Source organism: Streptomyces sp. TRM68416, assembly GCF_014596915.1.
Taxonomy (GTDB): domain Bacteria; phylum Actinomycetota; class Actinomycetes; order Streptomycetales; family Streptomycetaceae; genus Streptomyces.
On the sequence record NZ_JACVWU010000004.1, the window covers coordinates 332729 to 390399 of the forward strand.

Consider the following 57671-nt stretch of genomic DNA (forward strand, 5'->3'; position numbering starts at 1 on the left):
CGCCGGCGGCTGTGGTCGGTGGTGAGTCCGTCAGGAAATGAGCGCGGTCAGGTGATCACCACGTGCCCGGTTCCGCGTACCACGAGCGGCGGGGGTTCTCGAAGGTGCCGTCCTCGCGGGTGGGGAAGGTGAACGCGCGGGTCGCGCCGATCGCGTAGTTGTACATGATCAGGACGTCGGCCCGGCCGTCGCCGTCCGCGTCGCCCGAGACCGGCATGCCGGAGCTGCTGGCGTACCAGTTGCCGGCGCCCGACCGGTAGCCCTCCACGGGGGCGGCGAAGCCGCCGTTCGGCTGGGCGAGGAAGGTGTGCAGGGACGTCACGCCCTCGTCGTGCCGGTACATCACCGCGGCGTCGGCGCGCTTGTCGCCGTTGTAGTCACCGCTGGTCAGCTCGACGCGGTCGCGTTCCCAGGTGCCGGGGCCGACGTTCCAGGACTTGACCGGCTTGTCGAGCGTGCCGTCCGCCTTCGCGGGGAACGTCCACAGGGCGGCGGCGCCCGTGGCGTAGCCGTAGAAAGCGATCAGGTCCGCGCGGCCGTCGCCGTTGGCGTCGCCCATCGTGTAATGGGCGTTCTTCGCCCACCAGTTGCCGTCACCGGAGTTGAAGCCGCGTACGGGCATGGCGAAGGTGCCGTCCGCCTGGGCGAGGAACTTGTGCAGGCCCATCTGGCCGTCGTCGTAGTCGTAGACGGCGGTCAGGTCGGCCCTGCCGTCGCCGTTGACGTCACCGGCCTGGACCGAGACGACCCGCTGCGCGTACCAGCTCTTCGGCGGCAGCACGGCGCTCTTGGCCGGCTTGAAGCCGCCGCCCCGCTGGGAGACGAACGTCCACATGGCCATGGAGCCGTCCGCGTAGTCGTAGAAGGCCGCGACGTCCGCGAGGCCGTCGCCGTTGAAGTCGCCGGCCGTCCACCGGGCGCGGGCCGCGTCGAAGCTGCCGCGGTTGCTCGTCCACACCTCCCTGGGCGGTCGGACCCCGCCGTCCTCGTCGGCGGTCAGGACATGGATGCCGGTGGACGCGTTGCCGTAGTCGTACACCGTGATCATGTCGGTGCGGCCGTCGCCGTCGACGTCACCCGCGAGGTCGGTCCGCAGATGGGCGGTACGGTCCTCGGGCTTGTGCTCGACGGTCGTGCCGCTCGTACGGTTCCAGCGGACGTAGCCGTTCTCGAAGTCGGCCCGCACACCGCCGGTCACCTCGTACTCGTACGAGGTGGGGAAGCCCAGCCAGCCGTTCTCCGGCTTCAGGGACTCCCACTTGCGCATGATCGCGTTGTGGACCGGCCAGGCGCCGGTGGCCTTGCTCCAGTAGATCGCGGAGCTGTGCTCGGTCTCGTCGCGGTGGCGGAACTGCTGGTACGCGCCCGCCTTCGGCTTGGTGGCCAGCTCGTCGGTGACCGGGTAGCCGATGCGGGCCGGGCCGCCGAGCTCGAGGTAGCGCTGGTAGACCGATCCGTGCACCTCGTGCGCGCCGATGCCGGGCGCGTAGTAGATGCCGCTGCCCCGGCCGGCCTTGCTGAAGGTGTTGAACCGGCCGACGCCGTCGCTGGTGGGACGCTCGTCGGAGGTGGGGTAGCCGAGGACGCCGCCCTCGCGGCCCATCTCGGTCCACTTGGCCCAGATCGAGCCGTGCACCTCCCAGGCGCCCGTCTCCGGACTCCAGTAGATGGAGCGGTTGTTGGCGGTGGTGCCCGGGGCCTGGAAGTGGGTGTAGCGGCCGATCTTGTCGGGGGCGGTCACCACGTCCGTGCCCGGGTGGCCGAAGCGGGCCGGGCCGCCGAGCGCCTTGTACTTGGCGAGGATCGGGCCGCACAGGGTGCGCTTGCCGGTCGCCCTGGACTCGAAGGTCTCGCAGGTGCCCCACGGCGTGCCGCCGGTCACCAGCGGGCGGGCCGCGCCGAACGCGGAGCCGTCCTTGAGGGCCCGGCCGGGGAACTCGACCGCGCTGCCCTCGCCGTTCCGGGACCACAGGTCGGGGAAGCCGTCTCCCTCGAAGTCGCCGTTGGTGGCGAGGTGCGGGTAGGCGGCGCCGGTGAAGCCGCTGCCGATGGAGGTGGTACGGGCGGCCGGGTCGGCGTACACGGCCAGGTCGGCGGCCGTGATGTCGCCCTCGACCGGGTTCTCGCGGCTGGTGTACTGGTGGATCCTGCCGCTCTTGGTGTCCCTGGCCCACAGCTCGGGCAGGCCGTCGCCGTTGAGGTCGCCGGGGGCGAGGAGCGTCATGTTCTGCCAGTCGGCGTTGCCGAGGGAGACGGGCTCGATCTCGTCGATGAGCGGACTGCCCTGGAAGCCGAAGTACAGCCACAGTTCGGCGCCGTCCCGCACCAGCAGGTCGGGGGTGTCGTTCTCGTCGACCTTGCCGTTGCCGTCGTCGTCGTTGAGGCTGCCGATGGACAGGACCTGGTCGGCGTCGCTCCAGTGGTTCGCGTCGTCGACGGCCGCCTCCAGCTGCCAGCGCTCGCTGTCGGTGCCGCCGAGTTCGCCGTCGCCGCGGTTGGCGTAGACCCACAGCTCCTTGACCGCCGCGTCCTCAAGGCCGGGACGCAGGGCGACGAGGTCCTCGTAGTAGTCCTCGTTCCAGCTCCCGCGGTGCGTCATGACCGCGTCACCGAAGGACGCCTCGTCGGCCTGACGGCCCAGGCCGAACTTGCCGTTGCCCTGGCCCGGGTGGATCCACAGGGCGCCGTTGCCCGGGTCGACGGTCCACAGGTCGACGGTGCCGTCGCCGTTGAGGTCGCCGGGGCGGTCGCGGTGCGGGGCCCGGGTGGGGAGGAAGAGGTACGTCTTCAGGTCGGAGCGGTTGTCCGCGGAGTCCAGGCTGCGGACGTACATGTACTGCGGACCGGCATTGAGCGGCCGGTACTTCACCGGCTTCGACGGCCCGCCGGGCTTCGTCGCGTCGACGGACTTCTCCTTGGTGTCGGAGTCGGTCCACCACGTGTAGCGGGTGACGTCCTTCACGCCGCCCGCGTCGAAGACGAACGTGCCGTCCGTACGGGCCGGGTTGCCGTCCACGTCCGGCGGGAACTCCTTGGACGTCACGCCGGGCAGCTTCGACGGCCGGGTCTTGTCGAAGGTGAACTTGCACCGGCCGGCCCAGGGGCCGTTGGCCGTGCCGTCACTGGCCCTGACGTCCCACCAGTACGTGCCGGACGCGAGGTTCCTGGCGTCGATGCGCAGGGCGGCGACCGAGCCGCGGCTCGCCTTGACCTTGGCGGTCCTGGTCGCGCCGCCTTCGGGGGCGTAGTGGAACTCCGCGACGAGGTTGTTGTCCTCGGCGTCGTTCACCTTGGCGCGCAGGGTGATGTAGTCGGTGGTGCCGAACGTGCCGCCGGTGCAGGCCACCGACGGGTCGGTGGACCGGGAGGTCGGCTTCGACGGCAGGGTGTTCAGCTTCGTCGACACCCGCACGGAATTGGGGTCGAATTTGCGCCAGGAGACGTCCACTTCGGAACTCTTGGCGGTGAGGACGAATGCCCAGGAGCCCCACTTGTCCTTGGCGGCCTTGCTGATCGCGTCGGTCACGTCGAATTCGACGAGTCCGGCCTTGTCGGCGGGGCAGTTGCGGCCCCCGAACGACTCTCCGGAGGAATCGACGATGCCGCCCCACTTGGGCTGCCTGTTCCAGGTGATGTTCGTGGGCAGTTTGCTGCCGATGGTGCGGACCTGGACGGCCCCGGACTTGCAGGACCAGGAACCGGCGTGGGTCTGCTTGATCCTCAGGGTGGAGCGCAGGATCTGCTTGCCCCAGGTGTTTCCGGTGGCGATCCGGAAGTACGTGTTGGCCCGGACCGTGCCGCCGCGCTGGGTGTCGTTGGCGACGCCGACGCGGGCGAAGTCCGAGATGGTGCCGCCGTTCCAGTAGACGGTGTCGGCCGAGTTGGAGTAGCGGCTGTGCTTGTACGCGATCGACCAGGCGTTCTTCCAGGCGTCCTTGGCCCAGACCGGGTCGATGACCACGGGGAAGACCGTCTCGGGGTCGGTGAGCAGCTCCTTGTCCGGGCGCAGCGTCAGCGCGCGGTCGGTGAGGCGGACGTCGAGCCCGGCCTGGCGGGAGCCTTCGGTGGCGCCTTCCAGGGTTTCGGCCAGCGGGCGGGGTTCGGCCTGGCCGGCGGCGGCCGTCGTGGCGGCGGCTGTGGCTGTTGTGGCGGAGGCCGTGGCTGTTGTGGCGGAGACCGTGCTCGTCGCGTCGGGTGCGGAACGTGCCGTACGGGCCTTGGCCGCACCGCTCTTGGCGGCCTCGGGCTCGCCGGGCTCACCGGCGGCGGCAGGCGGGGCCGGGGTCTCGGAGCCCGCCGAGTCCCACATCTGGGGCCGGGGCGCCGAGAAGACGGCCGTGCCGGTCGGGTCGACGGCCTCCAGGCGGCCGTCCCCCGCGCTCTTCAGGTCGAGGCCCTTGCCGCTGTAGCCGAAGGTGATGGCCTCCAGGGCCGGGTTCTTCGCCGCCTCGGCGGTCTTCACCACGAGCGCGTGGGAGAAGCCCTCCACGGACGCGGTGGCGGTCAGGTCGACGCCCGGCAGCACCTCGCGGTACGTGGCCGTGCGGCCCGACACGGTCGGCTCGGGCAGCTTCCCGGGCCAGGTCAGGGACACCTCGCGGCCGTCCTTGACCATGTGCGCGAAAGCGCCGTCGCCGCCGCCGGAGAAGGAGACGGACATTCCGGCGGCCTTTGGCGCGATCCGGCCGTCCTTACGGGCGGCGAGATCCGTGTCGACGGGTACAAGTCGGCCGTTCTGCCGGACCCGGACGGGCACCAGGGCGCGCTCTACGGTGAACGTTCCGTCCGGGTTGGCGAACGTCTCGTCGGTTTCCGTCCGCTGGGACACGATTTCGACCGGCTCTCCGGTCGCCGCCGCCTTTTCTACGGCGGCCTCGCTTTCCGCGCGGCGCGGGTCGCCGGAATTTCCGTCGGAGGTTTTCGCGGCAGGTGTTTCGGCGGCTGCCGCAATCGCCGGAGAAAGGGTCACCGTTCCTGCGGAAAGGGCTATCAGCAATGCTGCTGATATCGCCTTTCTGAAGGTTCCCCCGGGGTCGCTGGCGACCCCTCTCGGTGTTGTTCTCATGTAGATGGTTCCCGCCCGTTTCCTCGCGGTGCAGTGGTCGTGTGCACGGACGGCGCGCATGAGCGTTCCGGTATGAGACCTTCCGTTTGTTCGATGCGCGCCCTCGCCGTGCTTTCTAGCAGGCCCGACGGGTCGAACGCGATCCAGGCCCCCTCTTCGCGGTGGGTGCGGGGGCTTGACGCATTCATTGTGAACTTGGTGGTAGCTTTCCGCTCGACTGTTTTTCACGGGGGATGAAGTGGGGAAATCTCTATGCCAAAACGGGGTGGGTACACGTATGCCCGCGGACGAATACGTACGGCGATGCGCTGGTCACTGCCCGCGCTCGCCACGTCGCTGCTTCTGACCGGACTACCGACCATGACGCCGGACGCGAGAGCGGCCGGTGGCAGCCTTCCGGAGCTGCAGCAACTGGCGAATGTGCCGGGCAAACCGGCCAAGGGGGGCTCGGCGGACACCAAGCCGCCGAAGCCGACCTGGACCGGGTCGCCCTCGGTGACCTGGCCCGAGGCCGGGGCGGCCGAGGTCAAGCTGGCGGCGGACACCGCTGGGGGCAAGGCCCCCAAGACCCGCGCCGGGGCGCTGCCCGTCAGCCTGGCGACGGCGCGTGGCCGCGAGGCCGCCGAACAGCCCGTGACCGCCCAGGTGGAGGTCGCGGACCGGAAGGCGACCGAGAAGGCGGGCGTCGACGGCGTCCTGCTGAAGGTACGGCGCACCGACCGGGCGCCGGACACCGCGCCGGTGTCCGTGGAGCTGGACTACACGAGCTTCCGCAACGCGTACGGCGGCAACTGGGGTTCCCGGCTGCGGTTCGTGGCGATGCCCGCGTGCGCGCTGACCACGCCGGAGAAGCCCGAGTGCCAGACCCGTACCCCGGTCGCCACGGCCAACGACCCGGCCAAGGGCACGGTGACCGCCACGGTCCAGGCCGCGCCGGTCGACGCGGCGGGCCCCAAGCCCGCAGGTACGGTCGCGGAGACCGGGACGGCCTCGGAGACCACCCGGGTCTCGGCGGCCACCGCCGACCCGACCGACGCCGCCGCCATGGCCGGAACCACGCCGGTTTCCGCCGCGCCCGCCCTGGCCGACGCGACGGCGCCGGGCCCGACGGCCCGCAACGCCTCGGCGGTCACGCGGGCGCCGGCGGTCACGGGCACCTCGGCCATCACCGCCACCGCGGGCACCGCCGCGTCTGCCGCGACGACCACGCGGGCCGCGGCCGACATCACCGCCGCCGCCACGCCCGCCGCGGCCTCCGCCGCCGGTTCCGCCATGGTGCTCGCCGCGACGGCCGCGCCGAACGGACCGACCGGTGACTACCGCGCCACCTCCCTCAGCCCCTCGGGCTCCTGGCAGGCGGGCGGTTCCTCCGGTGACTTCACCTGGCAGTACCCGATGGAGATCCCGTCCTCGCTGGGCGGCCCCGGGCCGCAGCTCGGCCTGAGCTACTCCTCCGCCGGCGTCGACGGCCGCTCCTCCGCCTCCTCCCAGCAGAGCAGCTGGGTCGGTGACGGCTGGGACACCGGCGCCAACTTCATCGAGCGCCAGTTCCTCCCCTGCTCCAACGACCGCAAGAAGGACTCGGGTTACAACAACCCGAAGCACCCCACCGGCGACCTGTGCCAGGGCCAGCCGGTCGTCACCCTGTCGCTGAACGGCAGCTCCACCCAGCTCGTCCTCGACGACAAGACCAAGAAGTGGGTCCCGGTCAGCGACGACGGCTCCCGCGTGGAGCTGCTCACCGGCGCCGAGAACGGCGACCACGAGAAGGAGTACTGGCGCATCACCAACGAGGAGGGCGTCCAGTACTACTTCGGCCGCAACCGCCTCCCCGGCTGGGCGTCGGGCAAGGAGGAGACCGACTCCGCCTGGACTGTGCCGGTCTACGGCAACCACAAGGGCGAGGACTGCCACAAGTCCGCCTACGCCGACTCGGTCTGCGACCAGGTGTACCGCTGGAACCTCGACTACGTCGTCGACCTGCGTGGCAACGCCATGACGTACTGGTACGCGAAGGAGCGCAACCACTACGGCTCCAACGTCACCCGCGAGGGCAAGTCGACCAACCGGGCCTACGACCGCGGCGGCTGGCTGAAGCGGATCTCGTACGGCCTGCGCAGCGACGACCTGTTCGCGGCGGCCCCGGCGCAGATCCTCTTCGACGTCGCCGAGCGCTGCGTGAAGACGCAGACCTTCGACTGCGCCGAGTCCAAGCTGACGTCCGAGGCGAAGTGGGAGACCACCCGCAACTGGCCCGACGTCCCGGCCGACCAGCTGTGCGCCAAGGGCAAGGAGTGCAAGGACCGGTACGCGCCGACGTTCTTCACCCGCAAGCGGCTCACCGCGGTCCACACCCAGGTCCTGAAGGACGGCAAGCACCAGCCGGTCGACACCTGGACCCTCACCCAGGACTTCAAGTCCACGGGTGACGGCGGCGTCGCGGGCGACTACCCGCTGTGGCTGGACAGCGTCCAGCACACGGGCAAGAACGGCACGCCGATCAGCCTCGCGCCGGTCGTCTTCAAGGGCAAGCAGCTCCCCAACCGCGTCGACAACGACAAGGACGGCAACCCGCCGTTCCTGCGCTGGCGCGTGGAGACCATCCAGACGGAGACGGGCGCGCGGATCGCGGTCGAGTACGCCAAGACGGAGTGCTCGACGGAGACCAGCCCGCACAAACTGCCGTCGGCCGCGCACTCCAACACGATGCGCTGCTACCCGGTGATCCAGGAGGTCCCCGACCCGACCGACGAGACGGGCCTGAAGAAGAAGTACTTCACGGACTGGTTCCACAAGCACCGCGTCGACGAGGTCCGCGAGGAGGACAAGAACGGCACCTCCCCTACCAAGGTCACCACCTTCCAGTACCTCGGTGACCCGGCCTGGGCGTACGACGACGACAGCGAACTGCTCAGCGAGAAGGCGCGCACCTGGAACCAGTGGCGCGGCTACGGCAAGGTCCGCACCCTCGTCGGTACCGCCCCCGACAAGCGCTCGCAGGTCGAGACGGTCTACTTCCGCGGCATGGACGGCGACAAGCTGCCCGGCGGCAAGCGCGAGGTGAAGGTCAAGGACAGCGAGGGCGGCACGGTCGACGACCACAAGCTCTTCGCCGGCCAGATCCGCGAGTCGCTGTACTACGACGGCGAGGGCGGCCCCCTCCAGTCGGCCACCCTCTACACCCCCTGGGTACGCGGCCCGACCGCGACCCGCCAGCGCACCGACGGGGCCGAGCCGCTCCAGGCCTGGGTGAGCGGCACCGAGAGGATCGCCTCCCGCACCGTCCTGTCCGGCAATCGGGGCCAGCGGCGTACCGCCGTGGAGCACTCGTACGACAGCCGGGGCCGGGTGGCCCACACCACGGACCGCGGTGACCTGTCGAAGACCGGCGACGAGACCTGCACCCGCTACACCTACGTCGACGACGGCACGAAGCACGTCTTCAGCCCGCAGAAGCGCGTGGAGAGCCTCACCAAGGCGTGTGACGCCAAGGACATCGCCCGCCCGGCGGACGTGGCCGGCGACAAGGTGATCCACTACGACGGCGTGTACAACGTGGAGAAGGTCGAGTCGCTCGCGGACTACAAGGACGGCAAGCCCGTCTACCGGCTCGACGCCTCCTCCGCGTACGACAAGCACGGCCGCCCGGTGTCCTCCACGGACATCTACGGCAGCACCACGAAGACGGTCTACACCCCCGCGTCCGGCGCGCTGCCGGTCAAGACGGTCGTCACCAACGCCCTGGGCCACACCCAGACCACCGAGCTGGACCCGGCCCGCGGTGTGGCCCTCGCCCAGGAGGACGCCAACAAGCGCCGTCAGATCCTGGAGTACGACGCGCTCGGCCGCCTGCGGAAGACCTGGTCGCCCGACCGCGACCCGGCCACCCAGACGCCGGACGCCGAGTTCTCGTACAGGGTGAGCCCCGACGGCCCGGTCGTCATCACCACGAAGAAGCTGCTGGAGCGCGGCGACTATCGCGTTACGTACGACATCTACGACGGCGCGCTGCGCCTGCGGCAGACCCAGCAGCAGGCCCTGGACGGCGGACGGGTCATCACCGACACGTTCTACGACAGCCGTGGCCTGATCTGGAAGGAGAACGGCGCCCACTTCAACAGCAAGGACCCGTCGCCCGAGCTGTGGATCTCGGACGACAACAAGGTCCCCGCGTCGACCCGCATGGAGTACGACGGCCAGGGCCGCCCGGTCGCCACGATCGCCCGCAAGTTCGGTGAGGAGACCTGGCGGACGACCACCACGTACGGCGGCGACTGGGTCGCCGTGGATCCGCCCAAGGGCGAGACCCCGACCATGTCCCTGGTCGACGCGCAGGGCCGCAAGACGGAGCTGCGCCAGTTCAAGGGTGACGGGCCGTCCGGCGCGTACGACAGGACGACCTACACGTACGAGCGGCGGGGCATGCTGGAGTCGGTCACCGACCAGTCCGGCAACGTCTGGTCCTTCAAGTACGACCTGCGGGGCCGTGAGTACGAGTCGAAGGACCCCGACAAGGGCACGAGCCGCACGACGTACGACAAGGGCGACCGCGTCCTGACGACGACGGACGGCCGCGACCCGGCGAGGACGGTCGCGTACGAGTACGACCGGCTCGGCCGGAGCACCGGCACGTACGAGGGCTCGCTCAAGGGCCGCAAGCTCACCGAGCAGACCTACGACACCCTGCCCGGCGCGCTCGGCCTGCCGGTCGCCGCGACCCGCTTCGTCGACGGCAACGCCTACACGCAGGCGGTCACGGGCTACGACAAGGAGTACCGCCCGACAGGATCGAAGGTCGTGATCCCGGAGTCGGAGGGCAAGCTCGCCGGTGAGTACGTGTACAGCAGCACGTACACGAAGACGACGGGCATGCCGCAGACGCTGACGCACCCGGCAACCGCCGGTCTGGCCCGCGAGCGGGTGTCGCTCGGCTACAACGGCCTGGACCAGATCAACACCATGGCGGTCGCGGGGAAGACCTTCGTCGCGAAGACGGAGTACACGCCGCTGGGCGACATGGTCCGCACCCGGGTCGGCCCGGCGGGCAGGCAGCTCATCACGAGCCGTGAGTTCGACGAGCAGACGCGGCGCCCGCTGCGCACGGTCCACCACCAGGAGGTCGGCACGACGGGCACGTCGCAGATCAGCGACATCACGACGTCGTACGACCAGTCCGGCAACATCCTGAAGATCACGGACGCCCAGGGCCCGAACCCGACGGCGGCGACGACGGACACGCAGTGCTTCACGTACGACTACCTGCGCCGTATGACGGACGCGTGGACGTCAGGGAAGACCGACAGCTGTGCGCGTGCGTCAGGCCCAGACGGGAAGCCGCAGGTCGGCGGTCCGGACCCGTACTGGACGTCGTACACGTTCGACGCGGCCGGCAACCGGAGGACGGAACTCAAGCACGACGTCACGGGTGACGCGTCGAAGGACGTCACCCGGACCTACGAGTACGCCGAGGGCGGCACGACCACGAGCAAGCTCATGAAGGTCCACACCAAGGGACCGGAGGGCGAGCGCGAGGACACCTTCGGCTACGACAAGGCCGGCAACACCACCCGGCGCACGGTGATGGGCACCACCCAGAACCTGGAGTGGGGCGTCGAAGGCCGCCTGGAGCGGGTGACGCAGGGCTCCGGCGACAAGGCGAAGAAGACCGAGTACGTCTACGACGCCGGCGGCAACCGTCTGATCCGCCGCGACCCGAACGGTACGACCCTGTACCTGCCGGGGACGGAGATCCAGCTCGACAAGTCCGGGAACATCGCCAAAGGCACGCGCTACTACCAGCACGCGGCGGGCCCGGGCATGGTGCGGACCGCCCAGGGCGGCAAGGTCACCACGGCGTACCTGCTGGCGGATCACCAGGGCACGGCGACGACGGCGGTGGACGCGGCGACCGGTCACGTGACCCGCCGGAAGTTCACGCCGTTCGGTGAACAGCGCGGCGCGAAGCCGTCGATGTGGCCGGGCGAGGAGGGCTTCGTCGGCGGAACGATGGACGAGTCCACGGGGCTCACCCATCTCGGCGCACGGGAGTACGACCCGGCGCTCGGACGGTTCATCTCGGTCGACCCCATGATGGACCTGGCCGAGTCGCAGACGATGAACCCGTACGCGTACGCCAACAACAGCCCGGTGACCTTCAGCGACCCGTCGGGCCAGTTCTGGGGCATCCCCCAGATCATCCAGAAGGTGCTCCAGGCGTACAAGAAGATCGCCGCCTCGCTCTCCGGCGGCGTTCCGCCGGCCCCGTCCAAGCCGACGCCCACCGTCAGCAAGCAGGACGTGGAGCGCGCCCGGTGGATGAAGAAGCAGACCAAGATGGACATGGTCATCCATGTCGCCAAGGAGGCGGTGAAGGAGGCCAGCGGCTGGAACGACATCGTCGACTGCATCAACGGCTCTGTCGGTACCTGCGCCATGCTCGCCGCGGAGGCGGCGATCCCGTTCGCGGGGAAGGCGAAGCGTCTGCTGAAGGCCCTGGAGAAGGCGTGGAGCGCGTACCGCAAGTGGGAGGACGAGGTCCGCTGGGCCACCGGCATCATCAAGCGGGCGGACGCCGACGCGAAGGCCATGGCCAAGTACACGGAGGACATGACCGAATGGAGGAAACAGGCCGACGCCGCGAAGGCGGCGAAGAAGGCGAAAGCCGACGAAGTCGAAGCCACGGCCGCCAAGAAGGCCGACAGTAACGACGGCGGAGGCGGTGGCGACGGAAGTCGGGGCGACTCGGGCGGGGCCGGCGAGTCCTGCCGGGTCAACAGCTTCACACCCGAGACCGAGGTCCTGATGGCCGATGGGAGCACCAAGCCCATCAAGGACGTCGAGCCCGGCGACAAGGTGGTGGCGAAGGACCCGGAGACCGGCGAGACGGCGGTCAAGGAGGTCACCGCCCAGATCATTGGCAAGGGCGCGAAGAACCTGGTCGAGATCACCCTCGACACAGATGGTGACAAGGGTGATGAGACGGCGAAGGCCACGGCCACGGACGGCCACCCGTTCTGGGCGCCGGAGCTGGGCGAGTGGGTCAAGGCCACGGACCTGAACTCCGGCGACTGGCTGGAGACGGGCGCGGGCACCCGCGTCCAGATCACGGCCGTCGAGCGCTGGACCCAGCAGGCCACGGTCCACAACCTGACCGTCGCGGACATCCACACGTACTACGTGGTGACGGGCTCGGCCTCGGCCCTGGTGCACAACTGCGGTGACCTCAGGACAGCATCGGACGCAGACCTGAGCGCCGCGGCTCTGCGGCCGATCCCGCCCAAGAAGGGCAAGCCGTGGAACCGCAACTACAACATGCACGAGATCGGGCGGTCCCTGCAGAAGCACACCGACCCCAACAAGCGCACGCCCGGCCACGTGGCCAAGTACGAGCCCTACCTCCATGGCGCGAACCGGCAGAACGACTTCGCCGCTCTGAACAAGGGCGGGGAGGAGCTGCTCGGAGAGCTGCTGAGCAGTCCGACCGCCACGAGGACCTTCGACGACACCGTCTCAGCGCACTACGGCAACCTCCACCTGAACATCGTGGACAGTGCGACAGGGCGTGGAGCAAGGTGGAGCATGCGAGGTGGTCGAGTGCAGTTCGAGGGGTTCCTGTGAGGCGTTTTTCCGTACAGGGACGCGACTATGTCGCGTTCATCGTCCTGAGCGACGATGTCGACTTCGACGCCATGGAGGTGGTGGAGTGGGTCGACGGCGCGCCCGGCAGGAAGCTGCTGGAGTACCGCATGGACGACAGTTCGGCACAGCTGAGCTTCATCCGGCCGGGCATCGACATCACTCTGCTCAGGGCGTCCCTGGACGTCTTCCGCGAGGAGTTCTTCGAACCGAGGTGGGCGTCGGGACACCCCTGTCCCCCCTGGTGAGAGTGGGCCGGCGCTGACGCGTGCGGACCGAGGAAGGCGGGCCCCGCCGGGATTCTCCCGATGCTGTTGGGTTATCCGGGGCCTGTGCGTGACGTCGGCCTTCGAGACCTGGTTGTGGTCTTGAAGGCCGACGTTGTCGTATGGGTGGGGAGTGTCCAGTAGACGGCTGATCCAGTTCCTGTAGTGGTCAGTTGGCGGCCGGGGTGAGTCGGCCTTCGAAGGCGATCTGGAAGGCGTTCAGGGGTGCCTTCCAGCGCATGGTCCATCGCTTACGGCCCTTGCCGGTCGGGTCCAGGCTCATCATCGCCATGTAGACGCGCTTCATGGCCGCGGCCTCGTTGGGGAAATGCCCGCGGGCCCGGACGGCCTTGCGGATGCGGGCGTTGACGGACTCGATCGCGTTCGTCGAGCAGATGACCTTGCGGATCTCGACGTCGAAGCTGAGGAAGGGCACGAACTCGGCCCAGGCGTTCTCCCAGAGCCGGATGACCGCCGGGTACTTCTTGCCCCAGGCTTCTTGGAACTCGCTGAACCGCTCAGTTGCGGCGGCCTCGCTCGGGGCCGTGTAGACGGGCTTGAGCGCCTTGGCGACCTTGTCCCAGTCCTGACGGGCCGCGTGCCGGAAGCTGTTCCTCAGCAGGTGAACGACACAGGTCTGAACGATCGTTCGAGGCCAGACGGTCTCCACGGCCTCGGGCAGGCCCTTCAGCCCATCGCAGACCAGCATCAGCACGTCATCAACGCCCCTGTTCTTCAGGTCCGTGAAGACGCTCAGCCAGTACTTCGCGCCCTCGCCACCGTCGCCGGCCCAGATGTCCCGCGTGAGGCGGGCGGCCGACACGAGCTTGATGTCGACGTCACTGGTCGGCGGTCGGTGGTCGGCATGAGGGTGGCTGCGCCGTGGCGCGGGTCGTGGAGTCGGATCGGCGGGAGGGCGGAGGCGGCGACGAGCCGTTCGGCACTACGGCTGGCGTGGCTCCGCCGCTGTTCTACGGCCACGAGGCCACGGCACGCTCGACGCAACCGCGCCGAACGGGCCGTGGGGCCGTGCCTGCGGGGCCGGGGCGCCGCAGGCCGGGGCTTCTGCCGGGTGGGTCAGCGGGGTTGGGTCAGTTGGGCGGTGAGGAGGTGGGCGTCCAGCAGGGCGGTGTCGGTGGTGCGGGCGGCCTTCGCGTAGCCGGTGAGCATGCGTTTGGTCAGCACGAGGGCCTGGGGGGAGCGCCGGGCCAGGGGTCTGGTCCAGGCGGCGATGGTGTCGTCCAGTTCGTCGAGCGGGGCCACCTTGTGCAGCAGGCCGAGCCGGTGGGCGGTGTGGGCGTCGAAGTCGTCGCAGGTGAGCATGAGTTCGCGAATCCGGGACGCTCCGGCCTCCGTGATCAGCCGGCCCATGGCGCCGCCCCAGGCGGGGGCGAGTCCGATGCCGATCTCCGGCATGCGGAAACGGGTGGTGTCCGCGCCTGCGCGCAGGTCGCAGAAGGCGGCGAGCGCGAGGCCGGCGCCGATGACCTTGCCGTGGAGCCGGGCGATGGTGATGGCGTGGGTGTCCTCCAGCGCCTGGCACAGGCGGTGGGCCTGGTCCGCGACACGCCTCAGCGTCGTGCCGGTGGGATCGGCGGCCAGGGCGTCCTGGTACTCCCGGCGGTCGGCTCCCAGGCAGAAGTCCTCGCCCTGCGAGGAGAGCACCAGGATGCGGACGTCGGGCTGGTCGTGGAGGCCGGCGAGGACGGCGATGAGCGCGTCCAGCACCGCGGAGCTCAGGACGTCGCCCTGCGCGGACGGGGTGAGGCCGACGTGGAGGACGGGGCCGGTCCGGGTGAGGGTCAGGGGAGCGGGTGTGCGGGTGGCATCCGAGGGGCGCGCGGGCTCCAGGGCGGGGCCGGGAGCGGACGGGGCGACGGGGATGGTTGGCGAGTTCATGCCAGTCCTACTTCCAGATTGAGCATGCGCCTGAACGCCACCCGGGGCGCCTGCGCGGGGCGGCGGACCAGGGTGAGTCTCGGCAGACGGGTGACCATGTGGCGGAGCAGTGTCTGCGCTTCCAGTCGGGCCAGCGGCGCTCCGAGGCAGTAGTGGATGCCGAAGCTGAAGGCCAGGTGCGCGGGGTTGCGGTGCGGGTCGAAGGAGTCGGGGTCGCCGAACCGGGCGGGGTCGCGGTGGGCGGCGCCCACCATGAGGTGGACCATCTCGCCGGCGCCGACCTCGGTGTCCCCCACCAGAGTGTCCTGGGCGGCGACACGGCTGATGACGTGGGTGGGAGGGTCGTAGCGCAGGGTCTCCTCGACGAATGCGGGCACGAGGTCCGGCTGCTGGGTGAGCAGGTCCCAGCGGGCCGGGCTCTCGACGAGCAGGAGCGTCATCGTCGACAGCAGGGTCGCGGTGGTCTCCAGGGCCGCCAGCAGGACGAACAGGGCGAGGAAGTAGACCGCCTCGTCGGCCTTGTCCCGGTCGGGTTCGAGCTCGTCCCAGGTGCGTATCCACCGGGAGACGGGGTCGTCGCCCGGATGTCTGCGCCGTTCGCGCACCAGGTCGAGGAAGTACGCGCGCAGTTCGGCCATGGCGACGTCGGACCGGGCCAGTTGGCTGGCGTTGGGGAGGAGTTCCTGGGTGAAGACCTGGTCGTGGGTGAGGTCACGCAGTTTCGGCCAGTCGGCGCTCGGCAGCCCGAGCCAGTCGCCGATGGTGGCGATGGGAAGTTCCTCGCTGACCAGCGCCGCGAAGTCGGCCTCCCCCGCGCGCAGACGTTCGTGCAGAGTGCCGAGGAGCCGGTCGACCACGTGGCTCACTCGGCTGCCTATTCGGTCGATGGTGGTGCGGTCGAAGGTGCCCGCCGACCGCCGCACCCGGGTGTGTTCCGGGGGGTTGAGTGCGGGCAGGGTGCGGCTGATCTCCCGGGAGGAAGGGGCGCTCCACCGAGTGCGGGCGCCCTGCCGTTCTCGCCACTCGGTATCCGGTTCGAGCCAGGTTCCGCTGCGCAGCACCTGCTCGCAGGTGTCGTAACCGGTGATGAGGAATCCGCCCCAGGGGGCGGGGCTGACCGCGCCGCGTGCCCTGAGCTCTGCGTAGATGGGGAAGGGATCGGCCTGTCCGTCGGCCGTCCGGAGACGGGAGAACAGGGAGATGGTGGCCCGACGGTCCGATGACGGGGTCGCGATAGTGCCCATGGTGCTGGTTCCTTTCTGCCAGCCGCCATCCGTACCCGTCGGGTGATTGAAACATCCAATAACCCTGTGTTCTCACAGGGTTACTTACGTCACTGGGTCATCTTAGTCACTCGCCGTTCACCCAGGCCCGGAAGCGGCTGAACAGCCCGCCCTTGGGACGCGGTGCGGCGTGGCCGGGCCGCCCGGCCGAGGGCGGCTGCGGCAGAGCAGCGGCCGGCTGCGGTGACGACGGCGCCGTGGGCTGGGGGGCGGCCGTCGGGAGCAGGGTGCGTGGGGTGTACCGAATGGGCACGGTCACCAGGGAGCGGCTCCACGGTGTTGCCGCCCATGCGAGTTCCTTGAAGGGGACGCGCATCTCGACATCGGGCAGCCGGTTGAGCAGGGACTCCACGGCGGTGGACGTGATCATGAAGGCTGGATCCTTGGCCGGACACGCGTGCGGGCCGGCACCGAAGGCCAGATGGGCCTTGGAGCTGAGCTGTTCACGGTGCTCGGTCAGCTTGGGATCGGTGTTGGCCGCCGCGAACGAGATCAGGACCGGGTCGCCCGCCCGTAGGGTCCGGTTTCCCAACTGCACGTCCTGGGTGGGGTAGTGGCCCGCGTAGTTGGCGATCGGGGCGTAGTTCCACAGGGTCTTCACGACCGCGTCCTCGATCGGCAGTCCGGCCAGCCAGTCGTCGCTGAGGTACAGCGCGGCGCTGGTTCCGATCGCAGCCGACAGGGGTGCGGTCCCGCCGGAGAGAAGCGTCACCAGCTGGTGCAGCACCTCCTCGTCGGTCAGCCGGGCGGCGTGCAGCATCAGTCGGGTGGTGAGGTCCTCGCCGGGTTTGCTGCGCTTGAGGGCGATCAGTTCGGTGAGCGCGCCGCCGAGGATCTCGTCGGCACCGGGGGTGCCCTGGAAGATGCCGCTGATCCCGGCGATGACGCGGTCGCCGAGCTCCGGCGGGCAGCCGAACAGGTCACCGAAGACCAGCAGGGGCAGCGGCTGGGCGTATGCGGCCATCAGCTCGGCCTGACCGAGGGAGTCGGAGCTGAAACGGCTGATCAGGTAGTCGGCCGTCTGCTGGGTCAGCCGGACGAGTCGGCTCTGGTCGATGGTGGTGAGGCTGTCCGTGACCGCCTGGCGCAGCCGGGCGTGTGCCGCGCCGTCGCTGAACAGGGCGTTGGGGCGGTAGCCCATCATGGGCAGGGCCGGGCTGTCCGCCGGTACCCGCCCCTCGTTGAGGGCGTTCCAGCGTCGCGAGTCCCGCACGAAGAGGGTCGGGTTCTGCAGGATGTACAGGCTTGCGTCGTAGCTGGTCACCAGCTCGACCTCGACCCCTGGCGCGATGTCGACGGGGGCGCTGGGCCCCATCTCGCGCAGCTGGGTGTAGGTGCGCTCGGGGGCGGAGCCGAAGTCGGCCCCGTACAGGGGGACATTGCCGTGCGCGGGGCACCCGTCCGGTATGCCGGTCCTCTCGGAGGGCTGTTGCATGGTGGCTCCTACTAGCTGAGTGAGGACAGGAGGTGCTTCACGAGCGTGATGAGCGCCTGCATCGAGGAGTCCTGGTCACGGACGTCGCAGTCGATGACCGGCGTCTCCTCTGGGATGTTGAGTGCCTCGCATACTTCGTCCAGCGGGAATCGGCGCTTGCCGTCGAAGGTGTTGACGCCGACGACATAGGGCAGGCCGAACGCCTCGACCAGGTCCAGGATGGGGAACGTCTCCTCCAGCCGCTCAGGGTCCACCAGGACCAGTGCCCCCAGTGCTCCCTTCGACAGGCCTTCCCACATCTGCTTGAAGCGTTCCTGACCGGGGGTTCCGAAGATGTAGAGGACCAGGTCCTCGCTGAGGGTCAGCCGCCCGAAGTCCATCGCCACCGTCGTGGTGGTCTTGTCCGGGGTCTCGGAGAGGTCGTCGAGGCCCTCGCTGGCCTCGGTGATCTCCTCTTCGGTCTGCAGCGGCTCGATCTCGGAGACGCTGCCGATGTATGTCGTCTTCCCGACCGCGAAGTGGCCCACGACCAGGACCTTCACGGAGCGGGAGACCTTGGGATCGAGGTACACGGGGCTACGCTCCGGTTCGGATTCTCATCAGGCCGTCGAGTACGGCATTGAGCAGCACGGGGTCGTGACGTTCGGCATGCGGCACCGGATTACGCACATGGATCAGGCCGTCCTCGGCCAGCTGGGCCAGCATGATGCGTACGACGCCCAGGGGCAGCCGGGTGTGGGCGGCGACTTCGGCGACCGAGAGGTAGCCGTCCGCGATCAGGTCCATGATGGCGCGGGTCTCCGGAGCCAGGGTGCGAGCCGCAGCCGCGGTTGCCTCCCCAGCCGTGATCATCGTCGTGTGCTCGTACTCGCTGTCCTGCGGCAGGGCGCGTCCCCCGGCGATGATGAACAGCGGAACTAACGGGGTGGTCAGTTCCAGCGCGTCGTCCGGGTCGTCATGCATCACTGGTCCCTACTCCCTGCGTGACCGGCCGCGAGACGAGCGCGGACGTCGCGTCAATCAGCTGTGCGGTGAACTCCTCGATGTCGCAGTCGTGCTCGGCCGCGGCCGCCAGGAAGTCACCCTCGTCGGTCCCGATCAGAAACACCCAGCCGTGCTGGAACTCGATGACCGTCTGACTCCACTCGTCGTCCTGCTGCCCGCCCGCGAACGGCGCGGTCGCCCGACTGTAGGCGTGAATGCCCGTCATGGCCGCCGAGATGGTGTCCGCGAGGTCCCGGCCGACCCCCGCGCTCGCCCCGCGCGGCAGTCCGTCCGGCCCGAGCAGCAGAGCGTGCAGGGCGCCTGGCACCGAAGCCACCGCCTTGTCCAGCTCGGCGAGTACGGCGACAGACCTGCCCGCTTCCTCGTGCGGCGCCGGGGAGTCGTTCCCGGCCCGGGCCACGTCGCCGGCGGTCACCCGCGGCGGGGCCGTGAGGTTGCTGCCCAGCCGGGAGACCAGCCGGTTCATACGGAAACTGAGTTGCTCCATGTCGACATCGGGCTCGGCGCCGGCAGCCAGGTAGGCGCCCTGCCCGGCCCCGATCAGGAACACCCAGCCGTGCTGGAACTCGATCACGGTCTGGATCCACGCCCGGTCCTGCGAGGATCCGGCGAAATGCGCGGTGGCCCGGCTGAGCGACTGCATCCCGGCCATGGCCGCGGAGATCGTGCGCACATCCTGGTTCGTCAGGCCGGCTGTGGAACCGCGCGGGATGCCGTCCGCGGACAGCACCACCGCGGCACGTGTCCTCGGCACGTTGTCGGCGATGTCCTGGACCATCCACGACAGATCTGGCGTACTCATGCGTTCTCGGACCCTCCGGACGTCGTGGCGTCGGGGGAGGACACGTCCCGCCCGGTCTGCGTACCACGCTGCAGCGCGGCCAGGCTGCCACCACCCCGCCGGACCCTTCGACCGGTCGGATGCTCCGTCGCGAGGGGGACGGCGGCGGGCGACGTGCGAGCCCCGCGCTTCGGCAGACCGCCCGCCGTACGCGCCGACGTCCCCTCCACCGACCGGATGCTGCTCACCTGTGCCGCCTCGGGCGCCGGCGGCGGGGTTTCCTCCATGGTCCACAGCTCCTCGGGCAGCAGGACGACGGCCCGCACGCCGCCGTAGCGGGAGACGCCGGTGACGTCCACCTTGAAGCCGTACTGGCGGGCGATCAGACCGATCACCGGAAAACCGAACTTCGGCTGGGCGCCCAGCTGGGACAGCCGGGGGACGTCGTCGCCGGACAGCAGCGCGCTCGCCCGTTGCCGCTCCTCGTCGCCCATGCCGACGCCGGCGTCGTCGATGACGATGCACAGGTTCTTCTGGGCCTGGCGGAACGTCACTTCGATCGGCGCGTCCGCCTGGGAGAAGCTGGCGGCATTGTCGAGCAGCTCGGCGACGGCCAGGGCGACCGGTGCCACGGCGGCGGCCTTCAGCGCGATGCCGCTCGGCTGCATGATCTCGACCCGCTGGAAGTTGCGGATCTGGCTCTGGGCGCTGCGCACGACGTCGTAGACGCTGGCAGGCTGGCTGCGACGGCCCAGAGGCGCACCGCACATGACCGCGATGCCCTGGGCCTTGCGGGCCATCTGGGCATTGGCATGCGTGATGTCCATCAGATCGGCCAGGACCGCATGGCCGCCGTACTCACGCTGGACACCGTCCAGCAGCATCGTCTGCTCGGCCGCGAGGCTCTGCAGGAACCGTGCGGCGCCCTTGAGGACTCCCTTGGTGTTCTCCTCGGCGCCCTGCTCCGCTTCGCGGATGGCGCGGTCCTGCTCGTCCCGGAGCCTGGACAACTCGGCCTGTACGCGGGCAAGTTCGCCCTGACTGTACTGCAGTTGAGCCTGTAGCGAGGCCTCGGACTCCGCCTTCCTCCTCTTCAGGCCTCTACTGCGGAACACGAGTGCCACGACCGCGACTGTGGCTATCGCCGCTATCGCAGCCAGGCACCAGAGAAGCGTTTGTTCAGTCATGGAAACCTTTCCCGGCGCATGGCATGCAGGCGTCGGAACGCCTCACGAGAATCCGCAACCCGCCCGGGGGCTGCGCAACGGGTTCGGGCAGAGTTCACCGCGTTCAGGTGCACCACCTGAACAAAAGTGGATCAAGGTTGCAGACGGCGGAATGCTATCACCGTCAACCGCCGCACCGGAGGCCGCTCCTCCGGGTTACGTCCCGTCAACATGCCATACATCTAAGGGCTGTTGGCAAGGGCCACATGCTGCCCCGGCAAGCTCGTGAGGGTCGTGCTGTCGGCTCGACGCTCTCGACACGGGACGGGTGTCTTCCCCGTGCTCCGTGCACCACGGGGTGCGAGGTCCGTGGCGTGACAGCCGGTGCGCCGTCCGGGCCCGCCAGGGCGCGGCCGCCCGGTGAGCGGTGTGCGCCCGGACCACGTCGAGGGCGAACGCACCACAGGACACGGCGGCCACCGCGGCGAGCACGGCGACCGAGGACCGGTGCCAGGTCGTCAACGGCGGGGCGTACGGCTCGTGTCGCTCTCCGCGTCAGGCGTACGGCTCTTGGCACTCTCCGGATCAGGGGACGCCGGTGCCCGGGGCGCGGCGGGCGCGTCGACCGTGAGTCGCCCGGACACGACGTCCGGACACGACGTCCGGACACGACACCTGTTCGGTGGGCGCGGTGACATGGCGCCGGACGTCCCGCACGGCATCGGCGAGCAGGGCGAGCAGGGCGGACAGGGCGGACAGGGCGGACAGGGCGGACAGGGCGGACAGGGCGGTGTCGTCCCCAGGCATGGTTCCGCCCGCCCCGCACGGACGCCGCGGCCACGGGTGGGGCGCCGCATGTGCGGCACCCCACCCGTGGCAACCCGTCAGCTACCGGGCATCAGGACGCTGTCGATGATGTAGACGGTGGCGTTGGCGGTCTGGACGTTGCCGCAGACGACCTTGGCGGAGTCGTTGACGGTGTAGGACTCGCCGGAACCGGAGGTGGTGAGCTTCGACTTCTCCAGGGTGTCGAAGGAGCCGCTCTCCAGGTCCTTGGGGGCGAGCTTCTGGCCGACGACGTGGTAAGTGAGGATCTTGGTGAGCTGAGCCTTGTCGTTGAGGACCTTGTCCAGCGTGGCCTTGGGGATCTTGGCGAAGGCGTCGTTGGTCGGGGCGAACACGGTGATGTCCTGGGCGTTGTTGAGGGTGTCGACCAGGTCGGCCTTCTTCACCGCGGTGACCAGGGTGGACAGGGCCGGGTTGTTGGAGGCCGCGGTGGCGACGGGGTCCTGGGCCATGCCGTCGAAGGAACCGGCACCGCTCGCGGGCACCGCGGAACAGGCCGGACCGAACGGCTCGTCCATGGCGGCGCTGCTGTTGGAGCCGGTCATGCTGTCGTCCGTCGCGGGCGCCGACGCCTTCGGCGAGGAGTCCGACTCGGCGGAGTCGGAGCCGCTGTCGGAGCAGGCGCTCAGGGCCAGGGGCAGGACGGCCACGGCGGCCAGGGTCACGGCGGTACGGCGGATACGGGTGTTCATGGTGTTTCTCCTGTTGGTTGGCGCAGCCTGAGCTGCCGTCACATGGGGAGGGGGAAAGTGGCTCGGGTCAGTCGACGGTGACCACCACGGAGTGCCATCCGTCGGCGCCGTCGGGGACGGTGCGGGTGCGTTTCTCGGTCTGCATCGCGCCGGTGCGGTCGGTGGCCCGGACGGTGAGGGTGTGGCCGCCCTTGGTGGCCTGCCAGGGGTAGGTCCACTGGCGCCAGGTGTCGGCCGTGTCCTCGGCGGCCAGCCGGGCTTCCCGCCAGGGGCCGTCGTCCACCCGGACCTCGACCTTGTCGATGCCGCGGTGCTGGGCCCAGGCGACGCCGGCGACCATCACCGTGCCCGCCCCGGGGCGGGCGAACGGCTTGGGCGTGTCGATGCGCGACTGCGTCTTGATCGGCGCCCTGCGGGCCCAGCCGCGCTTGACCCAGTAGGGGTCGTAGGAGTCGAAGGTGGTCAGTTCGATCTCCTTGATCCATTTGCAGGCGGAGACGAAGCCGTAGAGACCGGGCACCACCATGCGGACCGGGAAGCCGTGGGCGAAGGGCAGGGGTTCGCCGTTCATGCCGAGGGCGAGGAGGGCGTCGCGGCCGTCCATCACGTCCTCGACCGGGCTGCCGATCGTCATGCCGTCGACGGAACGCGCGACCAGCTGGTCGGCGGGACCGCCCTTCGAGGGCGGCTTCACCCCGCACTCGGCCAGCAGATCCGCCAGTCGTACGCCGATCCAGCGCGCGTTGCCGACGTAGGGTCCGCCGACCTCGTTGGAGACACAGGTCAACGTGATGTCCCGTTCGACCAGATCACGGCGCAGGAGATCGTCGTACGAGAGCGTGACCGGGCGGGTGACGCCCTTGCCGTGGATCCGCAACCGCCAGGACGTCGCGTCCACCTTGGGCACCACGAGGGCGGTGTCGACACGGTAGAAGTCGCCGTTCGGCGTGACGAACGGGCTGACCCCGGGAATCCGCAGTCCGGCGCCCTTCGGTACGGCGGGGGCCGGAGAGTCGGGAGCGGGCAGCACCACGTTCCGCCGGGAGGCGATCGCGTCCCGGCCGCGGGTCCCGGTCAGAGACCGGCCCAGCAGCCCGGTGCCCGCCGACGCCACGGCCGCCGCGCCCGCCGCGATCACGAAACCGCGCCGGTCCCAGTCCGCGGCGTACGACACCGGCGACGGCGCACGGGGTTCGAGGCGGCCCGCGAGCACGTACAGGAGCACGGCTCCGGCGACGGCCCCGGCCACCGAGGGCAGCGCGTCCATGACACCGGTCGAGTCGGGCCTGCCGGTCGCCGCGAGCGCTCCCACGGCCCCGAACAGCAGCACACCGGCCGCCGCCGTACGCCGGAACCACAGTCCGGAGATTCCAAGGAATACCGCGCACAGTGCAAGGACCGCGAGAATTCCCAGTTGGAGAACCAGTTTGTCGTCGGTCCCGAAATTCCGGATCGCCCAGTCCTTGACCGCCGCGGGTGTACGGTCGATCGCCGCGCCGCCGACGGCGACTACGGGACCGGCCTGCGGGCGGACCGCACCCGCCGTGGCCTCGGCGACCGCGAGGGCGGCACACCCGGCCAGCGCACCGCTGAGCGCGCCCAGCAGCAGCCGTACCGGGCCGGGCCGGCGGCGGGGATTCTTCTCGGTCTCGGTCACGTGGGGAATCCGGTCCTGCAATCCCGCCGGATTGGTCTTACCCGCGATCGGACGAATTTTCTTTTTCCACCAATCCGTGGCGGCTTCGGCTACGGATCATCTCCAAGGGGCCTTTTCCATTTCACCAGTCGCCGAGTGTGACGGAATCCTCCGCCGGGCCCTCGCGGCACGAAGTTCCCGCGCGGCGGAGATCGCGCCGCGGAGACCGCGCAGCGGAGACCGCGCGGCGGTGTCCGAACCCTCGGGAAGACCTGCCTCGGGAAGACCGGACCAGAGGAGCCGCCCAGTGGCGGGGGCCCGCGCATCGAGCGCACCGCCGGACAGCGCGCACCACCCGGCAGCGCACCGCCGGACAGTGCACCGCCCGGCAGCGCACCGCCGGATGTCCGGCTCGACACGGACGACGCTCTGCCGGCGGTCCGCGTCCCGGAGGGTGACGAGGACGCGTCCGCCGTGCTCGTCCGGCGGCACGCGGTTGTCTTCTTCGCCCCCGCCGCCCCTACCCGTCCCATCCCCCAGGGGCTCCGCCCCTTCGACCCCGCCAGGGGGCTCCGCCCCCTGGACCCTTCGGTGACTCGTGGCCGCCGTGCGCTCCCGGCTGTGCGGTATGCCTCCTCGGTGTCGTGAGTTCCGCCTGGGCGGGGTCGTGCAGCGGGTGGGAGACGGGGCCCAGAGCCGTCGCTCACGCGGCCCGCCACCGTCTCCTGGGCCCCCGGACGGAGGCGGAGGACGCGGTCCGGGACGCCTTCTCAGCCCCTGGCGGCGGTTGCGGCGGTTGCCCGGCTGCGAACCGGCGCAGCCCCGGCCCGCGCCGCGCCCGGCCGGGCGGCGGGGGCCCTTGCCGGGCGGCGGATGCCCTGGCCCGTCGGGATCCACGTCCCAGCGTTTCGGCAGGAACATCTGGATGATCCGGATGATCCGGATGCCGTAGCGGGCCGCAGTCAGGCGGGAAGGGGCATCAGCGCGATCGGCGTGGTGGTGGGCTGCTTCGAGCCGCCGTCGGGTTCGACGGTGATGCCCATGCCCGACGCCCGGTCGACGCCTCCTTGCATCAGGACCGCCTGGTCGGCGCGGTCGGGGTCCATCAGCCCGGCGGACCGCATGGTCCCGTCGTCGTCGAACCAGAGTTGGTAGACCTTGCCGCCGGGCGGACGGGCCATTCCCGAGACGACGAACACGGCCCTGTCCCGGCTGCGGGAGACGACGACCGTACCGGTGGCGCCGTCGGTCAGGCGGGCGCCGAGCGTGCTGGCATCCGGCGCCGCCAGTACCGCGGCGATCTCCTCGGAGGTCCGGGAGGCCTGGTCGGCCTGGGTGCGGGCGTCCTCGGCCCGGTGGTGCTGCCACACGGTCGTCCCGCCGAGCGCCGCCGCCGCCGCGAGGCAGGCGGTGAGCGCCCACCGGGACAGCAGCCGGGCCTTCAGTCCCGCGTGCCTCGGGAGGGCCCGGGTGGACGCGCCGGGTGTCTCCTGTCGAACGGTGGTGATCCGGCGCAGCACCCGCTCGCGCAAGGCCGGAGCCGGAGTCGTGGCGACGGCCAGTCCCAGACGAGCGGCGGTGGCGCTGAGCTCGGCCGTTTCCTGCGCGCACGTTTCGCAGTCGGCGAGGTGCCGTTCGAACGAGGCGTTCTCCTCGTCGGACAGGGCGTGCAGGGCGTACGCGCCGGTCAGCCGGTGCAGGTCGATGGTCGTCACGCGGTCACCCCAAGGCAGTCGCGCAGCCGGATCAGTCCGTCGCGCAGTCGGGTCTTCACGGTCCCCAGCGGGAGATCAAGCGCCTCGGCGACCTGGCGGTAGGTCAGGCCCCGGTAGTAGGCGAGGGTGACGGACTGACGCTGGAGCTCGGTCAGGGTGCGCAGACAGCGCCGCACCTGTTCCCGTTCCAGTCGTGCCTCGACGTGCTCGGCCACCTCGTCGTACTCCGGCATCCTGTCGAGCAGCGCGGCCTTGCGGTCCCGGGCCATCGCGGCGTCCACCGAACGGACCCGGTCCACCGCCCGGCGGTGCGCCAGAGTGAGGATCCAGTTGACGGCGGTCCCGCGATCGGGCCGGTAGCGGGGAGCGGTCCGCCACACCTCCACCAGCACCTCCTGCGCCACCTCCTCCGATTGTGCGTGATCCCTCACCACGGCACGCACGACGCCCAGCACCGGGCCCGCAACGAGGTCGTACACGCGAGCGAAGGCCTCCTCGTCCCCCAGGGCCACCTGCCCCACGAGTTCCTGCAGGTCGGGTCCCGACGGTGATTTTCTGCCGATATGTACTGCTTCTTTCATCGAGGGCCTCCACCGTCGGGACGTGTCCGGGCGTAATCCGTTCCCGGAAGCCACCTGGATTGGTTGCGCTCGTGACGGATTCGCCGACGGCGGCGACGGCGCACCTGCGGCCGTTGCTGTGCCGGGCGCGCAGCAGCCCTGCCTCGTTGCGGTTCCTCGGGGCGTCCTCATCGGTGACGGGGGACTCGCGCGGATGCTCCGATGCTCCGGGCTCTTCGCCCGGTGATCGGAACGTCGTGCCTGCGGGGGCGGGCCATCTCCCTGGGGCTGAGTGGGCCGTGGCCGCGCTTGCGGGCCGGTTCGTCGCCCTGCCGGAGAGGCGGGGAGCGCCAGGGGTCGCAAACGTCTGGGGCTGTGCCACTCGGGGCGCGGATACGGGACGAGGGTCCCGGTCGTTCACCTCCGCCGACCGGGACCCTCGTGTGTCCCCGGATCCGGCGCGACGGCGACACTCCCCCGAGTAACGCGTCAAACGCGCGCGCCGTCGGGCCAGATCCGATGCATTGATCACATCAGGCCGCGCCAACAGATCGCTAACATGTGGCCAATGGTCCTCCGTTTCGCTGTCGGCCGATTGGCGTGAAGACGTCGTACGGTCCCGATGGGCGCCGGAGCGGCAGCGGATTGCGGCGGCTGGCGCGTCGTGGACAGATGGCGGAAAACCGCCGCTGGTGGGAGGAGAATCCGCCAGGAGTGGTTCGGGATGTCGTACGTCGTCGTACGCACTCGGGAAGGCGATGGGGCGGTGGGGCGCTGTGACGCGGTGCGGACTGAGGTTCGGGCTGCTGGGGCCGACCGTTCTGTTCGGCGCCTCCGATCCGTACCGTTCCTCCGATCCGTACCGCGCCTCCGCGGGCCCGGGGGTCGCTGACGGCGTCGGGGTCCGTCCCATCGGCAGCACCAAGGTGCGCGTCCTGCTGGCCGCGCTGCTGCTCGAATCCGGCCGCGTCGTCTCGGTCGACTCGCTCAAGGACGCCCTGTGGGGCGGTGCGCCGCCCACGTCGGCGCAGGCCTCGCTGCACAACCACGTGACCCGGCTGCGACGGCTGCTCGACGACCCCGAACGGCTGCGGGCGGTGCCGCCCGGGTACCAACTGCGCGTCGACGAGGGCGAGCTGGACCTGCACGTCTTCGACGGCCATGTCGCCGCCGCCCGTGCCGCCCACGCCGACCGTGACTGGCAGCGCACGGTAGGTGAGTGCGAGTCCGCGCTCTCCCTGTGGCGCGGCACCCCGCTCAGCGGCCTCCCCTCCGAACTGGGCGGATACGCCCTCGTACAGCGTCTGCAGGAAGCGCGGCTGCTGCTCCTGGAGTGGCGCTACGACGCCGAGCTCGCCGTTGCCGGCGCACGGCTGGACTCCCTCGTACCGGAACTGGCGGCACTCACGGCCGAGCATCCGCTGCGCGAGGCGTACCACCGGCAGCTGATGCTCGCCCTGCACCGCACCGGCCGCCGCGCCGAGGCCCTGGCCGTCCACCGCGACCTGCGCAACCGCCTCCTGGAGGAACTCGGTATCGAACCGGGCCGGGCGGTGCGCGAGGCGCATGTGGAGGTGCTGCGGGGGACCGCGGACCCGGAGACGGTGGGTTCGGGGCTGCCGGGTTCGGGGGCGCCGGGCTCGGGCGCGGCGGGCGCGACAGTCCGCCCCCCGGATCCGCTCGGCACGCGCGCCGACGGTTCCTCGGGCGCGGTCGGAGCGGGGGCTGACGGTTCCTCGGGCGCGGTCGGAGCGGGGGCTGACGGTTCCTCGGGCGCGGTCGGAGCCGGGGCTGATGGTGCCCCGGGCGGGGTCGAAGCGAGGGCTGACGGTGCCCCTGGCGCCGCCGCCACGGGGGCCGACGGTGCCCCGGACGCGGCGCAGGGCGCCTCGATCGTCGTAGCCCCAGGAACCGCGCCCGCGGAACCGGCCCCCACCCCCCTGCCCCGTCCCGCCCAACTCCCGCCTCCACCGGCCCACTTCACCGGCCGTGCCGCCCTCATCCGGAACCTCCGCCGTACCCTCTCCCGCGCCGCCCCGGGCCGGCACCCCGCCGTCGCCGTCCTCAGTGGCATGGCCGGCGTCGGCAAGAGCGCCCTCGCGCTGCATGTCGCCCACGGGCTGCGGGAACGTTTCCCCGACGGCCAGCTCTACGTCCATCTGCACGGTGCCACCCCCGGGATGACCCCCCTCGCCCCCGGCCAGGCGCTCGCCGCGCTGCTGCGTGACGTCGGCGCGGACCCCCGCGCCATCCCCGAACACCCTGACGCGGCCGCCGCGTTGCTCCGCTCGCTGCTCGCGCCGACCCGCACCCTCCTGGTCCTGGACGACGCGGCGAACGCCGCACAGGTACGGCCGTTGCTGCCGGCCGGTGCCGACTGCGCGGTGATCGTCACCAGCCGTTCGCCGCTCACCGCACTCGACGGTGTCCGCCGCTTCCCGCTCGACCCGCTGTCCGCGGAGGAGAGCGCGACCCTGCTGCGCACGGTGTCCGGCCGTGACGAGGCCGAGGGCCCCGACGACGAGGACCGCATCGACGCCGCCCACCCCCTCGTCGAACTCACCGGCCGCCTCCCGCTCGCCCTGCGCATCGTCGCCGCCCGACTGGCCGCCCGCCGGGCTCTCACCCCCGACGTGCTCGCCGATCAACTGGCCGCCACGGAAGGGCGGTTGCGGCACCTGGAGTACGACGACCTGTCCGTACGCCGCTCCCTTGCCGTGGCCCACGACGCGCTCGCCGCCTCGGGCCGCCGCACCGACCGCGACGCCGCACTCGCCCTGCGCCGCCTGGGCGGGCTCGACCTGCCCACCTACGGCGCCCCCCTCATCGCCCGTCTCCTCGGCACCGACACCGCCCCCGCCGAGGCCGCGCTCGACCGGCTCGTCGACGTGGCCCTCCTGGAGGAGACCGCGTACGGCCGGTACGCCCCCCACGACCTGGTCCGCGACTTCGTGCGCGAGCTGACGGACACCCGGCACGCCCCCGACATCGCCCGCACGGCCGTGCGCTGGTACACGGCCGTCGCCGAACGCGCCCTCACCGCGATCGTCGAGCCCGGCCTCGACCAGGAGGACCGGCGCCGCCCGACCCCGTCGCAGCCGCCCGAGCACGCGGCGCACGCCCTGTCCGTACCTCCCTTCGCCTCCTCCGAAGAGGCCTTCGCCTGGTGCGGCTCGGAACTGGAGAACATCGTCGCCCTCGTCGAGCGGTACGCGGACGCGCCAGACGACGGCATCGCCGCCCATGTCTCCACCCTCCTGCGCCTGCTCTTCCCCTACCTCCAACGCGGCGGCCGCGTCTCCGAGATGGAGGGGCTCGGGCAGGCCGCGCTCCGGGTGGCGCGGCGGCTCGGGGACCAGGTCGCCGAGGCGTACGCGCTGGGTGACCTGGCAGGACTGCGCTTCCTCACCGGCCGCCAGAGCGAGGCCCTCGCGCTCGTCGACCAGTCCCTTGAACTGTGGCGGCGGCTCGGCGAGGTCTCCCGGATCCGGCGCTGCCTGCAGAACCGGGGCCTGCTGCTGGAGAACCTCGGCCGGTACGCCGAGTCCGGGGAGGCGCTGCGCCAGAGCCTGGAGCTGTCACGGCAGATCGACGACCCCTGGGGCGAGGCCGTGACCTACGGCCACCTCGGCAACCTGTACGAGCACACCGACCCCCGTGCCGCCATCGAACAGCACCGGCTTTCGCTCGCGATCGGGGCCGAGATCGGCAACGTCATCGTGCAGCACGCCGCGCACTGCAACATCGGCTACGCCCATCTCACCCTGGGCGAACCGGCCGCCGCCGTCACGCACTTCGAGGAGAGCCACCGGATCCTCGGTGGCCACGGCGACTGGCACGGTGAGTCCCAGTCCCGGCTCGGACTGGTTCGCGCCCTGCGCCTGCTCGGCCGGACGGAACGGGCCGACCGCGAGTGCGCCGAACTGCTGAGCCGCGCCGACGCCCGCGCCGACGGCTATATCGGCGGTCTCGCCCGCCACCAGTACGGTCTGATCCTGCGCGACCGGGGACACGTCGAGGAGGCGTACGAGGCCTGGCGGACGGCGCTCGCCGCGCTGGACGGCACGGAAGAGAAGACGGTCGCCGCCGAACTCCGCGAGCTCCTGGGCGACATCGACTGATCGTGCGTCGCGGGCTTCGGATGATCGCTCCGCGTCGACTCCGGCTGCCCCCGTTGCCACCAGCCCCAGCCAAATGCTCCCGTTGAGTCCAGTCGCCCCGTCCCTCCCCGCCCCCGCCCCTCACTTCGCGTCGGCATAGCACTCCACCACCGCCGTCGTGAACGGAAACCGCACCGGGGTATCCCCGAACGTCAGCCGTCCCGCCAGCTCCGAGGCCTGCCGGATCGCGGCCACGACGGCCTCGGTCTCCTCCTTCGGGCAGTGCACGATGACCTCGTCGTGCTGGAAGAAGACCAGCTCGGCCGCCATGCCCGCGCAGGCCTGGCGCAGGGCGGCGAGGAGCAGGAGGGCCCAGTCGGCGGCGCTGCCCTGGACGACGAAGTTCCGGGCGAAGCGGCCCCGCGCGCGGGCGTTGGTGGAGGCGTAGCCCGGTACCCACTGCTGACGGTCGTCGGAGTCGTCCTCGGCGGTCGGGATACCCGCCTCCTCCTCCAGGTCCTCGCCCGCCCCGGCCGCCGGGGGGCAGGTCCGGCCCAGCCAGGTCCGTACGAGCCGCCCCTCCTCGCCGGCCCGCGCGGCCTCGTCGACGTACGCCACCGCGAGCGGGAAGCGGCGGCGCAGCGCGGCGAGGTTCTTCAGGCCGTCGCCGGAGGTCTGGCCGTAGACCGCGCCGAGCACCGCGAGCTTGGCCTGGTCGCGGTCGCCGGAGAAGGCCCGGTCGGACACCGACTGGTAGAGGTCGCTCTCCCGCCCCGCCACCTCCATCAGCCCGGGGTCGCGGGAGATCGCGGCCAGGACGCGCGGCTCCATCTGGTCGGCGTCGGCGACGACGAGCCGCCAGCCCGGGTCGGCGACGACGGCCCGCCGGATGACCTTGGGGATCTGCAGCCCGCCACCGCCGTTGGTCACCCACCGCCCGGTGACCGTCCCGCCCGCGAGGAACTCCGGCCGGAAGCGGCCGTCGCGCACCCAGTCCTGGAGCCAGGACCAGCCGTGGGCCACCCAGATGCGGTACAGCTTCTTGTACTCGACCAGCGGCTTCACGGCCGGATGGTCCAGGGACTCGATCTCCCAGCGCCGCGTCGACCTGACCTTGATGCCGGCCTGAGCGAAGGCCTTGATGACGTCCGCGGGCAGATCGGGCCGGACGCGTCGGCCGAACGCCGCGGAGACCTCGTCCGCGAGCTCGGCCAGCCGTCGCGGCTCACCCCCGCCCGCGTAGCGCTCGCCCAGCAGTTCGTGCAGAACCCCACGGTGCACCTCGGCGCTCCACGGCAGCCCGGCCCGGTTCATCTCCGCGGCCACCAGCATCCCGGCCGACTCGGCCGCCGTCAGCAGCCGCATCCGGTCGGGGTGCGCGGTGGCGTCGTGGCGGCGCTGCTGGTCGGCGTAGACCTCGATCAGGTCGGCGAGCGGCACATGGGCGGACTGCGGCTCGAAGAGGGGCGACTGGGCGCCCGGCTCGGCGGACCGCTGGGGAGGGTCGGGCGGTACGGGCCCGCCGCGCAGCCGGGCCAGGGCGGCGGCCGCGGAACGGGGTTCGCCGTAGCGGCCCGCGTGGCCGAGCAGGAGGGTCTCGGCGTCCTCGATGTCGTAGCACCGCTCCACTCGCACCCCCGTGGCGAGCAGGCGCGGATAGACCTCGGCGGTGGACCGCCACACCCACCGCGCGACCTCCGGGCGCCCGCGCACGGCCTCGGCCAGGTCCGGTTCCCTGCGCACCGGTCCGGCGGGCAGCCCGTCCGGGCCGAGGGGGGCGACCTCAACGCCACCGTCCTCGGCCGGAGCGAGCGCCCAGCGGTCGGTCATGCTGCGAGTGTGGCAGGGGGGTCTGACAGTGGCCCCAGCTCCGCGGTCCGGTCTGACCCCTCCATCCCCCGTCTGCTCGCCGATCTTCCGGAACCGTGACGGCCCGGCCTGGTCTGGCCCCTCCGGCCCTCATCTGCTCGCCGATCCTCCGGAACCGCGAGAGCGAGTCGGCTACGTATTCCTTTTCCTCCGCCGCCTGTCCGTGCCCGGTGACGCCGAAGCCGGCCGCATGCGTCAACCCCGGGTTGACGCCCTGCCTGCCCTCCCACCCCATGGCACGATCCTCACGTGAGTACGCCCCGCACCGTCGACCTCGCCTTCCAGGCCGCCCTGCACACCGACTCGGACACGGCCCTGGACACCGGCGCCTCCCTCCTCGCCGCCGACCCCGGCGCGGACCGCGAGCTGGAGCGCCGGGGCACGGAGTTCGTCGCGTCGGCCTGGCGCCGCGGCTGGCAGCCCGCCGACGTCGTCCGCGTCGTCCGACGCGAGCTGGACGACGTACACGTACAGCTGGTGTCGGCCCTGATCGGCGCGCAGGCGCCGGACGACGGCCCCCGGGGCCCGCGTTGGCGCGCGCAGCTCGACGAGCTGGCCGCGAGCGTGGACGGGCCGCCGCGCACCGACCGCTTCTCGCGCGCGACGGCCGTTCTGGAGCTGTACCGCCTGCTGCTGCGCCTGCCGTCCCTCGAACGCCTCGACGAGCCTCAGCGGTCGCACCGGCCCGAGTCCCGCATGCTCACCCGGATCCGCGCGCTGCTCGCCAAGGCGGAGGCGACCGGCTACCCGGAGGAGGCGGAGGCGCTGACCGCCAAGGCGCAGGAACTGATGGCCCGGCACAGCGTCGACGAGGCCGTACTGTCGGCGCAGGCCCCGGCCGCCGACGTGCCGAGCGCCTGCCGGATCGGCGTCGAACCGCCGTACGAGCAGGCCAAGGCTGTGCTGCTGGACGCGGTGGCCGCCGCGAACCACTGCCGGGCGGTGTGGAACGAGCCCTTCGGCTTTTCCACCGTCGTCGGTTTCGAGCCGGACCTGGAGGTGGCCGAGTTGCTCTACACCTCGCTGCTCGTCCAGGCGCAGACGGCGATGACGAAGGCGGAGGCGCAAGCGCGCGCGGGCGGGCGGAAGCGGACCAAGACCTTCCGGCAGTCCTTCCTCGCCGCGTACGCGCACCGCATCGGCACCCGGCTCGCGCAGGCGGCCGAGACCCAGGTCAGCGACGACCTGCTGCCGGTACTGGCCTCCCGTGACGTCGCCGTCACCAACCGCCTGGACCACATGTTCCCCGAGACCACCACCACCCGCCTGCGCGGCATCAACGACACCGCGGGCTGGACCCAGGGCGCCGAGGCGGCCGACCGGGCCCAGGTGAGGGCCAGACGGCCGCTGGCCTGACGCGGCTCGGTCGCCGGTCGGCGGGAACCGCCTGACGGTGGCGTCCCCGGTGAGCCCGAGCGCCCCCGGAGCCGACGCGGCCTCAGTCACCCGTCGGCAGGAACCCGCTCACCGTGGCATCCGGCTTCCCGCCCTTGAGCGCCACATCGCCGTACGACCACGGGAAGTCCTCCGTCGTGTCGGCGCCGGGCAGGGTGAACTCGGCCGTCTTCGCCGCGAGGCTCTGATCGCCCTCCCCGCGCGCGTAGGTGACGGTGAAGGACAGCGAGCCGCCCTCGGCGAGCGTCAGCTTCCGTGCGGTGGCGGCGGGGTCGGGGGAGACCTCCGCCGAGGTGTCGCCCGCCTTGAGGGTGACGGCCGGCAGGCCGTCCAGGGTGCACTCGGGGCCGGTGTTGGTGAGGGTGACGGGCACGTTGCCGGTGTCTCCGGCGGCGGGCGCGGCGTTGGCGGGACCGACCCGGACGTCCATCCTGCCGAGCGCGCAGGCGGCCGTGGCATCGCCGCCCTCGTCGCTTCCTCCGTCACTGCAGGAGGTCAGCAGAAGGGCCGCGGAGAGGGCGGCGAGGGCAGGGAGGCGGAAGACGGTGGCGCGCATGTGGTGTCCTCGGGGGGTGCGGAGCTGATCGCGTGCATGGATCATCACGCATACGGCTCCGAGCCGGTTGCCGACCCCTGGGGATCCGAGGATCCCCGAAGATCACGAACCGTGGGTCACGACCCGAGACCGTCCGTCGGCAGTCCGGTCGGCAGCTCGGCGCCCTCGGCCTTCCGGTACGTCTCGGAGCCGAGGCCGCCCTCCCAGGTGACCTTGAGCCGCGTCTTGCCGACGGAGTCGACCGTCCCGGTCGACCGGTCCTTGCTGCCGTCCGTGCACGTGAGGCGAATCGTCTCGCCGTCGTCCACGGTGCCGCTGCACACCGTCCCGCCGGTCGCGAACAGACCGGCGCGGCTGCCGGTGACGACCAGCGCGACGGCGTTGCCGTCGGTGGTCGCCAGCCAGCTGCCCTCCAGGTCACCGGCGGGGGAGGCCGTACCGCCGTCGCCCCCGCCGGTGTCCGCGGTCTGCGTGGCGGAGGGCGTGGCACTCGGACTGGGCGAGGCCTCGTCCGAGGAACCGCCGTCACTGCAACCGCCCAGCACGAGCGCACACGTAAGCCCCGCGGCCGCCGCCGCGATCCGCCCTCGCTCGCGCACCACGCGCGTGTACGTCGCCGAAGTCACTGCAGGCCCCCAAGGTGAGCGGATCGGACGCTCCGACCGCAGCAAGCTACCAGCACGTAACCCGCGGGGAACCTGTGAGTTCGCGCACGACTGCCGAGAGAACCCGCGCACCCGGGCAGCCCCTCGGCGTGCGCCTGCTCCCGGCAGGACCTCCGTGCACGACTGCCGAGAGAACCCGCGCACCGGGGCAGCACCTCGGCGTGCGCCTGCTCCCGGCAGGACCTCCGTGCACGACTGCCGAGAGAATCCGCGCACCGGGGCGGCCCCTCGGCGTGCGCCTGCTCCCGGCAGGACCTCCGTGCACGACTGCCGAGAGAACCCGCGCACCGGGGCAGCACCTCGGCGTGCGCCTGCTCCCGGTAGGACCTCCGTGCACGACTGCCGAGAGAATCCGCGCACCGGGGCGGCCCCTCGGCGTGCGCCTGCTCCCGGCAGGACCTCCGTGCACGACTGCCGAGGGAACCCGCGCACCCGGGCAGCCCCTCGGCGTGCGCCTGCTCCCGGCAGGAACCCCGCGCACGACTACCAGGAGGACTTGCGCACCCCCGGCAGGAACCCGGCGTGCGCCTGCTCCCGCAGGGACACCCGGGACAGCCCGAACGCCCGGAAGTACCCGCGCGGGCGGCCGTCCACCTGGTCGCGGTTGCGCACGCGCGTGGGGCTCGCGTCGCGGGGCTGCCGGTCCAGCTCCCGCCGGGCGGCGAGCCGTTCGGCGTCGGTCGACGACGGCCGCCGGATGATCTCCTTCAGCTCGGCGCGTCGGGCGGCGTACCGCGCGACGATCTCCTGCCGCTTCTCGTTCTTCGCGATCTTGCTCTTCTTCGCCATCAGACCCGCACCCCCCGCGCGCGGATCCGCGCCACGGCCGCCTCGATGCCGATCGTGTCGACGGTCTTGATCCCCTTCGCGCTCAGCTTCAGCCGGACGTACCGGCCCTCGCTCGGCAACCAGTACCGCTTGGCCTGGATGTTGGGGTCGAAGCGGCGGGAGGTCCGCCGGTGGGAGAAGGAGATGGTGTTGCCGAAGCCCGGCCGGGCGCCGGTCAGCATGCAGTGGGCGGACACGGGTGATGCACCTCTCTCGAACGGGGTGTGTAAATGGAATTCATTTTCAGTAAGATACCAGCATGGCTCGCAACGAACTCCGCCCGGTCATCAAGCTCCGGTCCACCGCCGGCACCGGCTACACCTATGTGACCCGCAAGAACCGCCGCAACGACCCGGACCGCATGACCCTGCGCAAGTACGACCCGGTCGTCGGCCGCCACGTCGACTTCCGAGAGGAGCGCTGAACCGCCATGCGCCAGGGAATCCACCCCCCGTACGGCCCCGTCGTCTTCCGTGACCGGGCCGCGAACTACGCCTTCCTCACCCGCTCGACGATGACGAGCGAGAAGACGATCGAGTGGGAGGACGGCAACACCTACCCGGTCGTGGACGTCGAGATCTCGAACGTCAGCCACCCCTTCTACACGGGCACGGCCCGCGTCCTGGACACCGCCGGCCGCGTCGAGCGCTTCGAGCGCCGGTACGGAAAGCAGGACTGATGCTCCCCGTCGTGATCGTCGGCGGGCTGCACGCCGACGCCCGCAAGGCGGCCGTGGACCGGCTGCTCGCCGAGGTGCCCGGCAGCGTCGTACTCCACCACGACCTGGCGACGGCCGCCGCCGGCACGGTCGTACGGACGATCCGCGACGCCACCGGCATCCGGGACGCCGGCGAGGCACCCCTCGTCAACGACTGCGCCTGCTGCGCGCTGCGCGAGGACCTGGTGCCGGAGCTGGAGCGCATCCGGGACGCCGGTGACACCCCGCTCGCGGTCGTCGAGCTGTGGGACTCCGTCGAGCCCAAGGCGATGGCGGAGGTCGTCGCGGCCGGCGGCCTCACCGTCACCGGCGTCGTCACGGCCGTGGACCCGGCGTTGCTGCTGCCCTACCTCGCCAACGGCGACGACCTGGCCGACGGCGGCCTCGCCGCAGCCGCCACCGACCAGCGCACGGTCGCCGACACCTTCGCCCGGCAGCTGGAGTACGCGCCCGTCCTCGCCCTCGTCGAGTCCGAGGAGGCCGACGACGAGGACCGCGAGCTGCTGGCCCAGCTGCACCCGACGGCCCGCCAGGTCCTGATCGGCCACGGTGACCTGGCGGGCGCCGTACTCGCCGGCTTCGATGTGGAGGCGGCGGCCGCCGCCCAGCACCCGGCCTGCGCGCTGCTGCCCGCCGAGGCCGACGCGCACGGGGTGTCGACGCTGGTGTGGCACCGCCGCCGGCCGTTCCACCCCGAGCGGCTGTACCAGGCGCTGGAGGACCTGACCTGCGCCGCGGCGCGCAGCCGGGGCCGGTTCTGGCTCGCCGACAAGCCCGACGTCCTGCTGCACTGGGACGCCGCGGGCGGCGCCCTGTGCGTGGAGAGCGCGGGCCCCTGGCTCGCCTCGCTCCCGGACGCCGCCTGGGAGATGGTCCCGCCGGTGCGCCGCGCCGCCGCCGCGCTGGACTGGCACCCCGAGCACGGCGACTGCTGCCAGCACCTCGTCTTCACCTCGCCCGGCCTGGACCGGGACGGCCTGGCCGAGCTGCTGGAGTCCTGCCTGCTCACCGACGCCGAGTACGCCGCCGGGCGCGACGCCTGGAAGCAGCTCCCGCCCGCCTTCGACACCCTCCTGGAGGTCTGAACCCCCATGTCCCGCAAGACGGAACGCAAGCCCGCCAAGAACCGGCCGAACCCGCTCGACCAGGCCGGGATCGAGTACATCGACTACAAGGACACCGACCTGCTGCGCCGGTTCATCTCCGACCGCGGCAAGATCCGCAGCCGCCGCGTGACCCGGGTCTCCGCGCAGCAGCAGCGGCAGCTGGCCAGGGCGATCAAGAACGCGCGGGAGATGGCGCTGCTGCCGTACGCGAGCCGCTGATCCCCCTGACCTCCGACAACCCCCGTCCGCAGGCGCCGGACGGGGGTTTGTGCATGAAAGTTGGAACAACAAGGGCGTTGCGTGCGTCTCTGTCCCTAGAACGTGGGGGGCCGCCGCGGCTGTAATCGCAGGAACACCCCGCGTGCACGTGCATCTGCTCATGCATCCGCACATGAACAGGGTTATGATCCGGGTCAGTTGACCGCTGCATCAATGGCCACACCAGCCAGTGCACCACCGGGGAGCGACCTGTGGACCACGACGTGTACGACGTTGACGACGCGTCCGGCGTGTACAACGGCATGGCCGCCGCCCGCCTCAGTGGCGTCGCCTGGCAGAAGAGCAGGCACAGCAATTCGCAGGGCTCCTGCGTGGAGTTCGCCCGGCTGCCCGGAGGGGACGTGGCCGTACGCAACTCACGCTTCCCCGACGGTCCCGCGCTCGTCTACACGCGCGCGGAGATCGAGGCGATGCTGCTGGGCGTCAAGGACGGCGAGTTCGACCACCTGATCGTGGGCTGAAGCGCCGCCGGTCGAGCGGCGGACCTTCCGCGGCGAACGGCGTGTTTCCTCTGTTGACGCGCGTAGAACCGCAGTACCCCGAAGTGCCGTGGTTCCTCAGTCCGCGGAGCTCGCCTGCGGCGGCACCTGCAGGCGGAACAGGGCCCAGACCACCTTGCCGTTCAGCGTGCCCGCGAGCGGGTGCCAGCCCCAGCTGTCGCTGAAGGAGTCGACCAGGAACAGGCCGCGGCCGGACTCCGCCGAGAAGTCCTCCTCCGCGTCGCGCGCGACCGGGCTGTCGTGGCTCGGGTCGCGTACCGCGCACACCAGCCGCTCGGTCCACCGCATCAGGTGCAGCCGCACGGGCGGGGACTGCTCCGGTACCCGCGCGGCACCGGCCGGCAGGGCGTGGCGCAGCGCGTTGGTGACGAGTTCGGAGACGACCAGGCAGATGTCGTCGAAGCGGTCGCCCGTCTCCCACTGGTCGAGGGTTCTGCGGGTGAACCGCCGTGCTTCGCGCACCGCTTCGTAGCGGGCGGGAAGGGCGCAGGAAGCGGCGTTGGACGCGGCCGCGGGATCCAGCGGCGGAAGGCCCTGCCGTAACGGCTTGAGCATGGTCGATCCATTCGTCCCCATGCGAGGCACTCCCGGGAATTCGCGGTCGTTGCGATGCAGCGGTTGCGCGGGACCATGGTTTCGGATGCGTACAGCAGATGCAAGGGCAGATGCACGTGCACGTGACCGAATTGGGCCCTCCCGTACCGCTTGTTGGCCATTTTTTCCGCCATCCTCACACCCTCGACTTGCCTTCTTGCTCTCCCTTCCTGATGGAAATCTTTGGCTTCTTTCCATCTCTGTAATCAGACGAGTACAGCTCGGAGTGATTTAGTGGCAGACTTCGGGCCCTGAAAGAGTTGGGGAGGCTGGCGAACGTGAGCGCGGGAGAGCCCGGATCGGTGGTGCGGCGCATGCTGCTCGGCTCGCAACTGAGGCGACTGCGGGAGGCACGCGGGATCACGCGCGAGGCCGCCGGGTACTCGATCCGCGCGTCCGAGTCGAAGATCAGCCGGATGGAGTTGGGCCGGGTGAGCTTCAAGACCAGGGACGTCGAAGACCTGTTGACGCTGTACGGCATCACGGACGAGGTGGAGCGCAATTCGCTGCTCTCGCTCGCCAAGGAGGCCAACGTCGCGGGCTGGTGGCACAGTTACTCCGACGTGCTGCCCAGCTGGTTCCCCACCTATGTGGGCCTGGAGGGCGCCGCCTCCCTCATCCGCGCCTACGAAGTGCAGTTCGTGCACGGCCTGTTGCAGACCGAGGCCTACGCCCGCGCGGTGGTCCGGCGCGGGATGAAGGGCGCGAGCGAGGCCGACGTCGAACGGCGAGTGGCGCTGCGCCTGGAGCGTCAGAAGCACCTCGTCGACGAGAACGCCCCCGAGTTCCACATCGTCCTCGACGAGGCCGCCCTGCGCCGCCCCTACGGCGACCGCGAGGTGATGCGGGGGCAGCTCCAGCACCTCATCGAGGTCTCCGAACGCCCCAACGTACGGCTGCAGGTCATGCCGTTCAGCTTCGGCGGGCACTCGGGCGAGTCCGGCGCCTTCACGATCCTCAGCTTCCCCGAGTCCGACCTCTCCGACGTCGTCTACCTGGAGCAGCTCACCAGCGCGCTGTACCTGGACAAGCGCGAGGACGTCACCCAGTACGAGAAGGCGCTCAAGGAGCTCCAGCAGGACAGCCCGGGGCCGGACGAGAGCCGCGACCTTCTCCGAGGTCTCCTCCAACTCTCTTGAAACACAAGTACGATGACGTGCGATCAGACCGTGCAGATTGGTCAGCAGCGATCGATGGCGATCAGCGGCGCTTGAAGGCGATCAGGAGCGATCGACCGGGATCAGGGTGTCTGCTGGGGATTGAGGGATCACATGTCGTCCTACTTCACCGACCTGGCTCAGCAGTACATCGACGGTGAATGGCGCCCGGGCACCGGCTCCTGGGACATCATCGACTTCAACCCGTACGACGGTGAGAAGCTCGCGTCGATCACCATAGCCACGGTCGACGAGGTGGATCAGGCCTACCGGGCCGCCGCCCGCGCCCAGAAGGAGTGGGCCGCGACCAACCCGTACGCCCGCCGCGGCGTGTTCGAGAAGGCCCTGCGCCTGATAGAGGACCGCGAGCAGGAGATAGCCGAGGTCATCATCGCCGAACTCGGCGGTACGCGACTGAAGGCGGGGTTCGAACTCCACCTCGCCAAGGAGTTCCTGCGCGAGTCCATCCACCTGGCGCTGCGCCCCGAGGGCCGGATCATCCCCTCGCCGGTCGACGGCAAGGAGAACCGCGTCTACCGCGTCCCGGTCGGCGTGGTCGGTGTGATCAGCCCCTTCAACTTCCCCTTCCTGCTGTCGCTGAAGTCGGTCGCCCCGGCCCTCGCGCTCGGCAACGGCGTGGTCCTCAAGCCGCACCAGAACACCCCGATCGTCGGCGGCACCCTGGTAGCGAAGATCTTCGAGGACGCGGGCCTGCCCGCCGGCCTGCTCAACGTCGTCGTCACCGACATCGCCGAGATCGGCGACGCCTTCATCGAGCACCCGGTCCCGAAGGTCATCTCCTTCACCGGCTCCGACAAGGTCGGCCGCCACGTCGCCACCGTCTGCGCCTCGCACTTCAAGCGCTCGGTCCTCGAACTCGGCGGCAACAGCGCGCTGGTGGTCCTCGACGACGCCGACATCGACTACGCCGTGGACGCGGCCGTCTTCAGCCGGTACGTCCACCAGGGCCAGGTCTGCATGGCCGCCAACCGCGTCCTGGTCGACCGCTCGGTCGCCGAGGAGTTCACCGAGAAGTTCGTCGCCAAGGTCAGGACCCTCAAGACCGGCGACCCGCGCGACCCGGAGACCGTGATCGGCCCGGTCATCAACTCCTCGCAGGCGGACGCCATTTCGGGCGTCGTCGAGCAGGCGATCGCGGAGGGCGCGACCGCCCTGGTGCACGGCACCACCACCGACAACCTGATCGAGCCGTCCGTCCTGACCGGCCTGCCCGCCGACTCCGCCCTGCTCCGGCAGGAGGTCTTCGGCCCGGTCGCCTTCCTCATCCCCTTCGAGGGCGAGGAAGAGGCCGTACGCCTGGTCAACGACACGCCGTACGGCCTGAGCGGCGCCGTCCACACCGGCGACATCGAGCGGGGCGTGGCCTTCGCCAAGCGGATCGACACCGGCATGTTCCACGTGAACGACGGCACCGTCCACGACGAGCCGATCGTCCCCTTCGGCGGCGAGAAGAGCTCCGGCGTGGGCCGCCTGAACGGCGAGACGATGCTGGACTCGTTCACCACGGTGAAGTGGATCTCGGTGCAGCACGGGCGGAGCGGGTTCCCGTTCTGAGTATTTCGCTCCATGCGGGCCATTGAGGACCGTAGCTGTCCTCGATGGCCCGTAGTTTCGTCGGTGTCAGGCAAGGAGTCACCCCGACGAAAGGCGGCCGGCCATGGTCACCCACGTTCCCGCAGAGGCGCACGGCGACGAGCGCGGTGCCCTGCTCAACTTCCTGACCGAGCAGCGCGGCGGGATCCGCCGGGCGGTGCTCGGGCTGACGGACGAGCAGGCGTCCTCGCGGCCCAGCGCCAGCGAGCTGTCCCTGGCCGGGCTGGTCAAGCACGTGGCCGAGGTCGAGCAGTACTGGGTCTCGCTGGCCAAGGGCGAGCCGCCGGCGGTCAAGCGGGACCAGTCCAACTGGCACGAGTGCTTCGTCCTGGTGGACGGCGAGACGGTCGCCTCGCAGCTGGACTACTGGGAGAAGGTGGCCGCCGTGACGGAGGAGTTCGTCCGCTCGGTGCCGAGTCTGGACGACACCTTCGCGCTGCCGGACCAGCCCTGGTTCCCGAAGGACGAGCGCGTGTCCGTGCGCTGGCTGGTCCTGCACCTGATCCGGGAGACCGCCCGGCACGCGGGCCACGCCGACATCGTCCGCGAGTCGCTCGACGGCAAGACGGCCTTCGAACTGGTGGCCCTCGCCGAAGGCTGAGGCCCGCGGGTCATAACCTGGAGCGCATGTCAGCGATCCGTCTCCTCGTGCTGGGCGCGGTGCGCCAGCACGGGCGGGCCCACGGCTACCAGGTGCGCAACGACCTGGAGTACTGGGGCGCGCACGAGTGGTCCAACGCCAAGCCCGGTTCGATCTACCACGCCCTGAAACAGATGGCGAAACAGGGACTGCTCCACGCCCACGAGATCGCGCCGTCCACCGCCGGGGGCCCGCCCCGCACCGAGTACGAGATCACCGAGCAGGGCACCGAGGAGTACCTCCGACTGGTGCGCGAGGCACTGACCTCGTACGACCAGAAGACGGACATGAAGTCGGCGGCCATCGGATTCATGGTCGACCTGCCGCGCGAGGAGACGGTGGCCCTGCTCAAGGAGCGCATCCGGCGGATCGAGGAGTGGCGCGGGGCCGTCACCGAGCACTACGTCCCCGAGGACGGCCCCGGGCAGCTCGGCCACATCGGCGAGATCATGAACCTCTGGCTCCACACGGCCGACGCCGAGGCCGAGTGGACCGGGGGCCTGATCGAGCGGATCGAGGGCGGGGCCTACACGTTCGCGGGGGAGGGTGAGCCCTTCGTGGCCGTGCTGGCGGACGATCAGGAGAACCCGTACGGGACGGGCGAGCGGCATCCCGGGGATGCGCACTAATCAAGTTTGACGAATGCGGTCGGGGGGATATGTTGCCTTCGTAGTCAAGTTTGACTAGCGAGGGAGTTCTGTTGGCCGACACGGCGATCACCGTCGAAGGCGCACACAAGAAGTACGGCGACAAGAAGGCGTTGGACGGGCTCGACCTGCTGGTCGCGCGCGGCACGGTGCACGGGATCCTCGGACCGAACGGCGCCGGCAAAACCACTCTGGTCCGCATCCTGTCGACGCTCCTGCGGCCGGACGCAGGCCGGGTCGAAGTGGCGGGGCACGACGTGCTGAAGCAGGCCCGCGCGGTCCGCTTCCGCATCGGCCTGCTCGGCCAGCACGCGGCCCTCGACGAGGAGCTGGGCGGCCGCCAGAACCTGGAGATGTTCGGCCGCCTCTACCACCTGGGCGCCCGCCACGCGCGCGTGCGGGCCGACGAACTGCTGGAGCGCTTCGGCCTCGCGGACACCGGCCGCAAGGCGGTACGGCAGTACAGCGGCGGCATGCGCCGCCGCCTGGACCTCGCCGCGTCCCTGATCACCGACCCGGAGGTGCTGTTCCTGGACGAGCCCACCACCGGCCTCGACCCGCGCGGCCGCGCCGAGGTCTGGGCCGCGGTCCGCTCCCTGGTCGGCGGCGGTACGACGGTCCTGCTCACCACGCAGTACCTGGAGGAGGCCGACCAGCTCGCCGACCGCATCTCGGTCGTCGACGCGGGCCGTGTCGTTGCGGACGGCACGGCCGACGAACTGAAGGCGGCGACCGGCGGCGACCGCATCGACGTCGTCCTGCGCGACGCCGGCCAACTGGGCGCGGCGGTGGCACTGCTGCCGTTCGACCCGGCGGGCGTCTCGGTCGACACCGACCGCCGTCGGCTGAGCGCCCCGGTCACCGACCGCATGGCGGCTCTCTCCGGGGTCGTACGGGCCCTGGAGGTGGCCGGCATCGAGGCGGAGGACGTGGTGCTGCGGCGCCCGACGCTGGACGAGGTGTTCCTGCATCTCACCGGCGACCCCCGAGTGAAGGAGGCCGCGTGAGCAGCTACGCGCTGACCGATTCCTGGACCATGACCCGGCGCGAACTCGCCCACTGGGCACGGCAGCCGGTGCAGGTCGTCGTCAACCTGGTCTTCCCCGTGATGCTGCTGCTGATGTTCGGCTACCTGATGGGCGGCGGCCGCGGCATCGACGGCGACTACCTCGGCTACCTGGTGCCCGGCATGCTCGCGCTCACCATGGCCTTCGGCCTGGAGGGCACGATGATCGCCGTCACCCGGGATCTCGACAAGGGCGTCGTCGACCGCTTCCGCTCGATGCCGATGGCGAGCGGCGCGGTGCTGGTGGGCCGGGCGGTCGCCGACATGCTCCAGTCGGTGCTGGGCCTGGCCGTGATGATCGGCATGGGCTACGCGCTCGGCTGGCGGGCGCACGGCGGCGCGGGTCCGTTCCTGGCCGCCGTGGGACTCCTGCTGCTGTTCCGGTTCGCGATGCTGTGGATCGGCATCGAACTGGCGCTGGTCGCCGGGAAGCCGGAGATGGTGCAGGCCGTCCAGATCCTCGTCTGGCCGGTCGGCTTCCTCTCCAACGCCTTCGCCACCCCCGACTCCATGCCGGGCTGGCTGGGCACGGTGGTCGAGTGGAACCCGATGTCCCACACGGCCACGGCCGTACGCGACCTGTTCGGCAGTCCGGGCGGCGAGGCGGGGCACGTGTGGGCGGCGGTCGCCTGGCCGCTGGCGCTGCTGGCGGTGTTCTTCCCGCTGGCGGTACGGCGGTTCGCGGGCCTGAGCAAGTAGTTCCGGGGCTCCGCGCGATCGGTCCGCCGGAGGAGGGAACCCCGAACCGGTCTGCGGTGTATCAGAAGTAGCAATTGCCTGCTGGACACCGCAGATCGGGGGAAACCATGGGATTTCAGATGGTGCGGGAGCGTGGTGCGTCGGGGGTGCTGGGGCGGCTGAGGGCGCTGAAGGCGCTGGCCGGGGCCGTCGGGGCGGCCCTGCGTCTGACCGCGTGCGCCGCTGACGCGACAAAGGAGCGCGAGCGCGCGGGCGGCGCCGAGCGGCCCCGGGGGCGCCCGGCGGACCGGCCGCCCCGCATCCCGTCGGCCCCCGATCTCCCCGGCCGGTCCCACAGCGTCGGTTCGCCGCCGACGGAGTGCACTGGCACGCCTTCACCCTGGGCTCGCCCGCTCGGTGACGGAAGGCGGTCGCCGGGCCCGTGTCCCGGCCCGACGGAGGGATCCTCGCGGTCCGCCGGGCGGGTGTACGCGGGCACCAGCGCCGCCGACCCGGTCCGCCGCCCCGTGGAAGGGGTGCCCGGACAGCGGGCACGCACTCCCCGGGCCTGCCGGGCCCCTTGGGCAGCGGCATCGAAGTCTCCGCCTGGCGAAGGGGGTTCAGCGGACCGGACTGCCGTCCCCGCGCAGCTGCATCTGCGGCCGGCCCGTCACCAGCAGCCAGGCGGGCAGCGACGCGATGCAGAGCAGGGCGAGGATCGCGGGGGAGGCCACCAGGACGGCGGCGACGAACAGACTCACCCAGCCCTGCCGGGTGATGGCGAGCAGCATGCCGAGCACGCCCGCCGCGATGCCGACCGCCGGATGCACCCCCGGCACCAGGGCGTGGGCGCACAGGCCGAGGGCCGCCCCGATGAACACGGCCGGGAAGATCCGCCCGCCCCGGAAGCCGCAGGACGCGGCGACGAGCAGCGCGGCCAGCTTCACGACCGTCATCGTCGCGAACTCGCCCGCCGACCAGCCTCCGGGATCGGCGGCCAGCTCCCCGACCTCCTCCAGCCCCTTGAAGAGCGTCAGATGGCCGCCCAGGGCCCCGAGCAGGCCCAGGACGAGTCCGCCCACCGGAAGCACCACCATGGGGTGCCCGAGACGGGAGAAGGCGCGGTGCACGTACGGGAAGGCGTACACCGCCGCCATGCCGAGCAGCGCGCCCGCCGACGCGATCACCAGGGCGGCGAGCAGATCGCCCCAGCCGGGCCGGCCGAACGCGGGCAGGCCGAGGTCGAAGCTCGGTTCGGCCACCAGGGTGGTGGTCATCGCGCCGGCGGCGGCCGCGGTGAGCGGCGCAAAGACGTTGTCCCACAGCGCCCCCGGGGCCTTCCGCCCGGCCAGTGCCTCCGAGATCACCAGCGCCGCCGCCACGGGCGTACCGAACAGCGCGCCGATCGTCGCGGCCTCCGCCAGCACCACCCACGTCCCGCCCGGCAGCCGGGGCAGGAACCGGCGCCCGAGCCAGTACGCGAGCCCCACGTTCACGGCGATGATCGGGTTCTCCGGGCCCAGGCTCGGCCCGCCCGCGAGCATCAGCGTCGCCGCCAGCGCCAGGCCCGGCAGGACCACCGGCGGCAGCGGGACCGTCTCCAGACCGGTGGTGGCCGGATCCGGCCCCGCGTGCCCGGGCGCCTTCCACACCACGAGACCGACCAGCACCCCGGTCGAGGTGAGCATGACGATCATCCACAGCGCCGAGTACCGGCCGACGCCCAGCGCGTCCGGCAGGTCCTGCCACAGCACGTCCTGGAGGGCCTCCGCCAGCCCGCTCACCGCGAGGAACAGCAGGCTCGCCGCCACGCCCACCACCAGAGCAGGCAGGATCAACGGCAGCAGCGCCCGTGCCGGCGTCGAGGGAGTGGCGGGCGCCTGCCGCGCGGTGTCCTGATCCACGGGCACACGATAAGCGGGCAAAGCGGACTCAACATCCCAAACGGCGCCCGTCGGCACGCGGGCTTGCACCTCACGTGACGTGAGGGCTCACCGTGGAGGGCGTACCGAGAAGGGAGCGGAAGTGAGCTACTCCGTGGGACAGGTGGCCGGCTTCGCCGGGGTCACGGTGCGCACCCTGCACCACTACGACGACATCGGCCTGCTCGCCCCGAGCGAGCGCAGCCACGCGGGCCACCGGCGCTACAGCGACGCCGACCTCGACCGGCTGCAGCGGATCCTGTTCTACCGGGAGCTCGGCTTCCCGCTCGACGAGGTCGCGGCCCTGCTCGACGACCCGGACGCGGACCCGCGCGCGCATCTGCGCCGCCAGCACGCACTGCTGACCGCCCGGATCGAGAAGCTGCAGAAGATGGCCGCGGCCGTGGAGCACGCCATGGAGGCACGCAGGATGGGGATCAACCTCACGCCCGAGGAGCGGTTCGAGGTCTTCGGCGACCACGACCCCGAGCAGTACGCCGAGGAGGCGGAGCAGCGCTGGGGCGGCACGGAGGCGTACGCCGAGTCGCAGCGCCGCACCGCGGCCTACACCAAGGACGACTGGAAGCGCATGCAGGCCGAGGTGGCCGCCTGGGCCGAGCGCTACGGCGCCCTGGTGGCCGCCGGTGAGCCGCCGACCGGCGAGGCCGCGATGGAGCTGGCCGAGGAGCACCGGCAGCACATCTGCCGATGGTTCTACGCGTGCTCGTACGAGATGCACGAGGGCCTGGGCGAGATGTACGTCTCGGACGAGCGCTTCAAGGCCCACTACGACTCCATGAGCCCCGGTCTCGCCGAGCATCTCAGGACCGCGATCAAGGCGAACGCGGCCCGTCACTCTTCCCGGTGACGGAGTCGGTGAGGGATCGATGACGGATGCGGTCCGCCCGGACCGGGCCGCACGGCTTGGTCCGGGCAGGCCCACAGGGCATGCTGTGGGAACCCATGGAACCTGGGCGTCCAGCGCTGCGTTGGTACCAGTGCCGCGTTGGTACGTTTGACCACCTCCCCCGCCCGCCCCACCCGCAGGAGCCACAATCCCGTGACCACCCTTGCGCTCGGCCCCGAGTGGCTCAGCCCGGACTACCTCATCGAGACCTTCAGCCTGCCCGGCATCCTGCTGATCGTCTTCGCCGAGTCCGGCCTCTTCGCCTTCCTCCCCGGCGACTCCCTGCTGTTCACGGCGGGCCTCTTCGTGGCTGAGGGGACCTACATCAGTGAGCCGCTGTGGCTGGTGTGCACCCTGATCGTGCTGGCCGCGGTCATCGGCGACCAGGTCGGTTACACGATCGGCAAGTTCTTCGGCCCGAAGCTCTTCAACCGCCCCAACTCCAGGCTCTTCAAACAGGAGAACCTGGAGAAGGCGCACGAGTTCATGGAGAAGTACGGCCCCAAGGCGATCGTCCTGGCCCGCTTCGTGCCGATCGTACGCACGTTCGCCCCCATCGTGGCGGGCGCCGGCCGCATGAAGTACCGCACGTTCCTCACGTACAACATCATCGGCGGCATCGTCTGGGGCACGGGCGTCACCCTCGCCGGCTACTGGCTCGGCCAGATCGACTTCATCAAGACCAACGTCGAGGCGATCCTCGTCCTGATCGTCTTCGCCTCGGTCGTCCCGATCATCGTCGAGTACCTCCGCGAGCGCTCGAAGAAGAAGAAGCGCGCGGCGGCCGAGCCCCCGGCCGTGGTGCCTCCGGTCATGGACGACGCGACGACCCAGCTCCGCCGCATCGACCCGGTGGAGGAGCCCCCCCAGCAGTACGGCAACCAGTACTACGGCCAGCAGGAGCCGTACGCCCCGCAGCAGCCGTACGCCCAGCAGTACCCCCAGGGCTACGCGCCCCCGCCGCAGCAGCAGTACGGCCAGCCGCAGAACAACCAGTACCCGCACAACCAGGGGTACTAGAAGCACCCCGTCAGGGGCGCGGGAACCGAGGCGCCGCGGATCAGAACCCCCTGGTCCGCTTCGCCGCCCTGCGCCCCGCCCCGGCCCCGGCCGGAAGCCGCAGGAACAACCGCGAGATCTCCGACCCCAGGTTCACCCCGATCGCGATGGCCATGGCCAGGGACGCCGCCGTGGCCAGCGACACCAGCCCCTTGTCCACGTCGTTCTGCGCGATGGACAACAGCCCGAAGTACGTGGCCGACCCCGGCAGCAGGGGCCCGATCGCCGCGGTGGTGTACGGCAGCGCCGAGGCGAACCGGTACCGCGACAGCAGCTGCCCGAACAGGCCCACCAGGCCCGCCGCGACGGCCGTGGAAGCGACCGGCGACAGCTCGCCGGCGTAGCGCAGGGCGCCGTAGACCGACCAGGCGACACCGCCGTTCAGGGTCACGGCCAGCACGGTGGACCGTTCCTGCTGCAGCAGCACCGCGAACGTCAGCGACAGCAGCATCGAGGCGCCGATCTGCCACAGCGGCCGCTCGGAGATGTGCAGGGCCGCGTCCGGGTTCAGCTTGGCGCCCAGGTTCACGCCGAAGTACAGGACGATCAGGACCCCGGCGACGATCCCCACGAAGAAGTACATGACCTCCAGCAGGCGCGCGGAGGCGGTGATGTAGAAGCCGGTCAGACCGTCCTGCACGGCCGCCACCAGCGCCCGCCCCGGCAGCAGCGCGAACAGCCCGCCGGTGATGACCGCGGACGCCTTCACGTCCACGTGCGCGAGATTGAGCGCGACCCCTATCGCGGCCGGCGGCATCGCCGCCACCGTGAACTGGTAGAACTCCGGCAGCCCGCGCCCCGCGCACAGCCACGCCAGCCGGTCGCCGAGCATCGCGCCGAGCGCGGCGGCGACGAACACGATCGCGTCACCGCCGACCAGCACCGAGGCCGCCCCCGCCAGCAGCCCGCTCGCCGAGGTCAGCACCCAGGTCGGGTAGGGGTGCCGGTTGCGGCGGATCTCCGCGAGCCGCCGGTAGGCCTCCTCCAGGGAGACATGGGTCTCCGCGTCGCTGAGGTCGTCCACCAGCCGGAACACGGCCGCGAGCCGCGTGTAGTCGGTACCGCGCCGCCGGACCGTCCGCGACGCCGTCACCGGGTCGTCCACCAACGAGGGCTGGTAGGAGATCGACAGCAGGGTGAACGTGACGTTCGGCTCGCAGCGGTCGAGGCCGTAGGACCGGCAGACCGCGAACATCGCCGCCTCGACGTCCTCCGCGCCCTCCCCGCCCGCCAGCAGCAGCTCGCCGATACGCAGGGTCAGGTCGAGCACCCGGGGGACCGCGGGGCCCTCGTCCTCCTCGGCCTTGTGCGGCCGCTCGGGCGCGGGCCGCTCGGCCACCGGCATGCGCAGCATCGTGCGCATCCGGTCCTGCCACGGCACGTTCTTCGTCAGGCCGACCGTGGGGACCCCGCCCGCCGGGGTGAACGCGGGCGGCGCGTCCTTGCTGTGGTAGGTGCTCGGCGCGCTGAACGCCGACCCCTCCGGCTCGGCGGTCGGCCCCGCCGGCACGTCCAGACCCTCCGGGAGGGCGAACTCGGACGACGTCTCCGACTCGCCGCCGCCCCTGGGGACCGCGAGCCCTTCGGGAAGGGCGAACTCGGATGTGATCTCGGGGTCGAACGTGCCGCTCGCCTCGTCCGACTGCGGCTTGCGGTCCTCCGCATCCGTCACTTTGCGCAGCGCTCCCTGTACGACGCCTCAAGGCCAAGCCTCAGTATGCGCACAGAAACCGGAACGGGCCGCACGCGTGTGCGTGCGACCCGTCAGTGGACTGCAGGCTCAGTGGCCGCCCTGGTCCTTGAAGCGCTTGTAGGACCGCTCGATCTCGGCCTCGGCCTCGGTACGGCCCACCCAGTCGGCGCCCTCGACGGACTTGCCGGGCTCCAGGTCCTTGTAGACCTCGAAGAAGTGCTGGATCTCCAGGCGGTCGAACTCCGACACGTGGTGGATGTCCCGCAGGTGCTCCTGGCGCGGGTCCGTCGCCGGGACGCACAGCAGCTTGTCGTCGCCGCCGGCCTCGTCCGTCATCCGGAACATGCCGATCGCACGGCACTTGATGAGGCAGCCCGGGAAGGTCGGCTCGTCCAGGATGACCAGCGCGTCCAGCGGGTCGCCGTCCTCGCCGAGGGTGTTCTCGACGAAGCCGTAGTCGGTCGGGTAGGCGGTCGAGGTGAAGAGGCGACGGTCCAGGCGGATCCGACCGGTCTCGTGGTCCACCTCGTACTTGTTCCGCGAACCCTTCGGAATCTCGATCGTGACGTCGAACTCCACCGGTGGCTCCTCCATGATCAGCACATAGTTCTGGTGGTTAAGTGTCCCTCACGCACGTGTGTGATCGCGAAAGGGGCTGGTGGTCGTGCCGGAGCTGAGACCGTGGCGGGCCGCGAGACCGCATGTGGCGCGGGTCGCGAGCGCCGTACGCCCCCGTCTCGCGCGGGCCGCGACAGCCGTGGGGCCACAGGCCGCACGACTCGGCCGAGCGGTATCGACGCAGGTCACAACGGTGAAGACCTGGCAGTACACCGCCGGCGCCGCCATCGCCGGACTGGCACTGACCGCCTCCGTGGTGACCGCCGCCGGCCCCTGGGACTCCTCGGGTCAGCGTACGGCCGAGAAGGACCGGGCAGCCGCCCGGGACCACACGGGTGGCACAGATCACGGTCGTACTTCCGCTACGACGTCCAGGGCACCCCGGCCCGCCCCCAGCGCCGCATCCGTCCTCACCGGCCTCGGCGGCACCGCCGACAGCGCACGGACGGCACCGGCGGAGAAGGCCCTCTCCGACCTCCTGAAGCCCCTCCTGGACGTCCCGGCGCTCGGCGCCCGCCACACCGCGGCCGTCGTCGACGTGACGACCGGAAAGCGGCTCTACGGGACGCGCGCCGACGAGGCGTTCGTCCCCGCCTCGACCACGAAGATCGCCACCGCCGCGGCGGCCCTGTCCGCCCTCGGCCCCGACCACCGCCTCACCACGCGCGCCGCCCTCGAACCCGACACGAGGGAACTCGTCCTGGTCGGCGGCGGCGACCCCACGCTCACCGCGCGCGAGGACGCCGAGGGCTGGGCGAGCCTGCGCACCCTGGCAGCCGACACGGCGGCCGCCCTGAAGAAGCAGCGCATCACCGAGGTGACGCTCTCCTACGACACGACCCTCTACGCGCGCGACGAGATCCACCCGATCGGGGTCAACGACAACCTCGCCCCCGTCACCGCCCTGATGGCCGACGAGGGCCGCACCGACGACTCGAACGCCGGCCCGGCCCCGCGCGTTGCGGACCCGGCGGCGGACGCGGCCCGCACGTTCGCCGCGCTCCTGAAGGACCACGGCATCACCACGACGTCCCCCGGCCCCTCCAAGGCGACCGGCCGCGCCCGGACCCTCGCCACGGTCTCCTCGCCCCCGCTGTCGACCCTGGTCGAACGCATGCTGACGCACAGCGACAACGACATCGCCGAGGCCCTCGCCCGCCACACCGCCGTCGCCACCGGCGAACGCGCCGACTTCGACGGCGCCGGCCGCGCGATCCACGACCGGCTGAAGCAGCTCCGACTGCCCGTCTCCGGCGCCCGCTTCAAGGACGGCAGCGGCCTCGACCGCGACGACCGCCTCACCACCGGCCTGCTCACGGCCCTCCTGGCGAAGTCCGCCGACCCCTCCCGCCCCGAACTCCGCGCGGTCCTCACCGGCCTGCCCGTGGCCGGCTTCACCGGCACCCTGACCAGCCGCTACACGGACGGCGCCGCCGGCGTCGTACGCGCCAAGACGGGCACCCTGACCGGCGTGAACGCACTCGCCGGAACCGTCGTGGACCAGGACGGCCACCTCCTGGCCTTCGCCTTCCTGGCCGCCGGGACGACCGACCGGGGGGCGGCACAGTCGGCGCTGGACAGCACGGCCACGGCACTCGCGGCCTGCGGCTGCCGCTGAGCGCTCCGCTGGAAGTGCCGTGCTGTGTCGTCTGGAAGTGCCGTGCTGTGTCGTCGTTCGGCTGCGGACTCGTCGTGGCCGGTCGCGCAGTTCCCCGCGCCCCTTTGGGGCGCTGCCGAACCGCTGTCGAATGCGCCGGGTCCGTTCGGCGCCCAGCCGTACCGCCGTTCAGGCACCCGCATGCGTGGCCTGCCCCAAGCGGGAGCGCTCACGTACGGTTGACGCATGACGAGCATCGGTGGTGCCGCAACTCCTGGGATGGTCGACTGGAATCTCGCGGTGGCGACCGCGACCCGGCTCATGCGGCCGGGCCCCGAGGTCAGCCGCGACGAGGCCCGCGCCGTCGTCGCGGAGCTGCGCCGGCACGCCAAGGCCTCGGAGGAACACGTCCGGGGCTTCACCCGGCTGGCCACCGAGGAGACCCACGACACCCCCGTCCTCGTTGTCGACCGGCCCGGGTGGGTGCGGGCCAACGTCGCGGGCTTCCGGGAGGTCCTCAAGCCGCTCCTCGACAAGATGCACGAGCGCCGCGGCAACACCCCCGGCGGCGCGGTCCTCGGCGCCGTCGGCGGCAAGGTCACCGGCGTCGAACTCGGCATGCTGCTGTCGTTCCTGGCCTCCCGGGTCCTCGGCCAGTACGAGACGTTCGCCCCGGCCACCCGCGAACTGCCCGCCGGCGCGAACGGCGGCGGCCGGCTGCTGCTCGTCGCGCCGAACATCGTGCACGTCGAGCGCGAACTCGACGTACAGCCCCACGACTTCCGCCTCTGGGTGTGCCTGCACGAGGAGACGCACCGCACGCAGTTCACGGCCGTGCCCTGGCTGCGGGACCACCTCGAGGGCGAAATCCAGTCGTTCTTGGGCGAGACCGATGTCGACCCCATGACCGTGCTGGAGCGCATCCGCGAGGCCGCCCAGTCCCTCGCGGGCGGCCGGCCCGAGGGCGAGGAGGACGACGGCGGCCGCTCCTTCGTGGAGATCGTGCAGACCCCGGCGCAGCGGGAGATCCTCGGCCGTCTCACCGCCGTGATGTCCCTCCTGGAGGGCCACGCCGACTTCGTCATGGACGGGGTCGGACCGGCGGTCGTGCCGTCCGTCGCGGAGATCCGCGAGAAGTTCCAGCAGCGCCGCGCCAAGGGCGCCTCCCGGCTCGACATGGCCCTGCGCAAACTGCTCGGCCTGGACGCCAAGCTCCGGCAGTACCGGGACGGCGAACGCTTCGTGCGCGCGGTCGTCGACGAGGTCGGCATGGACGGCTTCAACCGCGTATGGACCTCCCCGAACACCCTCCCGACCAAGGCGGAGATCGCCAAACCGGCGGACTGGATCACACGGGTGCACCGCAAGGCCGAGTCGTGAACCCGACGAGCCCGTCGTGCACCCCGGGAAAGGTCGTGAAACGAATCCGGCCTACGGCAGGCGAACGCCCTCCCAATCACCCGTCCGAGGGACCGTGAGCCCCGGGTAGGCGTGCAATGCTCGGGGAACGGCCCGGTTCTGTCACCATCTACACACTCTGAGTGACCGACCCGGGCTCAGCCCCCGAAAAACTTCATGAAGGGAACCGGACATGGGTCCCCATCCTGCGGTCGCGGCGATACGCCTGGCGGTCCGCCGCGTCCTCCACGACATCCTCAACAACCACAACCGCACCGCGACCGACCTCCCGTACGAGCGGCCGCCGTCTCCGCTCGTGCTCGTGGCCTGCTCCGGCGGCGCCGACTCCATGGCACTCGCCTCCGCCCTCGCCTTCGAGGCCCCCAAGCTCGGCATCCGCGCCGGCGGCGTCACCGTCGACCACGGCCTGCAGCCCGGCTCCGACCTGCGCGCGGAGGAAGTCGTCCTGCGCCTGCGCGGCCTCGGCCTGGACCCCGTCGAGTCCACCGCCGTCACCGTCGGCCGCGAAGGCGGCCCCGAGGCCGCCGCCCGCGACGCCCGCTACGCCGCCCTCGACGCCGCCGCCCAGCGCCACGGCGCCGCCGCGATCCTGCTCGGCCACACCCGCGACGACCAGGCCGAAACCGTCCTCCTCGGGCTGGCCCGCGGCTCCGGCACCCGCTCCCTGTCCGGGATGGCCGCGGTCTCGGGGGCCGACGGCCGTTACCGCCGCCCCTTCCTCGAACTCGACCGGCAGACCGCCCGCAGGGCCTGCATGGTCCAGTCGCTGCCCGTCTGGGACGACCCCCACAACGCCGACCCCGCCTACACCCGGTCCCGGCTGCGCCACGAGGGCCTGCCCGCCCTGGAGAAGGCGCTCGGCAAGGGCGTCGTCGAGGCCCTCGCCCGTACGGCCCAGCTCTCCCGCGACGACGCCGACGCCCTCGACGCCTGGGCCAGTCAGGCCGAGGCCTCCGTCCGCGACGCCACCGGCCTTCTGGAGTGCGCCAAGCTCTACGCCCTGCCGCCCGCCGTACGGCGCCGGATCCTGCGCCGCGCCGCCATCGAGGCAGGCGCCCCGGCCGGTTCGCTGTTCGCCCGCCACATCGAAGAAGTCGACCGCCTGATCACCGGCTGGCGCGGCCAGGGGGTCATCAATCTCCCCGGCAGAGTCGTGGCCCAGCGGCAGGGTGGCAGACTGGTGATTCGGCAAGGCTGAAACCGGACCCCGCCGCGGCGGGCCGGTCCGGCCGGTGGGACGACCGAAAGTGATGCGGGTGGACGCGAAAGACATGGGTGCCGACCTCAAGCAGGTGCTCATCACCAAGGAAGAGATCGACGCGAAGCTGGCGGAGCTGGCCGCGAAGATCGACGCGGAGTACGCGGGCAAGGACCTGCTGATCGTCGGCGTCCTCAAGGGCGCGGTGATGGTCATGGCCGACCTCGCCCGGGCGCTGTCCACCCCCGTCACCATGGACTGGATGGCCGTGTCCTCCTACGGCGCGGGCACCCAGTCCTCCGGTGTCGTGCGGATCCTCAAGGACCTCGACACCGACATCAAGGGCAAGCACGTCCTGATCGTCGAGGACATCATCGACTCCGGCCTGACCCTGTCGTGGCTGCTGTCGAACCTCGGCTCGCGCGAGCCCGAGTCGCTGAAGGTGTGCACCCTGCTGCGCAAGCCGGACGCCGCCAAGGTCGCCATCGACGTCGAGTGGGTCGGCTTCGACATCCCCAACGAGTTCGTCGTCGGGTACGGCCTCGACTACGCCGAGAAGTACCGCAACCTCCCGTTCGTCGGTACGCTCGCGCCCCACGTCTACGGCGGCTGACCCGAAGGGCCCAGCGCCGGGCGAAGATCGGGAACCTCCGCGGGCGTCGCGCCGTTGGAGCATGCAGACGGGGCAGTCAGCCGTCCTGTGCGTCTTCGGGCCGCAAAGCTGGGGTACCGTCAGAAGAACTGTCTTATCAAACTCACTATGGCAGGAGGGACGGGGCGACACCGCTCCGTGTGGATGGACGTGAAGCGATACTTCCGTGGGCCGGTCATGTGGATCGTGCTGGCCGTCCTTGCCGTGGTCGTGTTGATGCAGGTCGTCGGCTCGTCCGGCGGCTACAAGACGGTGGACACCGGCCAGGTCGTCCAGGCGATCGCCGACAACAAGGTCGAATCGGCCAAGCTGACCACCGGCGACGAGCAGACCATCAAGGTCCAGCTCAAGGACGGCGAAAAGATCGAGGACAGCTCGAAGATCCAGGCGAGCTACATCGGCGAGCAGGGCGTGAACATCGCCAACACCCTGCAGACCAAATTCCAGGACAAGCAGATCCCGGACGGATACACCGTCTCACCGACGAAGCAGAACGCCTTCGTGAGCATCCTGCTCTCGCTGCTGCCCTTCGTCCTCATTGTGATCGTCTTCCTGTTCCTGATGAATCAGATGCAGGGCGGCGGCGGCCGGGTCATGCAGTTCGGCAAGTCCAAGGCGAAGCTCATCACCAAGGACACCCCGAAGACGACGTTCGCGGACGTCGCCGGCTCGGACGAGGCCGTCGAGGAACTCCACGAGATCAAGGAGTTCCTGCAGGAGCCGGCGAAGTTCCAGGCCGTCGGGGCGAAGATCCCCAAGGGCGTACTGCTGTACGGCCCTCCCGGCACCGGCAAGACCCTGCTCGCGCGCGCCGTCGCGGGCGAGGCCGGCGTGCCGTTCTACTCGATCTCCGGTTCCGACTTCGTCGAGATGTTCGTCGGTGTCGGTGCCTCCCGAGTCCGTGACCTGTTCGAGCAGGCCAAGGCGAACGCCCCGGCGATCGTCTTCGTCGACGAGATCGACGCGGTCGGCCGTCACCGCGGTGCCGGCCTCGGCGGCGGTCACGACGAGCGCGAGCAGACCCTGAACCAGCTGCTCGTCGAGATGGACGGCTTCGACGTGAAGGGCGGCGTCATCCTGATCGCCGCCACGAACCGGCCCGACATCCTCGACCCGGCCCTCCTGCGCCCCGGCCGCTTCGACCGCCAGATCGCGGTCGACCGCCCGGACATGCAGGGCCGTCTGGAGATCCTCAAGGTTCACCAGAAGGGCAAGCCGGTCGCCCCGGACGTCGACCTCTCGGCGGTCGCCCGCCGTACGCCGGGCTTCACGGGTGCCGATCTGTCCAACGTCCTGAACGAGGCCGCCCTGCTGACGGCCCGCTCGGACAAGAAGCTGATCGACAACCACATGCTCGACGAGGCCATCGACCGCGTCGTGGCGGGCCCGCAGAAGCGGACCCGGATCATGTCGGACAAGGAAAAGAAGATCACCGCGTACCACGAGGGCGGCCACGCCCTGGTCGCGGCGGCCTCCCCGAACTCCGATCCCGTCCACAAGATCACGATTCTGTCCAGAGGCCGTGCCCTGGGCTACACGATGGTCCTGCCGGACGAGGACAAGTACTCGACCACGCGCAACGAGATGCTCGACCAGCTCGCCTACATGCTGGGCGGCCGCGCTGCCGAGGAACTGGTCTTCCACGACCCGACCACGGGTGCCGCGAACGACATCGAGAAGGCCACCGCCACGGCCCGCGCGATGGTCACGCAGTACGGCATGACCGAGCGTCTCGGCGCCATCAAGTTCGGCGGCGACAACACCGAGCCGTTCCTCGGCCGTGAGATGGCTCACCAGCGCGACTACTCGGAAGAGGTTGCCGCGCTGGTGGACGAAGAGGTCAAGAAGCTCATCGAGACCGCGCACAACGAGGCCTGGGAGATCCTGGTCGAGAACCGCGACGTCCTCGACAACCTCGTCCTGCAGCTGCTGGAGAAGGAGACGCTGGGCAAGGAGGAGATCGCCGAGATCTTCGCCCCGATCGTCAAGCGTCCGCCGCGTCCGGCCTGGACCGGCTCCTCCCGCCGCACGCCGTCCACCCGTCCGCCGGTGCTCTCCCCCAAGGAGCTCGCACTGACGAACGGCGCCAACGGCGCGACCCCGGCGATCTCCACCACCAAGTCGGCGGTGACCGAGACCGCCCCGGCGGCCGAGCCCGCTCCCGAGGAGCGACCGGAGAGCTGACACCCCGGGCCCGGTGACCTCACCGG

At 71.0% G+C, this 57671-nt stretch carries 45 protein-coding genes and 2 pseudogenes (1 of these 47 cut by a window edge); 23 read left to right on the plus strand and 24 right to left on the minus strand.

The window, feature by feature from the left end:
* A protein-coding gene (locus ICC28_RS09220; RefSeq protein WP_188288072.1) for a hypothetical protein crosses the window boundary here: on the plus strand, window positions 1–41 show its 3' portion. 274 nt of this gene lie to the left of the window's left edge; 41 of the gene's 315 nt are visible here — the last part of the coding sequence; its start codon lies beyond the left edge, outside the window; it ends in the stop codon at window positions 39–41.
* Between the two features lie 14 nt (window positions 42–55).
* Here the strand turns inward: ICC28_RS09220 and ICC28_RS41250 are convergent, their stop codons facing one another.
* Window positions 56–4828: an FG-GAP-like repeat-containing protein gene (locus ICC28_RS41250; protein WP_188287938.1), complete on the minus strand. Its 4773-nt coding sequence runs from the start codon at window positions 4826–4828 to the stop codon at window positions 56–58.
* Window positions 4829–5368: 540 nt separating this feature from the next.
* Here ICC28_RS41250 and ICC28_RS09230 point away from each other — a divergent pair.
* On the plus strand, window positions 5369–12682 hold the full coding sequence (locus ICC28_RS09230; protein WP_188287939.1) for an RHS repeat-associated core domain-containing protein: 7314 nt from the start codon (window positions 5369–5371) through the stop codon (window positions 12680–12682).
* Entirely contained in the window at window positions 12679–12948 is a 270-nt protein-coding gene (locus ICC28_RS09235; RefSeq protein WP_188287940.1) for a hypothetical protein, read from the plus strand. The genes ICC28_RS09230 and ICC28_RS09235 overlap by 4 nt, the downstream gene beginning before the upstream one ends.
* A gap of 187 nt (window positions 12949–13135) precedes the next feature.
* Here the strand turns inward: ICC28_RS09235 and ICC28_RS09240 are convergent.
* The 14 genes and pseudogenes from ICC28_RS09240 to ICC28_RS09300 form a co-directional block, all read right to left on the minus strand.
* Window positions 13136–13762 (minus strand): annotated as a pseudogene (locus tag ICC28_RS09240) (IS256 family transposase); the annotation flags it as partial.
* 64 nt (window positions 13763–13826) lie between these two features.
* Window positions 13827–13905, minus strand: a pseudogene (locus ICC28_RS41460) (integrase); the annotation flags it as partial.
* 138 nt (window positions 13906–14043) lie between these two features.
* Window positions 14044–14865 (minus strand): enoyl-CoA hydratase/isomerase family protein, encoded by an 822-nt coding sequence (locus tag ICC28_RS09245; RefSeq protein WP_188287941.1) that lies wholly within the window; start codon window positions 14863–14865, stop codon window positions 14044–14046.
* Window positions 14862–16109: a cytochrome P450 gene (locus ICC28_RS09250; RefSeq protein WP_188287942.1), complete on the minus strand. Its 1248-nt coding sequence runs from the start codon at window positions 16107–16109 to the stop codon at window positions 14862–14864. Before ICC28_RS09250 ends, ICC28_RS09245 begins: the two co-directional genes overlap by 4 nt.
* 106 nt (window positions 16110–16215) lie before the next feature.
* Window positions 16216–17583, minus strand: a complete 1368-nt coding sequence (locus tag ICC28_RS09255; protein WP_188287943.1) for a cytochrome P450 — start codon at window positions 17581–17583, stop codon at window positions 16216–16218.
* Window positions 17584–17594: 11 nt separating this feature from the next.
* Window positions 17595–18155 carry a GTP-binding protein gene (locus tag ICC28_RS09260; RefSeq protein ID WP_188287944.1) on the minus strand — a complete coding sequence of 187 codons (561 nt, stop codon included), beginning with the start codon at window positions 18153–18155 and terminating at the stop codon, window positions 17595–17597.
* Between the two features lie 4 nt (window positions 18156–18159).
* Window positions 18160–18546: a DUF742 domain-containing protein gene (locus ICC28_RS09265; RefSeq protein ID WP_188287945.1), complete on the minus strand. Its 387-nt coding sequence runs from the start codon at window positions 18544–18546 to the stop codon at window positions 18160–18162.
* The gene (locus ICC28_RS09270) at window positions 18539–19366 is read right to left on the minus strand and encodes a roadblock/LC7 domain-containing protein (RefSeq protein ID WP_188288065.1); all 828 of its coding nucleotides are present in this window, start codon (window positions 19364–19366) and stop codon (window positions 18539–18541) included. Before ICC28_RS09270 ends, ICC28_RS09265 begins: the two co-directional genes overlap by 8 nt.
* Before the next feature lie 20 nt (window positions 19367–19386).
* Window positions 19387–20493, minus strand: a complete 1107-nt coding sequence (locus tag ICC28_RS09275) for an ATP-binding protein (RefSeq protein WP_188287946.1) — start codon at window positions 20491–20493, stop codon at window positions 19387–19389.
* A 627-nt stretch (window positions 20494–21120) separates the two neighbouring features.
* A complete protein-coding gene (locus ICC28_RS09280) occupies window positions 21121–21342 on the minus strand; it encodes a hypothetical protein (protein ID WP_188287947.1) in 222 nt (73 codons plus the stop codon).
* 77 nt (window positions 21343–21419) lie between these two features.
* The gene (locus ICC28_RS09285) at window positions 21420–22073 is read right to left on the minus strand and encodes a fasciclin domain-containing protein (RefSeq protein WP_188287948.1); all 654 of its coding nucleotides are present in this window, start codon (window positions 22071–22073) and stop codon (window positions 21420–21422) included.
* Between the two features lie 67 nt (window positions 22074–22140).
* Window positions 22141–23730 (minus strand): sulfite oxidase, encoded by a 1590-nt coding sequence (locus ICC28_RS09290; RefSeq protein WP_188287949.1) that lies wholly within the window; start codon window positions 23728–23730, stop codon window positions 22141–22143.
* 941 nt (window positions 23731–24671) lie between these two features.
* Complete coding sequence (locus ICC28_RS09295) at window positions 24672–25424, minus strand: anti-sigma factor domain-containing protein (protein ID WP_188287950.1); 753 nt, start codon at window positions 25422–25424, stop codon at window positions 24672–24674.
* The gene (locus tag ICC28_RS09300; RefSeq protein ID WP_188287951.1) at window positions 25421–26005 is read right to left on the minus strand and encodes a sigma-70 family RNA polymerase sigma factor; all 585 of its coding nucleotides are present in this window, start codon (window positions 26003–26005) and stop codon (window positions 25421–25423) included. The genes ICC28_RS09295 and ICC28_RS09300 overlap by 4 nt, the downstream gene beginning before the upstream one ends.
* A gap of 755 nt (window positions 26006–26760) precedes the next feature.
* Here ICC28_RS09300 and ICC28_RS09305 point away from each other — a divergent pair.
* Window positions 26761–30105, plus strand: coding sequence for a BTAD domain-containing putative transcriptional regulator (locus tag ICC28_RS09305; RefSeq protein WP_411158580.1), 3345 nt, complete (start codon window positions 26761–26763; stop codon window positions 30103–30105).
* A 120-nt stretch (window positions 30106–30225) separates the two neighbouring features.
* Here the strand turns inward: ICC28_RS09305 and ICC28_RS09310 are convergent, their stop codons facing one another.
* Complete coding sequence (locus tag ICC28_RS09310) at window positions 30226–31914, minus strand: bifunctional 3'-5' exonuclease/DNA polymerase (protein WP_188287953.1); 1689 nt, start codon at window positions 31912–31914, stop codon at window positions 30226–30228.
* Window positions 31915–32202: 288 nt separating this feature from the next.
* On the opposite strand from ICC28_RS09310, the gene ICC28_RS09315 reads away from it, so the two are divergent.
* Entirely contained in the window at window positions 32203–33309 is a 1107-nt protein-coding gene (locus ICC28_RS09315) for a DUF2786 domain-containing protein (protein WP_188287954.1), read from the plus strand.
* An 82-nt stretch (window positions 33310–33391) separates the two neighbouring features.
* Here the strand turns inward: ICC28_RS09315 and ICC28_RS09320 are convergent, their stop codons facing one another.
* The 4 genes from ICC28_RS09320 to rpmB all read right to left on the minus strand — a co-directional run bounded on the left by ICC28_RS09320 (window position 33392) and on the right by rpmB (window position 35594).
* A complete protein-coding gene (locus ICC28_RS09320; protein ID WP_188287955.1) occupies window positions 33392–33904 on the minus strand; it encodes a DUF4232 domain-containing protein in 513 nt (170 codons plus the stop codon).
* 116 nt (window positions 33905–34020) lie between these two features.
* Window positions 34021–34530 (minus strand): hypothetical protein, encoded by a 510-nt coding sequence (locus ICC28_RS09325; RefSeq protein WP_188287956.1) that lies wholly within the window; start codon window positions 34528–34530, stop codon window positions 34021–34023.
* Between the two features lie 522 nt (window positions 34531–35052).
* The gene (rpsN, locus tag ICC28_RS09330; protein WP_188287957.1) at window positions 35053–35358 is read right to left on the minus strand and encodes a 30S ribosomal protein S14; all 306 of its coding nucleotides are present in this window, start codon (window positions 35356–35358) and stop codon (window positions 35053–35055) included.
* Complete coding sequence (rpmB, locus tag ICC28_RS09335; protein ID WP_188287958.1) at window positions 35358–35594, minus strand: 50S ribosomal protein L28; 237 nt, start codon at window positions 35592–35594, stop codon at window positions 35358–35360. The genes rpsN and rpmB overlap by 1 nt, the downstream gene beginning before the upstream one ends.
* Before the next feature lie 62 nt (window positions 35595–35656).
* Here rpmB and rpmG point away from each other — a divergent pair, with 62 nt between their 5' ends.
* The 5 genes from rpmG (at window position 35657) to ICC28_RS09360 (ending at window position 37961) form a co-directional block, all read left to right on the plus strand.
* On the plus strand, window positions 35657–35821 hold the full coding sequence (gene rpmG, locus ICC28_RS09340) for a 50S ribosomal protein L33 (protein ID WP_003999141.1): 165 nt from the start codon (window positions 35657–35659) through the stop codon (window positions 35819–35821).
* Window positions 35822–35827: 6 nt separating this feature from the next.
* Window positions 35828–36076 (plus strand): type B 50S ribosomal protein L31, encoded by a 249-nt coding sequence (locus tag ICC28_RS09345; protein WP_188287959.1) that lies wholly within the window; start codon window positions 35828–35830, stop codon window positions 36074–36076.
* Window positions 36076–37200, plus strand: coding sequence for a CobW family GTP-binding protein (locus tag ICC28_RS09350; RefSeq protein ID WP_188287960.1), 1125 nt, complete (start codon window positions 36076–36078; stop codon window positions 37198–37200). The genes ICC28_RS09345 and ICC28_RS09350 overlap by 1 nt, the downstream gene beginning before the upstream one ends.
* Before the next feature lie 6 nt (window positions 37201–37206).
* A complete protein-coding gene (rpsR, locus tag ICC28_RS09355) occupies window positions 37207–37440 on the plus strand; it encodes a 30S ribosomal protein S18 (RefSeq protein WP_188287961.1) in 234 nt (77 codons plus the stop codon).
* Between the two features lie 251 nt (window positions 37441–37691).
* Window positions 37692–37961, plus strand: coding sequence for a DUF397 domain-containing protein (locus ICC28_RS09360; RefSeq protein ID WP_188287962.1), 270 nt, complete (start codon window positions 37692–37694; stop codon window positions 37959–37961).
* A 96-nt stretch (window positions 37962–38057) separates the two neighbouring features.
* Here the strand turns inward: ICC28_RS09360 and ICC28_RS09365 are convergent, their stop codons facing one another.
* Window positions 38058–38576, minus strand: coding sequence for an ATP-binding protein (locus tag ICC28_RS09365; protein WP_188287963.1), 519 nt, complete (start codon window positions 38574–38576; stop codon window positions 38058–38060).
* A gap of 332 nt (window positions 38577–38908) precedes the next feature.
* On the opposite strand from ICC28_RS09365, the gene ICC28_RS09370 reads away from it, so the two are divergent.
* The 6 genes from ICC28_RS09370 to ICC28_RS09395 all read left to right on the plus strand — a co-directional run bounded on the left by ICC28_RS09370 (window position 38909) and on the right by ICC28_RS09395 (window position 44417).
* Window positions 38909–39733, plus strand: a complete 825-nt coding sequence (locus ICC28_RS09370) for a helix-turn-helix domain-containing protein (protein WP_188288066.1) — start codon at window positions 38909–38911, stop codon at window positions 39731–39733.
* 132 nt (window positions 39734–39865) lie between these two features.
* On the plus strand, window positions 39866–41326 hold the full coding sequence (locus tag ICC28_RS09375; protein ID WP_188287964.1) for an aldehyde dehydrogenase family protein: 1461 nt from the start codon (window positions 39866–39868) through the stop codon (window positions 41324–41326).
* 103 nt (window positions 41327–41429) lie between these two features.
* Window positions 41430–41966, plus strand: a complete 537-nt coding sequence (locus ICC28_RS09380; protein WP_188287965.1) for a DinB family protein — start codon at window positions 41430–41432, stop codon at window positions 41964–41966.
* 26 nt (window positions 41967–41992) lie between these two features.
* Window positions 41993–42634, plus strand: coding sequence for a PadR family transcriptional regulator (locus ICC28_RS09385; protein ID WP_188287966.1), 642 nt, complete (start codon window positions 41993–41995; stop codon window positions 42632–42634).
* Window positions 42635–42705: 71 nt separating this feature from the next.
* Window positions 42706–43659 (plus strand): ATP-binding cassette domain-containing protein, encoded by a 954-nt coding sequence (locus tag ICC28_RS09390; RefSeq protein WP_188287967.1) that lies wholly within the window; start codon window positions 42706–42708, stop codon window positions 43657–43659.
* Complete coding sequence (locus tag ICC28_RS09395; RefSeq protein WP_317453986.1) at window positions 43656–44417, plus strand: ABC transporter permease; 762 nt, start codon at window positions 43656–43658, stop codon at window positions 44415–44417. Before ICC28_RS09390 ends, ICC28_RS09395 begins: the two co-directional genes overlap by 4 nt.
* Before the next feature lie 599 nt (window positions 44418–45016).
* On the opposite strand, the gene ICC28_RS09400 is transcribed toward ICC28_RS09395, so the two are convergent.
* A complete protein-coding gene (locus ICC28_RS09400; protein WP_188287968.1) occupies window positions 45017–46300 on the minus strand; it encodes an ion channel protein in 1284 nt (427 codons plus the stop codon).
* Between the two features lie 121 nt (window positions 46301–46421).
* Between ICC28_RS09400 and ICC28_RS09405 the strand changes: the two genes are divergently transcribed.
* Both ICC28_RS09405 and ICC28_RS09410 read left to right on the plus strand, forming a co-directional pair.
* Window positions 46422–47186 carry a MerR family transcriptional regulator gene (locus tag ICC28_RS09405; RefSeq protein ID WP_188287969.1) on the plus strand — a complete coding sequence of 255 codons (765 nt, stop codon included), beginning with the start codon at window positions 46422–46424 and terminating at the stop codon, window positions 47184–47186.
* Window positions 47187–47378: 192 nt separating this feature from the next.
* A complete protein-coding gene (locus ICC28_RS09410) occupies window positions 47379–48245 on the plus strand; it encodes a DedA family protein (RefSeq protein WP_188287970.1) in 867 nt (288 codons plus the stop codon).
* 40 nt (window positions 48246–48285) lie between these two features.
* Here the strand turns inward: ICC28_RS09410 and ICC28_RS09415 are convergent, their stop codons facing one another.
* Both ICC28_RS09415 and ICC28_RS09420 read right to left on the minus strand, forming a co-directional pair.
* Window positions 48286–49956, minus strand: coding sequence for a threonine/serine exporter ThrE family protein (locus ICC28_RS09415; protein WP_188287971.1), 1671 nt, complete (start codon window positions 49954–49956; stop codon window positions 48286–48288).
* Between the two features lie 108 nt (window positions 49957–50064).
* Window positions 50065–50556, minus strand: a complete 492-nt coding sequence (locus ICC28_RS09420) for an inorganic diphosphatase (protein ID WP_015658794.1) — start codon at window positions 50554–50556, stop codon at window positions 50065–50067.
* Window positions 50557–50635: 79 nt separating this feature from the next.
* On the opposite strand from ICC28_RS09420, the gene dacB reads away from it, so the two are divergent.
* The 5 genes from dacB to ftsH all read left to right on the plus strand — a co-directional run bounded on the left by dacB (window position 50636) and on the right by ftsH (window position 57645).
* Entirely contained in the window at window positions 50636–52213 is a 1578-nt protein-coding gene (gene dacB / locus ICC28_RS09425) for a D-alanyl-D-alanine carboxypeptidase/D-alanyl-D-alanine-endopeptidase (protein WP_188287972.1), read from the plus strand.
* Between the two features lie 225 nt (window positions 52214–52438).
* A complete protein-coding gene (locus ICC28_RS09430; RefSeq protein WP_188287973.1) occupies window positions 52439–53572 on the plus strand; it encodes a zinc-dependent metalloprotease in 1134 nt (377 codons plus the stop codon).
* Window positions 53573–53783: 211 nt separating this feature from the next.
* Window positions 53784–54809 carry a tRNA lysidine(34) synthetase TilS gene (gene tilS, locus ICC28_RS09435; RefSeq protein ID WP_188287974.1) on the plus strand — a complete coding sequence of 342 codons (1026 nt, stop codon included), beginning with the start codon at window positions 53784–53786 and terminating at the stop codon, window positions 54807–54809.
* A gap of 52 nt (window positions 54810–54861) precedes the next feature.
* Complete coding sequence (gene hpt, locus ICC28_RS09440) at window positions 54862–55422, plus strand: hypoxanthine phosphoribosyltransferase (protein ID WP_067028163.1); 561 nt, start codon at window positions 54862–54864, stop codon at window positions 55420–55422.
* Between the two features lie 183 nt (window positions 55423–55605).
* Entirely contained in the window at window positions 55606–57645 is a 2040-nt protein-coding gene (gene ftsH / locus ICC28_RS09445; protein ID WP_188287975.1) for an ATP-dependent zinc metalloprotease FtsH, read from the plus strand.
* Window positions 57646–57671: the final 26 nt, after the last annotated feature.

What these genes read in the sequence shown, in the direction of transcription:
- ICC28_RS09230 (WP_188287939.1), top strand. Translation starts at nt 5,369, where the DNA reads ATGCGCTGGTCACTGCCCGCGCTCGCCACGTCGCTGCTTCTGACCGGA.
- ICC28_RS09245 (WP_188287941.1), bottom strand. Translation starts at nt 14,865, where the DNA reads ATGAACTCGCCAACCATCCCCGTCGCCCCGTCCGCTCCCGGCCCCGCC.
- ICC28_RS09250 (WP_188287942.1), bottom strand. Translation starts at nt 16,109, where the DNA reads ATGGGCACTATCGCGACCCCGTCATCGGACCGTCGGGCCACCATCTCC.
- ICC28_RS09255 (WP_188287943.1), bottom strand. Translation starts at nt 17,583, where the DNA reads ATGCAACAGCCCTCCGAGAGGACCGGCATACCGGACGGGTGCCCCGCG.
- ICC28_RS09265 (WP_188287945.1), bottom strand. Translation starts at nt 18,546, where the DNA reads ATGCATGACGACCCGGACGACGCGCTGGAACTGACCACCCCGTTAGTT.
- ICC28_RS09270 (WP_188288065.1), bottom strand. Translation starts at nt 19,366, where the DNA reads ATGGTCCAGGACATCGCCGACAACGTGCCGAGGACACGTGCCGCGGTG.
- ICC28_RS09280 (WP_188287947.1), bottom strand. Translation starts at nt 21,342, where the DNA reads ATGCCTGGGGACGACACCGCCCTGTCCGCCCTGTCCGCCCTGTCCGCC.
- ICC28_RS09285 (WP_188287948.1), bottom strand. Translation starts at nt 22,073, where the DNA reads ATGAACACCCGTATCCGCCGTACCGCCGTGACCCTGGCCGCCGTGGCC.
- ICC28_RS09300 (WP_188287951.1), bottom strand. Translation starts at nt 26,005, where the DNA reads ATGAAAGAAGCAGTACATATCGGCAGAAAATCACCGTCGGGACCCGAC.
- ICC28_RS09310 (WP_188287953.1), bottom strand. Translation starts at nt 31,914, where the DNA reads ATGACCGACCGCTGGGCGCTCGCTCCGGCCGAGGACGGTGGCGTTGAG.
- ICC28_RS09320 (WP_188287955.1), bottom strand. Translation starts at nt 33,904, where the DNA reads ATGCGCGCCACCGTCTTCCGCCTCCCTGCCCTCGCCGCCCTCTCCGCG.
- rpsN (WP_188287957.1), bottom strand. Translation starts at nt 35,358, where the DNA reads ATGGCGAAGAAGAGCAAGATCGCGAAGAACGAGAAGCGGCAGGAGATC.
- rpmG (WP_003999141.1), top strand. Translation starts at nt 35,657, where the DNA reads ATGGCTCGCAACGAACTCCGCCCGGTCATCAAGCTCCGGTCCACCGCC.
- ICC28_RS09345 (WP_188287959.1), top strand. Translation starts at nt 35,828, where the DNA reads ATGCGCCAGGGAATCCACCCCCCGTACGGCCCCGTCGTCTTCCGTGAC.
- ICC28_RS09350 (WP_188287960.1), top strand. Translation starts at nt 36,076, where the DNA reads ATGCTCCCCGTCGTGATCGTCGGCGGGCTGCACGCCGACGCCCGCAAG.
- rpsR (WP_188287961.1), top strand. Translation starts at nt 37,207, where the DNA reads ATGTCCCGCAAGACGGAACGCAAGCCCGCCAAGAACCGGCCGAACCCG.
- ICC28_RS09365 (WP_188287963.1), bottom strand. Translation starts at nt 38,576, where the DNA reads ATGGGGACGAATGGATCGACCATGCTCAAGCCGTTACGGCAGGGCCTT.
- ICC28_RS09370 (WP_188288066.1), top strand. Translation starts at nt 38,909, where the DNA reads ATGCTGCTCGGCTCGCAACTGAGGCGACTGCGGGAGGCACGCGGGATC.
- ICC28_RS09375 (WP_188287964.1), top strand. Translation starts at nt 39,866, where the DNA reads ATGTCGTCCTACTTCACCGACCTGGCTCAGCAGTACATCGACGGTGAA.
- ICC28_RS09380 (WP_188287965.1), top strand. Translation starts at nt 41,430, where the DNA reads ATGGTCACCCACGTTCCCGCAGAGGCGCACGGCGACGAGCGCGGTGCC.
- ICC28_RS09385 (WP_188287966.1), top strand. Translation starts at nt 41,993, where the DNA reads ATGTCAGCGATCCGTCTCCTCGTGCTGGGCGCGGTGCGCCAGCACGGG.
- ICC28_RS09430 (WP_188287973.1), top strand. Translation starts at nt 52,439, where the DNA reads ATGACGAGCATCGGTGGTGCCGCAACTCCTGGGATGGTCGACTGGAAT.
- tilS (WP_188287974.1), top strand. Translation starts at nt 53,784, where the DNA reads ATGGGTCCCCATCCTGCGGTCGCGGCGATACGCCTGGCGGTCCGCCGC.
- hpt (WP_067028163.1), top strand. Translation starts at nt 54,862, where the DNA reads ATGCGGGTGGACGCGAAAGACATGGGTGCCGACCTCAAGCAGGTGCTC.
- ftsH (WP_188287975.1), top strand. Translation starts at nt 55,606, where the DNA reads ATGGACGTGAAGCGATACTTCCGTGGGCCGGTCATGTGGATCGTGCTG.